The following is a 57,126-nucleotide window of genomic DNA, read 5'->3' as shown; positions in this document are numbered from 1 at the left end:
CCGCGACGATCATGCCGGGTTTGTGCTCCTTGGCCAGGGCTTCAACCTGCTCGTAGTCAATCTCGCCTGTCGTCTCGTTCAGGCCATATTGTACGGCGTGGTAAATCTTGCCAGAAAAGCTGACATGGGCGCCGTGTGTCAGGTGGCCGCCATGGGCCAGGCTCATGCCCAGGACGGTATCGCCCGGGTTCAGCAACGCCATGTACACCGCTGCGTTAGCCTGGGAGCCCGAGTGTGGTTGCACGTTGGCGTAGTCAGCGCCGAACAGGGCGCTGGCGCGATCAATCGCCAGTTGTTCTACCCGGTCGACGTGTTCACAGCCACCGTAGTAACGCTTGCCCGGGTAACCTTCGGCGTACTTGTTGGTCAGGCAGGAACCCTGGGCTTCCATCACCAGTGGGCTGGTGTAGTTTTCGGAGGCGATCAGCTCCAGGTGGTCTTCCTGGCGCGTGGTTTCGTCCTGCATGGCCGCCCAGAGGGTTTCGTCGTAGTTGGACAATGTTTTGTTTTTGCTGAACATGGCTGCGATTCCCGGGTTATGACACCAGACCTGACCTGCCAGGCAAGGGTGAATGAAACAAGCAAGGGGATGGTAAGCCGGTTGAGACTGACCGATCTGCTCGGTCACGACATGAGAGCGAGGATTTGCGACAGTCGGGGTTTCATCTGAAACGAGGGTCGGCGTTCCAATCGGACTTCCGGACTCAGCCAGCAATCGGCATTGTGATGGCGTTGCCAGGGCGACGGTATTCTTCGGCCAGTGAATTTGACGCTAACCGGTGGCACTGTAGTTACGATGGTTGGCTGAGATGCCCCCGAATTGCTCGCAGATCAAAGCTGGGATCTGCGGTGTACACGCTGAAGAGGGTGAATACCCGCAGATGCAGCCAATGCGATGTATGTCCAAACTGATGGATGAGCTGGCCAAGTGCAACGCGATAAAGTGCCCGGGTGTCACTCCGACACCGGGCTAATCTCGATCGTGCACCGAATGGCCAGGCGCTCAGCGGAGTCACCCGCTGCATCAATCAGGTCGGCCAGGTCGGCCTTGGTTTGTTTTAACTCGCGGATGCGACGGGCACCGGGTTCGTCGGTCTTTCCGAACCGTTCTTTTTTACTCCAGCCATCCCGTTCGTGGAACTGAATTTTGTGTTCGATCAGCGCCATTAAAATGGAGCGGGCGTCGTCGGATGAAAAGACGCCGTTGATGAGTTGATGCTGGGATGATGGCGTGTGTTTGTTCATGCTGTTCTCCTGAATCTGTCACCCGTTTGTTAAAGCCAGGGAGCCGCTGAACAACTCCCCCAGGGCTCTGCGCGTGTGTCGCGTTTACGTCAGAGGCGTGTTTTGTGTGAAGGCCACGCGTGCCACTGGCCCTGGTAGTAGCGCTCTGCCTGATGCCCGTCGAGGCGCACCAGGTACAGCCATTGGTTCCCGATCAACTGGCGCACGAGCTCGTGTTTCGCGATCACGTCGTCGATAGCACGGCGCGATGCTTCAATCACAACCGTCAGTCGCAGTGGCGTGTGCTGCCATTGCTCACCGTTGTGCACCGATTGCAGCGGCAGTCCGATTCTCAGGTCTCCGCCGTTACCCTCGAAGACACCCAGTCGTCCACCCACCACATTATGCAGGGTTTTGTTGCCGCTACCGAAGCGGTGGTTGTCGACGGTCGAGCCGAAGTATTGCAGGTTGATCCAGTTGGCGACCACCATGGGCGCGGTCATGATCTGTTCCAGCAAGGCCCCTTCAGGGTCTTTGCGCTGGTCATAATCGTGAAGGAAGCAGCGGCCACCGAGGTCGAGCTCCCGGGTTCGGGCTCTGGGTGCGGCAATGAAGGCCGCGTTGTTGGCGAGCCCCCATTCCGGGCGAGTTTGAGCCCAGTCGTTGGCGCGTTCACGCAGGGCTTTGGCGAGTGCTTTGGGGCGATCTTGCAGGGCGGTTAAGCCGATGCTCGCTGCGCGTTCCCGTGAGGCTCCGGCCTGGGCACCCTGCAATAGCGCTTGCAGTGATGCCAGGTCGCTAGCGTGACTGTCCGGCAGGCTTTGCAGGCCAAACAGCTCGACTTCGTCGGTCGTGGTGTTGTGCAGTCCCGCTAAGAACCAGGTGCTGTCAGGAATGTCGATGCCCAGATCGCGAACCCCTAAACGTACCTCAGGGTCGTTGAGCAAACCGGCCAGCGCGCGTGCGTTAACGTCGCCGCGCTGACCACAGCAGGCCCCGCAATCGAGCCCGGCGCGGTGCGGGTTGTTTTGGGTCTGGCTGCCGTGGCCTGCCAGCAGAACCAGGCGGGCCAGGTGGCCGGTGAGCCCCATGGCGGTCAGAATCTGATGCGCCAGCGTTGCCTGTTGTTCAACGCCTCCGGCTGCCTGGGCATTTAGAATGGGGCCAAGAGCCGAGGCCGCCTGCTTGTTCAGTCCGGTGCTGTTATCGGAGGCCAGGGCATCGGTGCCCGGCAGTGTCCGTTTGACCAGTTTGGCCAGATACCCGAGCCCAAGCGATTCGACCAGTACGAAGGCCGACAGCGGCAACGACTGAAAAGTGCGCCAACCTTTTACACCCTGCAAGTTGGATTGGCGCTGTTGGCTGATGGTCTCGTCACGCGCAGCATCACCACTGCTGTCAGTGACGGTGAGCGCCGGGCTGAGCAACCCCGGTATCTGCGGGCGGCTGGTCTCGGTGCCCAGCGGCTGATACTGAACGGGCAACCCGAAAAAGCCCGCAAACCCCAGCGTCTGAACGCGAGGTGACTGGGCTTCGAGGTGCCGCCGAAACACTTCGGAACGCACATCAATGCAGAAGGCTGCCTGAACTTCCGGGAGAGGTGTGTCCGCTGCGTTGGCTGATGCCGCCAGCCGGTTGATCAGGCTCTGCTGGTAACTGATTTCCTGAGCCCGCTGCCAGATCAGCAGCGGTTGATCGGGCCCGGTGTCGGTACTTTGATAATGTTCCCGCCAGTCCGATTGCCACAGTGACCAAACAGATCCGCTATGGCGCTTACCATCATCGATCAGGCATTCCCAGCTCAGTCGAATGGCGAGCAGATCGACCAGGGTCATATCATCGCTGCCGGCCAGCCGTGCCTGCCAGCGCAAGTAGGCGCACCAGGCGGCCCAGCCGCTAATGCGCATCAGCACGGCCTGAAGGTAGGCGGGTACCTCGCTCGCCGGAAGCTCCAGCTGAGCCAGGGCCAGGCGGATTTGCTGGCGTGGGTCATCCGCCAGGCGGGCCGCCTTGGCGGGGATCGCAGGGGCTTTCATCAGCAATGCGACGCTGTGATCGTGCTTAAGGACGGTGCGCCAGCTGGCATACAATGGCTGGGATTGATCGGGCCGCCAGTCTGCCTGGTCGGTGTCAAAATAAGCTGCACAGAACTGGGCAATCTGGTGGGTGATGGTGTCGCACCAGGCCGGTTCGTGCTGAAGATCCCGCTGCCCGTCGAGGCTGTCGGACAACAGCGGAGCGGCGGTCATGACTGAATCGCTTTCGTCTAGCATCCGGATCAACTGTTCTGTACTCAGCGTTGACGATGCCTCCTGCCGGGCCTGCTCAAGGGCCTGAGGTGTGATCTCACCCGAGGCCCGGGCGGCGCGATACCAGGAAGCCGGCATCGCCATGGGCGAACCCGCGCTCTGTGCCAGCAAGGTTGCCACCTCTGTAAAGTGCTGGTTCACATAGCCCCAATAGGGGTTTACCGCGATCATCCTGTCCAGTGGCCAGGTGGGTGCTATGCGCTCGACGGCGGCATCGATGGCCGCGTCCAGTGCCTCATCATCAGTCAAAGCTGCAGTGGCTGACAGACTCATAACAGTTCTCCAGGTTGTGACGAGAATCGATTGACCCGTGTTTGTGCCTGAGTGGGGCTCAGCGTCGCTGGCCATACCCGAAAGGTGACCCGGGTAAAGGTTTCATCCAGGTAAAAACCGTTGTAGGCCCAGGGGTAAAGCCGGGTCGACAAGCGACCCTGTGGATTGCGCCGCAGCCAGAACTGGGCGATGTAGAGGCCCAGGAAACACAGCGAAACCCAGGCGGTGAGTGCAACGGAGACGGTTTCAACTGGCGGTACCACAGACCCGAACAGCCAGTGCCAGAGCAAGTACAGCTGCGTCAACGCGACGACCTGACCAAGGCCGCGTACCAGCAGAGCAGTGCTGCGGCCCTGTTCAAACCAGAGCAACGGGGCCAACCCGAACGCCAGGATTAGGATCGTCACCAGCGGTAGGGTCAGTGTGGGTTGAAACAGATGCCAGACCCAAGCCGACGCCGCAATCAACGCGCCAGTGACCAGCGCCGAGGTCAGGTACCAGTAAGGCGAGGCCGGAACCGTCCGGGCACCGGTGAAATCACGGTGACGGGCTTCTTCCACGGTATTGCCGGCACTCAGGAAGGCATGGGCTTTGTACAGCGAGTGGGCAACGAGGTGAAGCAGGGCGAGCTCGTAGAGACCGAGACCGATTTCCAGCAACATGAAACCCATCTGCGCGCAAGTAGACCAGGCCAGCCGGACCTTGATGCTGATGCGTGTCATCATCACCAGACTCGCCAGTACCGCCGTGGTGCTACCGGCAATGACCAGCACGATTTGTGCAGCCGGTGCCAGGGAGATCAGCTCGGCCAGACGGATCAGAACAAAGCCGCCAATGTTGACCACACCGGCATGCAGCAGGGCCGAAACCGGAGTGGGCGCTTCCATGACCTGAATCAGCCAGCCATGAAGAGGCAACTGGGCAGTTTTGAGAATGGCGGCCAGTGCGATCAGAACAGCGGCCACATGCAGACCGGCGGGCAAAGACTCCCGGGTGCCAAGGTAACTGGCCAGTGCATCAAGCGAGAGGGTGCCAGTCGCCTGGTAAACCAGAAACAGGGCGATGGCCAGACAGAGTTCAGCGCAGCGGCTGATCAGGAATTTCTTGTGGGCAACAATTTGCGCTGCCTTGCGCTCCGGGTAATGGGTGAGCAGGTAGTGCAGGCCTACGCTGGTACCGGACCAGGCGAGCACAATCACCAGAAGATGGCGGCTCAGTAGCAACACCCCGACCGAGGCCAGGGTGAACAGCATGGCACCGATAAAGCGGCTTTGGCGTGCATCGCCAGTCAGATATCGGGATGAAAACTGGATGATCACCCACCCCAGCAACGACACCAGCATGGCTCCGAGAAGCCCCAGAGTGTCAGCATCGAGGGTGGAAAAGTGCGCACCGGCGGTGGCAGCAATGACGGAGAGCAAGGCTACCAGCAGGCCAGCCAGACCCGCCGCGCGGGCGATGGCCCAGTGCTGGCGGGGTTGGGCGACGATCAGCAGCCAGCCAGTCGTATACACAAATGGTAATAGCCAGCCGCTGGTAAGAATGTGCATCGGTCATCTCCTGGATTGTGCGTTCAACATGGGTCAGTTCGTCTATCCTGCCCTGTCCTGATTGTTTTTAAAAATATATGATTAAGAAGATACTGTTCTCTTTTATGGAACTATACGAATGAGAAACCTGAATTTTCACCACCTGCATTACTTTTGGGTCGTTGCCAAAGAGGGCCATCTAACCCGGGCCGCTCAGCAGCTGCACGTCTCCCAATCGGCTTTGTCGTCCCAGATAAGGCAGCTCCAGGAACAACTCGGGCGTGACCTGTTTGTGCGTGAGGGGCGGGCATTGCGACTGACCGAATTCGGACAGGTGGTGCTGAAATACGCCGAGAGTATTTTTAATCTGGGAAATGAACTGCTGTCGCTGACCGAGAGCGGCGAATTGCAGCGGCTGCAACAACTTCGCATCGGGTCGGTGGCGACGCTGTCGCGGAATTTTCAGGAGAACTTTTTGCGGCCGGTCATTGGCGAGGCCGAAGTTAAGTTATTGATGCGGTCTGCGAGTCTCGAAGAGCTGCTTGAACTGCTGAGCATTCACAAGCTCGACTTGATTCTCTCTAACCGGGCCGTCGCGGCTGATTCGTCAACCTCATGGCGCTGTCAGCAAATTGCCGAGCAGAGCGTGTGCATCGTGGGGCCGCCCGGCGATGCGGCTAAAGCGTTTCGGTTCCCGGACGACCTGGTGAACGCCAAGCTCCTGTTGCCGGGGCCAAGCAGCGACATTCGTAGCCAGTTTGATGTTCTGCTGAGTCAGCTGGGCATTGAAATCGACCCGTTCGCCGAAGTCGACGACATGGCGATGCTGCGTCTGCTGGCTCGTGACTCGGGTGGTTTGGCGTTGGTACCCAAAGTGGTGGTACAAGATGAACTTGAAAGCGGCCGGCTGGAAACCTACTGGGTGCTCGACACCATCGTCGAACGGTTTTATGCGATTACCGCCAAGCGACACTTTGAGCTGGTGCCCCTAAAAATCCTGCTGGAAAAATCGCAGGCAGGGTTCCAACCGCTCAGTTCCGGTTAGGCGTTTCTTCTGACCGGGGTACCTGCACCCGTAAGGTGGGTGACCCGGTCAGATGTGGTCACCGTTGGGCGGAGCGCCCATGTTGATCAAACCGGAAAGACCCAATACCATGAGAACCCGAATCCGGAGTTAATGGTATGACAACCGATGCAACAGCGCTGACTGCGTTGCTGGCAGAACACGCCATTCACCGTCTGGTACTCGATGCCCAGCACGCACTCGATACCAAAGCGTTCGACGAATTCGTGCAGCTGTTTGTGCCGGAAGGTCGACTCTTCCGGCCGACCACCCCCGAGCCGTTGGTCGGTCGCGAGGCGATTTTGCAGGCCTATCTGAACAACCCGCCCAACCGGCTGAACCGGCATCTGGTGACCAATCAGCGCGTCACCCTGTTGTCCGATACTGAAGCCCACGCTCTAGCCTATGTGATGCTGTATTCAAGTGATGCCGGCGAGCGGGAATCTGACGTATTCGGTGCACCGGTTCACCGCAGTCTCGTTGGCGAGTACCATGACCACTGTGTGTTAACCGACGATGGCTGGCGCTTGCAGGAGCGCCGGGCTCTGTTTGTACTGAACCAACCGATAGCGAGTCAGCAACCATGAAACCGACATTACTGTTATTGCCTGGGCTGATGTGTGATCACACCGTCTATGAGCACCAGATCAACGCACTGAGCGAGGCCTGGCATTGTATTGTTGTAGACTATGAAGACGATGACAGCCTGGTCGCCATGGCCCGACGCGCACTCGACAACGCACCTGAGTCTTTCGCCATGGCCGGCCACTCAATGGGCGGGCGCGTTGCGCTGGAAGTGATGCGCCTGGCCCCGGAAAAAGTGCAACGCCTGGCTCTGCTCGATACGGGATATGCGTCCCTGGCCGACGGCGAAGCGGGGGAAAAAGAAGTGACTGGCCGGATGGCCCGGGTGAAAACCGCCCATGAGCAGGGCGTGGCGGCTATGGCCCGCGACTGGGTTACCGGTATGGTCCACCCGGACCGGCTGAATGATACGGCGTTGATCAGCGCCATTGTTGCCATGTTCGAGCGCAAGACACCGGCGATTTTTGAAGCCCAGATCAACGCGTTGATCGAACGCCCTGATGCCTCGTCGGTGCTGTCGAACATCGATTGCCCGACGACGTTCATCGTCGGCCGCCAGGATGCCTGGAGCACGCCGGAACAGCACCAGGCGATGGCCGATAAGGTTCGACACAGTCGACTGGAAATCATCGAAGACGCTGGCCATATGAGTACCATGGAACAGCCCCAAGCGATGAATGAAGCGTTCTGGCAGTGGTTGAGCTGATCGCTTTTAGCTGCGAGCTTTGAGTGAAAGACTGAAAATCTGTTGCAAGCCGTCTGCCAGACAGTAAACACTGAATACTCTCAGCTCTCAGCTCTCAGCTCTCAGCTCTCAGCTCTCAGCTCTCAGCTCTCAGCTCTCAGCTCTCAGCTCTCAGCTCACTCTTCCTGCCCATTAAACCGGTGCATCCTGCTATCCCAGCTGCTGAAGATTCCCAGATCATACCCGTAGGTGAGGTTGATTATCAGCGGCCCCTGGGTGCGAATGCGATCGTTCCCTTGCAGTAGCTGACGGGCAATGTCAGCCGCCAGATCTTCATCCTCTACCCGGTTCTCGGTGAGCATAATCTGAGCGCTGGTGAATCGATTTTCGACGTCATCCCGCTGCGAATCTACCCGGGCTATCTGCACATGGTTTGCGATGTCGAGCTGCAGCAATTGGGCCGCACTGCGGTCAAGGTCGGGCTGTGGCTCGGCAATGTTTGACTGTTGCACGGCCGCCGGCAACGCCAGCGACAGAACCAGAACAAACCCCACCGTTACCGAATGACCGAGCCAGATAGACTCGGGCCGTTGCGGGTCGCTTTCCACGTTCGCCACGAAGGTCTTGCAGATCCAGTCGTGCGGGCCCTGGCGGGTGCGGCGGTTGAACACCATCAAATAAGCGGTTGATACCAGGCCGCCAAACAGCACCAGTGACACCGGGTAAATCCAGAAACTGTGCAACAGCGCACCGGGTAATCCGGAACCTTGCACAAAAAATGGCGTGATCAGAATCAGGCTGCGCAGCAGCGAGACATCGAGCTTGATGCTCTCGTTATGCAGATTCACGACGCGAATGGCAAGCAGCCGCTTGCCTATGGTCTGGCCGTTATTCAGCTCGCCGTTCAGAATGCCGAAATAGAGCAGTGCAATCGCAAAGCCAATGGCGCGGGCCCAGACAGACAGCTCAACAAAATAGGACTCGAATACCCAGCCCAGCACAAATCCGACCGATACCAGCACAGCGGCATCAATGATCAGGGCGCCTACACGGCGGTACAGGCTACTCAGCCAATCGGGGGACGCTAACATGCACTCTCAACCTGAAACCAAAAACAGGGGGTATCATACCTGATTTGGAGAGATAGGCAGGAATGGCTGATTAACTAAAGGAATATTGGAAGAGCACTGCATCGCTGTAGACTAGCGAGGGGAGGTAGGGCTGCTCATGCGGGGGTATCTGAGGCATGGACTAAAATGCCGGGAGCGTTTTAGCACGAGCGCAGCGAGCCCGTAGGGTGAATCCCATGGAAGGGATTCATACCCCGAAGCTAAGCCTACATGGAAGTATTCACGGCGCCCCCGCAGGAGCAGCCCTACCTTCCATCGCGGGTTCAGGCGATGGGGGTAACAAATCCGGTGGGTGACCCTGCCTTTCAGGGTCAGCCACCGAGTAGCAGGACCTGGCTGGCATTTACTCGGCTTCGAGCAATTGCTCCAGAGTGTTGAGGGATTCCATCGCCGGCAGGCACTGGGCCACGCTGGCATTAGGCTCCCGGCCTTCCTGGATAGCCGCGAAGAACTCGCGATCCTGCAGTTCGATGCCGTTGTTGGATACCGCAACGCCACTCAGATCAACCGGGTTTTCATTGCCGTCGACCAGATCGTCGTAGCGGGCAATGTAAGTGCCGTTGTCACAGATGTAGCGGAAGAAGGTGCCGAACGGGCCTTCGTTGTTGAACGACAGCGACAGCGTACAGATCGCGCCATTGGGTACTTTCATGCCGATGCTCATGTCCATCGCGATGCCCAGTGTCGGATGAATTGGACCCTGCAGTGCTTGCAGTTTACTGGCACGCTCACCGACCTGATACTGGAACAGGTCGACGGTGTGGCAGGCGTGGTGCCACAGTAAGTGATCGGTCCAGCTGCGCTCCTGGCCCAGCGCATTCTTGTTGCTGCGACGGAAGAAGTAGGTTTGCACATCCATCTGCTGAACTTTGAGCTCACCTTTCTGGATTTTATCGTGAATCCACTGGTGGCTGGGGTTGAAGCGACGGGTGTGACCGGCCATGGCGACCAGGCCAGTTTCTTTCTGAACCTTAACCAGTTCGCGAGCGTCGTCGATGTTATCGGCCATCGGAATTTCAACCATCACATGCTTACCGGCTTTCAGACAGGCAATGGCCTGGCTGGCATGCACCTGGGTCGGGGTGGCCAGAATTACCGCATCCAGTTCTGGCTGGGCAAGGGCGTCGTCCAGCTCAGTGAATGAATGGGGGATATTGTTGTCTTTGGCGAAAGCCGCCATCTTTTCAGCGTCGTGACCGACAACAGAATGGACTTCAATGCCGTCGATGTTGCGCACGGCGTCGAGGTGCTTCATGCCAAAGGCGCCAGCCGCGCCTGCGATACAAATCTTCATGATTGAACCTCCTTCATGGGAGTGAGTTTAAAGGTCTTGATCATGGCATCGGTGGTGCCGGCGTAGTCGGCCGGGTCGGCAACGATGCCCGAGTGTCCCAGGCGCTCCTGCCAGCGAACGGTGCTCGCCGACAAGGGTTCTTCAAGGCCCAGGTGGTTCAGAAAATGGCACACCTCTTCCATCTCGGAGGCGCGGCGAATACCGTGTTGGGTCATGCGCTCCAGGTTATAACCGGCGCGTTTTTCCCAGTTGAAACCGGGGTGGGAATGTTCCAGTGAGGCCAGTACCTGAGTGTCAACACCGGCCAGTCGGCCAGCCAGAACACATTCGGCAAACAAGGCCTCCATTCCCTTGACCATAATGCTGCGCACCATTTTGACGGACGAAGCCGTGCCGACAGGCCCCGCTTCAATGGTCGCGTTCATGGCTAACGCATCGAGTACGGCTTTGGCGTCTTCTACATGGGCGCCGCTCAACAGCAACGGAGTTCGATTCTTGCCCGGGTTGACCGGGGCCATTACCGCGACATCAACATAACGACCACCGGCAGCGTCAATGACGCTGGCCGAAGCCTGCTTGGTTTGTGGCGCACAGGAATTGCAGTCGAGAAACAGAGCGCCTTTTTTCATCAGCGGTGCGGTGGCTTCAGCCACGGCAAATGCCTGATCGGCCGTCACCACCGACATCACAATGTCGGCCTCACTGACCGCTGCTCCCAGGCTGGCACACACCGGTACATCCAATGCGTTGCAGCGGGCCTGCATGGCCTCGTGCGCGGCTGTACCCGGCGACTCTGTCAGGCTATCGTAACTGTAAACCGAACTGACCGGGCCGTGATCCATACCGCTCCAGAACGCTTCGGCGGCTTCGCCGAAACCGATAAAACAAAGCTTGAGATCGGTCGTGTTCATGGTTTTCTCCCTCGGCTGCCCGGTTAACAATCAGCGTTCCCAATACAGCCGCATTGGATTGTCGATCAGCAGTTTTTGTTGCAGTTCTTCGGTAGGGGCAATGTGCGGAATCACATCGACCAGTTGCCCGTCGTCGGGCACATGAGACGACATGTTCGGGTGCGGCCAGTCGGTCCCCCAAAGCACACGGTCCGGAAAAGTCTCTACCAGCTTGCGAGCGAACGGAATGACATCGGTATACGGGGGGCCGTCGATGGTCAGGCGTTCCGGGCAGCTGACCTTGGTCCAGATATTGGGGTTGTCGGCGAGCAGGCTTACGAAAGAGGCAAACTCGGCACTGTCGACGCCCTTGCTGACATCGGGCCGGCCCATATGGTCAACCACAATGGTGGTGTCGAACTTGGCCAGCAATGGCTTCAGACCTTCAAGGTCAGGTGCTTCAAAATACACCACGATGTGCCAGCCAAAGGGTTTGATCTTCTCGGCAATTTCCAGAAAATCTTCCCAGGGCGTAGTGTCGACCAGGCGCTTGACAAAGTTGAATCGAACGCCACGGACACCGGCCTCATCCATCTTTTTCAATTCTTCATGGGTGACTTCCTTACCCACAAAAGCGATGCCACGCGCCTTGTCTCCAGCAGTCACCAAAGCATCGACCAGCGCATCGTTATTTTTGCCATGGCAGGATGCCTGCACGATCACATTGCGGCTAAACCCTAAATGATCGCGCAGCGCAAACAACTGGTCTTTACCGGCATCGCACGGCGTGTATTTACGCTCTGGGGCATAGGGGAATTTATCCGCTGGACCAAACACATGGCAGTGTGCGTCAACAGCACCTTCGGGTGCTTTATAGTCTGGTTTTTTCGGGTTCGGATGAAATGGCAAGTAGCCTTCGCTCATGGTCATTGTCTGATCTCCTGGCTGCGGCATTCGTCAGCAGCCGTGGTTAATCGGGTGGCACAGGTTCGGGTTGGGTGGTTACATGAACACCCGGCCGTCCATTAATTTTCTCGCGGTGCGAAGAATGGCGGCGCTTTCGACTTCGCCTTTCGCATCTCTGGTTAAAACGACGGTGGTTTCACCAATGGGATGTTCAATCGCCATGGTATCACCGGATAACTCAGCGACTTCGTTTGCAACGCTGTGTTCAATGGCGGCGGCAGTGGCTACGGAAACAGCACCCAGCACGCCAATGGATGCATGGCAGCGGTGTGGAATAAACGTGCGTGTTGACAGCACACCGCCATTGGTTGGCGGACTGACCAGTGTCATCTTCGGCACGGTTTTGTCCGTTACGTCACCCAGGTTCATCAGGTAACCCGCCTGTAATCGTATCTTCTCAAGGCGCGCCTTTAACGTTTCGTTGGCTTCGAGTTCTTCGCGGGTTTCGGTGCCGGTGATGTCGAAATCCCGGGCGCGGAGAATCACGCAGGGCATGCCATTGTCGATGCAGGTGATGCGGGTGCCTTCGACGGTGTCGTAGGCATTGCCCGTAGGCAGCAAGGCGCCGCAGCTGGAACCGGCGGTATCCTTGAACGTTATTAATACCGGTGCTGAAGTACCGGGCACACCGTCGATGGCGGCATCGCCTTCATAGCTCACCTGACCGCCGGGTGTCATGACCCGGGCGACGGCCACCTGGCCGGTGTTGACCATAAAGATGCGTACGTCAGTTTCATCGCCTTTAGCGTCGACCAGCCCGCGCTCAATCGCGAAGGGGCCAACACCGGCCAGCATGTTGCCGCAGTTCTGCGCATCGGTTACCAGTGCCTGATCGACGTAGACCTGCAGAAACAGGTATTCGACGTCGCAATCGTCGCGATCGGATTTTCTGACTACAGCTACCTTCGACGTCAGCGGGTCGGCCCCGCCCATGCCGTCAATCTGGCGCGGGTCGGGCGAGCCCATGACGCGCAACAGGGCAGCGTCACGCTTGGCGGTATCGTCGGGCAAATCATCGGCCAGAAAAAAGCCGCCCTTGGACGTACCGCCACGCATCCACATGCAGGCGATATCAGACATATTTCAGGCCCTTTTCAGCAAGCCGTTCGCGCATGTTGTAAATGTCGAGACCGAGTTCACCGGCGGCCAGTCGCTGGCGCTTGGCTTCTTCGTTGGCCATGCGCTGGCGGGATTTTTCGAGTACCTCAGCGGCTTCCTCGCGGCGTACCACACAAACGCCATCGTCATCGGCGACGATGATGTCACCCGGATTGACCAGCTCGCCAGCACAGACTACTGGAACGTTGACCGAGCCCAGCGTTTCTTTAACCGTGCCTTGCGCGAATACGGATTTGGACCAGACCGGAAAGTTCATTTCCGTCAGGTCTCTTGTGTCGCGTACACCGCCGTCGATGATCAGGCCAACGCCACCGCGTGCCTGCATGGATGTTGCCAGCAGGTCGCCAAAATAACCGGCGTTGGAAGGCGAGGTCGGAGCCAGCACCAGAATGTCGCCTGGCTTAACCTGTTCAATGGCCACATGCACCATCCAGTTATCGCATGGCGGTGCTGAAATGGTAACGGCGGAAGCGGCTACCTGGGCCCCTTTGTAGATGGGGCGCATGTAGTCGGCCAGCAAACCTTTGCGGCCCTGGGATTCGTGTACCGTAGCCACGCCACATTCAGCCAGTCCGTCAATAATGGCCTGGTCGGCACGCTCAATGTTTTGCACAACAACGTTGGGATGGGACAGGGTAGACATAGCAGCCTCCATAATTCATCGCATCGAAGGCTGAGGAGTCAGCCCCGATGAATTGTGTCATTTGGCAAGGGTCCGATTGCCAGACCCTTGCGGAGAAAAGCGTTACAACAACCCGAGTGCCAGTACCGGAAACCCGATAATCAAGGCAAGACGCACAATATCTGACAACACGAAGGGAATAACCCCTTTGAATATTGAGGTGATGCGCACGTCTTTGGCGACGGAATTAATTACGAATACGTTCATGCCAATAGGCGGTGTTATCAGCCCCAGTTCAACCGTGATCACAGTGACGATGCCGAACCAGATCGGGTCGAAACCGGCGGCCATGGCCAGCGGGTACACAATGGGCACTGTCAGCAACAGCATGGCAATGCTGTCCATCACCATGCCCAGTACAATGTAAAACGCCAGAATGCACATCAGGATCATGATGGGCGACAGATTCAGCTCGTTCACCGTGTTGACCAGGCTGTTGGAGACCTGGGATACCGACAGAAAGACACTGAAAATCTCGGCGCCGATGACCATAAAGAAAATCATCGTGGAAACGACCAGCGTTTCCGCCACGGCTTCAATAAAGTCTCTGCGGTTCATGCCCCGGTAAAGCGCGATGATCAGGGCACCAAAAGCACCGACCGATGCCGCTTCGGTGGGGGTGAAAATACCGCCGTAAATGCCGCCAATGATCAGAGCGAAAATACCGCCGAAGGGGATCAGGCCTTTAAGGCCGGACAATTTCTGACGCAGTGTCGTGGCTTCACCAGGGGTGGCCAGTTGCGGAAAGATCTTCACGGTAATGGCGATGGCAACCATGTACAGCAGTAGGCCCATAAAACCTGGGATAATGCCGGCAATGAACATGTCGCCGACCGACTGCTCGGTCAGCAAACCATACAGCAACAAGGCAATGGACGGCGGAATCATAATGCCCAGGGTGCCACCCGCAGCCAGGGTTCCGGTGGCCAGTGAGTCGGCATAGCCGTTTTTCTTCATCTCCGGCAGCGCGACTTTCGACATGCTCGCTGCGGTAGCCAGTGAAGAACCGGAAATGGCCGAAAAAATACCGCAGGACATCACTGCTGCCAGCGCCATGCCACCGCGCCAGGCACCGAACAGGGTTTTGGCACCGTGAAACAGCTCCGCCGACATGCGCGCCTTGGAGGCCAGCACACCCATAAAAATGAACATCGGAATCGGGCTGAAATCGTAGTTGGAAATGGTCTCGAACGCGCCGCTTTCCAGAATAGATATAGCCGGGTCAAAGGCGACGATCCAGCCAAAGCCGACGAAGCCGGCAATGGCCATGCCGAGGGCAATGGGCATGCGCAGTGCGATCATGCCCAACATGCCGGCAACGCAGATAAAACCGATCAATTGGGAACTCATAGCGTGTCACCCGTTGTCTGAGAGTGGTCGTCGAAAAACATCTGTTCCCAGGCAAGGGCAAAACCGCGCATTCCGAGCATGAACATGCCAAGTGCGGCGATGTAGTAAATGTTATCCATAGACAAGGCCAGGTCTTGAGTGGTCTCTCCGGACATCGAGGCCGAGTGGGCTGACTCGATGAGGCGAACGGTCATCAGAAAGCCGAAGATGCCAAACAACAGGGTGTAGAATCCGGACATGACCGACTTGATCCGGTCGGACCATCTGTCGGTGAAAATATCCACCACCACCTGGCCCCGGGCCAGGCAATAGGGCATGGAATAGGCAAAGGTAATCATCATACCGTGGCGAACCAGCTCGAAGCTGCCATTGAACGTCAGGTCAACAGCGCCGCCGGTCAGGCCGAAAATGGTACGGGTCAGGACTTCTATCAGTACGATCACCATGGTAAGGATCAGGGCCGTACCACCGATAATATTGAAGCCGAGTGAAAGCTTTCGTATCCAGTCAATCAGGTTACGCACAGGGATCGCTCCAGGGAATCAGGAAAGCAGTGCCTTGCGTTCACTCCGAACGCAAGGCACTGATAGGAAGCCGTTTAGACTTCACACTGTGAACGCAACTCCATCGCGCGTTCGTACACTTCACGGGCTGGCAGACCACGGCCTTCCAGGTCAGACAGGTAGGTCTCTTTGGCACGTTCAATGTACGGGGCCCAGGCTGGGTTGCTGGTGCCGCCTTCGATCTGAATGATCTCGTGACCGGCATCAACCGCCTGCTGGCGACCGGCTATGTCTTGTGCGTCAAATACTTCGCCCGCGCGGACTGACCAGTCCATGCCAGAGTTGGCATCAATGACGGCTTTGTTTTCGGCAGACAGGTTGTTATAGACGCTTTCGTTCATGGTGAGAATGAACGCCAGGGTGTACAGACCACCAATTTCAGTGTGCGAATCGGACAGCTCGTTCAGGCGGAAAGACAAGGCACCTTCCCAGGGCAGAGCAACACCGTCGATAACGCCACGCTGCATGGAGGTGTAGCTCTCCGGTGCCGCCATACCGACTGGCTGGGCACCCAGTTCAGTCAGAATGTTGCCCACGACCGTGGTAGGGCGACGAATACGCAGACCTTGCAGGTCTTCAGGCGTTTCGATGCTGGTACCGGAGACGTGGAAGCCACCCGGGCCGTGTGTGAAAATGAAGACCGGTTTGGTGTCATCGTATTCCTGGTCGATGTGACCTTCGTCCATCAGGTTTTGCAGAATGCAGGCACCCTGCTTGCCGCTGTCGGAGACGCCGGGCAATTCAACCACCTGGGTCAGCGGGAAGCGGTTGGCGGTGTAGCCCTGAACGGTAGCGGTGGCGTCCATGATCCGGTTTTTAACGGCATCGTACTGAGCCGGGGGGGCAGCGAGCTGGCCACTCGGGTAAACCTGGACTTCGATCCGGCCGTTGGAATCTGCCTCAACGGCATCGGCCCAGGCCTGTACCACATCGGTATGAGCCGCAGCGACTGAAGGCCACAGGTGACCAACGCGCAGTGTGACTTCTTCAGCCTGCACAGAGGCGGCGGAAACAGCCATCAGGCCAATCAGGGATGTTGTCTTAACGTGCTTAAGCATAATTCAGTTACCTCGTTGTTTTTGTAATACACCGGTCCCGTAGGCCGATGTATCCGGCCGGTCTTTCCCGGCCAGGCGGCTTATTACTGCAAGACTACTGCAAGTTCCAATCAACAGCTGCCCGAATGTAACGGGAGTTGCCGACCATTGGCACAGAGTGTAATCCAGATCCTGAATTTCGCCTGAACGCTCAGGCAATCTGCAACCGTCCTGAACCCAGTATTCACAGCCCGGCCCGGGTGAACCAGTTAGTTTTCCTTAACATGGTATTAGTTTATGTTATAAGTTGGTTAAACTTATGTGACATTCAAGGCAAGCAGGAGCCCGATATTGCTCGATAGGATCCCCAATCTACGGCATTTGCGGGCCTTCAGTGAGGTGGCTCGTTCGCACAGCATCAGCGCCGCCGCCGAGCGTATATTTCTGTCGCAATCGGCCGTTACCCAGGCCATTGGCAAGCTGGAGGCGCGTCTGGGCATCAGTCTGTTCGTGCGTCGCCACAACGGCATGTACCTGACCGACAGCGGTGAATTACTGGTGCACCGGGTGGATCGCTGCATGGCCTTTCTGCGCACGGGCACACGTGAGGCGGTGCGCATCGCCGATCGCAAGCAGGACGGGGTACGTGCCTCTGTTCACCCCTCCGATCAGATGACCAATGCCCACCTGCGCGCCTTGCTGGCACTGCAAACGGCGACCAGCTACAGCACCGCCGCTCGCTCGCTGGGCATTTCACAACCGGCGGTCTATCGCGCTGCTGGTGAGCTGGAAGGGCTTCTTAACGCCGTTCTGTTCGAAAAAACCAGTATTGGCATCTCCCTCACCCGTGCCGCCTTGCGCCTTGCCCGTTTCGCCCTGTTGGGGTTGCGCGAACTCGAACAGGGCCTGTTCGAAGTGCAGGAAATGCAGGGGGCCGATTCCACCCTGATTCGGGTCGGTTCAATGCCACTGGCGCGCACCTTTCTGTTACCGGCGGCCATTAACCGTATATCGACACTGAAACCGGAAATTCGGGTCGACGTGCTCGAAGGCCCTTACGATGACTTGTTGAACCGCTTGTTGCACGGTGAACTCGACTTGCTGATCGGTGCACTGCGCGACCCGGCACCGAGTTCGGACATTCAGCAGGAGCAACTGCTGACCAGCCCGATCTCGGTCGTCGCCCGAAAACAGCACCCGCTGGCGGGGGGCGGCACACTGACGCTCGACGATCTACACGGCTACCCTTGGGTGGTACCACGAGAGGGAACTCCGGCTCGTTCGTTGTTCAACCGAATGATTGCCTCGCAGGACCCGGCTGCCCTGCGCGGTGTGATTGAGTGCAGTTCTCAGATCGTGATTCGGGAATTGCTGCTGGGCAGCGATCGACTGACGTTTATTTCCAGCCACCAGATCGAGCACGAACAGCAGGAAGGCATTCTGACGGTACTGAACATCGACATGCCGCCGGTCGAACGGCCCATTGGCATCACCACACGCAAAGACTGGCAACCGACCACCACTCAGCGGCTGTTTATTTCCATTGTCCGGTCACTGGCGCAATCGCTGGCACGCACGACCCGCAAGGTTAGGTGACTACTTAGGTGCGGGGCGTCTTTGCTCGGCGAGAGTGGAATTGAGTGACTACCGTACCCTGAAGTAAGACTCCGATTCGAGCAGCTCCTGGCTGAGCCGGCTCAGGGATCCCCGGGCGCCTGTGACCCCCGAAGGCTGGGTATTTTCCCCGCTTGTCATGGCCTCATCCAGCGCTTGCTCCAATTCAAGTAACCGGACAACTCGCGCCGAGTAGCGAGGCCCTATATCCCGGGCCACTTAATATTGTTTATTGAGGAGACCCCAGTCGTCAGTCAGTGAGGCACTGAACCGCAGTTGAGTGGCTACGGTCAATGGCTGGTGTCCTCGATCAGATTTAACGCGGCCTCTACAGCGGTTCGATACCCGGTTGGCCCGAGGCCGGCTATAACTGCAGTCGCTATTCGGGAAACCAGTGACTTGTGATAGATATCTTCACGACGATGGATGTTGGAAATATGCAACTCAATGATTGGGCCAGGGAACATCTTGAGCGCATCCAGGATCGGAATGGATGAAAAGGTTAATCCAGCGGGATTAATGATGATCGCAGCAGCGGGCTCATCAATGGCTTCGTGTATCCATTCGACTAACTGACCTTCGTATCCGGACTGACGAAAGACCACCGGGTAATGACTGCTGGCTTTTCGGCACATGGATTCAACTTCATTCAATGTAGTGTGACCGTATATTTCAGGTTCACGTTTTCCCAGTCTGTTGAGATTAGGGCCGTTAAGAATGTAAATCGGCTGCATTTGACTTTCCTCTTGTTGTTTTTAGCCATCATAGCCAAATTGACGTGGTAGCCAGAGAACGATATCGGGAAAAAGCGTGATACACGCTAATGCCAGAAACAGAGCACCAATGAACGGAATCAGATCGACGAACAGACTGCGTAACGGTGCGCGAGTAATGCTTTGCATGATGAATATCAGCAGTCCATAAGGCGGAGTCACCAGCCCAATCATAATATTTACAACGGTAATCACACCAAAGTGAACAAGGTCGATGCCCAACGCGTTTGCTGATGGAATGAACACCGGCACAATGATCAGAATAATGGCCGTTCCCTCTAACAGACATCCAAGCAGCAGGAGCACCAAATTGACGATCAGCAGGAACTGCAAGGCCGACAAGTTATAGCCTTCCAAAAACAGGCTCAAAGATTGAGGGATGTTTTCGGACGTCACGACGTAGTTAAAGACGAGTGCACCTGCGATCAACATGCCAATAGCCACCGAAGACCGGGCGCTATTGACGAGAGAGCCATATATCTGTTTCAAGTTGATGTTTCGATACAGCACAATCGACACCAATAGGGCATAGGCTGCCGCAACGGCAGCTGCCTCTGTGGGTGTCATTGCCCCGCTGTAAATACCACCCAACAAAACGACGGGTAGCATCAACGCAGGGAACGCACGAACAGTAATGCCTGGCAATGCCCGGACGGGAGTGGGCTCTTCCACTGGAAACTTTTTATAGCGTGCTGTGACCCATACCACCGCCATCAACATGACCCCCATGAGTAACCCGGGGATAATGCCGCCTAGAAACAGGTAACCGATGGACGCGTTTGAAACAAGCGCATACAGCACCATCGGTATGGAAGGAGGAATGATTGGGCCGATGACTGCCGCACTCGCCGTCAATGCCGCCGCAAAACTTCGGGTATAGCGGCCGTCTTTGATCATCATATTAGCGATGATCCGACCTGTGCCAGCGGCGTCTGCGAAAGCAGAGCCGGACATTCCGGAAAAGATGATTGACTGAACAATATTCACATAAGCCAGTCCGCCACGAAACCGGCCAACCAATGCGTTGCAGAAGTGAAGCAGTCGATCGGTCATGGTGCCAATATTCATCAAGTCAGCCGCTAGAATGAACAGCGGAACGGCAAGGATGACGTAGCCACCATACATACTGTTCAAAAGCCGTTCGGCCACCAGGCCCATGTCCATACCGTTCATGAAGAGATAGACAATGGAGCCGGAAATCATTGACAAACCGATGGGCAAACCCAGAAGTGCCAAAGCGATAATTACCAGAAGCGCGAGCGTAAATGGATCCATTATTAACCTCTGTTACTGTCGCTTTTGGGTTCGCTTGCCACCATTGGGTCGTGTCCAAGGGCAGCGCGAATACCAAGCCATAGGTAGCGGATTACCACCGCCACAGCAAAGACAACGTAGATGGAGTAAAGCCAGTCGTAACGAACACGCAGATACGATGTGCTCTGCACTTTCATAAAAGTCACATAGTCATACACCGCAGGCAGTGACATAAGAAAAAGCAGAACAACCCCAAAGGAGAAGAGTACCGTCATCACTCGTCTGGCCAGTGGCGGAACATTGCTGTAGAAAATGTCGAATCGGATTTCGTCCCGCTCGCCCAATGTGAACGCTGCGCCAAACAGGACCAGCCATACCCACATCATCGTGCTAAGCTCCGAAGCCCAGCCTGCCGGCCAGTTCAGTACATAACGGAAAAGCACGGTGATTAGAAACGAAATAAACATGACGGCAAGCATGGCAGCGGCGACGGCATTGGTGGCGTGTCGAAACCACGTAGCGATACGATGGATACCCTGGCGCAACTTCATAACTCAAAACTCTCGCGTTTAGCCCGGATAGGATCGGCCGCGTTGCGGCCGATCCTATCCTCTAGCTATCAAAGGTCATTGATGCGCTCTAGCATGCCATCGGGCCAGGATTCAGAGAGCCTTGATTCGAGGTAAAGTTGCTGAGCATAGTCGCGGAAGGCATCGACATCGGGCGTGTATATATCAACGCCTTCACTGCGAAAGAAGTCAGCCAGGTTTTGCTCGTTTCGTTGGTGTTCGGCCGTACTCCAGGCAATTGCCTCGTCTGCCGCACTCTGGAAGGACTCTTGTTGCTCTGGCGTCATATCATTCCAAACGCTTGACGAAACCATTAGCAAGTCAAAAGCGACGAGGTGAGAGGTCAGGGCAATCTGGTCCATTACTTCATAAAACCGCATGTTTTGGACGTTCGGCAGTGGGTTGTCCTGACCGTCGATCGCACCGGTCTGCAGCCCTGTATAGACTTCAGAATAGGCCATGGCTGTCGGGTTGGCGCCCAGTGCCTGTCCCAGGAACTGCCAGGACTCGCCCGGAGGCATGCGCAGTCGAACGCCGGACATGTCATCAGGGGTTTCGATGCGCTCATCATCCACCAGGCCGACATGGCGGGTGCCGAAGAAGGTTGGACCCAGGATATGCACCCCGAGCTGGTCTTCTACCATGCCCTTCATCTCCTCGCCTGCATCACTTCTGAAGAATGCCAGGAGATGCTCAGCGTCCCGGAAGAGGTAGGCGGAGGTTAAAATGGACCACGCAGGGATCTGATTGGAAACGTCCTGTGGCGACACATTACTCATCTCCAGGTTTCCACGCTGAAGTGCGACCAGTTCGGAGCCCTGGCTGAACAATGTACCTCCGTAGTGTATTTCTATATCGAAATCCGACGCGACGGCGTCTTCGAAGCGCTGCATCATCTCGGCACGAATGTCTTGCTCGGAAAATACAGCGGAGAAACGGAGTGTGGGGTTGTCTTCTGCGACAGCAACAGTCGATGCGGTCGCCGAGAGTAACATGGCGCCTGCGGCAATGATGTTGCGGTATTTGGCGGTAATGGGCATGGAATGCCTCCTTTTATTGTGATTTTTGCCCACCAAGAGGCTACCGCACCCTCGCTGGACAGATCTCATGCTACATAATACAAAATAATGATCAACCGTTTTAACGATAAAAAACGGATATTATTAAAAATATCATTTATTCATGCCTTTTTGTTGCCGAGCCGCGGGGCGGGTGACAGAATGCGGGTTTTACAGAGGAGCTAGAGCTTGCTATCTGAGCAGCAGGAAACAGCGGGTGAAAGTGCATACCGCTCAATTCGAAGCGATATCATCAGTGGTCGGCTGACCCCGTGTTCCAGATTACGCCTGGATACCTTGAAAGAGCGCTACTCGGCCAGTGTTAGCACTCTCAGGGAGACACTGTACCGCTTGTCGGCTGAGGGCCTGGTCTATTCCGAGGGCCAGCGGGGGTTCGAAGTTGCCGCTGTTACTCAGGAAGAGTTCGTACAGCTAGCCGTCTTGCGCGAACTGCTGGAAGGTCATGCGTTGCGCGAGTCCTTCCGTAAGGGAGATCTGGAGTGGGAAGGCCGGGTCGTCGGTGCGTACCATAAGCTCGAAACGATGGAGCGCCTGATGATGACAGGAGATACCCGCCGCAGCGCCGAATGGAAGTACTACGACCGTGAGTTTCACCGTACCCTGGTCTCTGCCTGTGGCTCGCAAGAGCTACTCAGTGCCTATAGCATGATTTTTGACCGCTATCAGCGATATCAAATTGTCGCGGTTATCTTCCGCGGAAAGCCAGCCGCTCAGGAGCATCGTGTTTTACTGGAGTCGGCTCTTGATCGGGACGCAGAGCGTGCATTGACTGTATTGCATGAACATATTGATGCCTGCGTTGCGCATACGGTCAACACCGGTCAATTGCCAATAGCCAAAACTGACGCGACTCCCTCCATCGGTACAGCACAGCGTCAGGCAGGTAGCTCTTCGTCTGTAGGAGAAGCGGTATGGGGCAAATTAAGGGCCGACATCATCAACGGAAAGCTAGCCCCGGGGAACAAGTTGAAGATCGGCAATTTGCGTGACCACTACCAGTCAAGCGTAGCGACCTTGCGCGAAGTACTGAACCGATTAACGTCAGAAGGCTTTGTCATTGCCGAAGGTCAGCGTGGCTTCGAGGTTGCGCCAGTGTCAGCCAGTAACATACGTGAATTGGCAGAATTGCGTCTGTTAGTGGAAGGCAAAGCCCTTGAGGACTCTTTTGGATTGGGAGACGTTGACTGGGAAGCGCGGGTGGTGGCTGCATACCACAAACTGACTTCCGTAGAGGCCGACATGGAAAAGGGTAACAATCAAGTCACGGAACGCTGGAAGCAATGCGACTGGCAATTTCATCAGGCATTGATTTCAGCGTGCGGCTCCCAATCATTGATGCACCTGCACAATGCCATTTTCGACAAGTACTTGCGGTATCAATTCATCGCGCTTTCCTATCGCGGGCCTATTGCTGGCGATGAGCATCATGAACTCTTCGACTGTGCCATGAAAAGAGACGTGCAAGGGGCCCGGAAAACGCTCCACGAGCATTTATGGGGTGGGGTAGAGCACGCGCTGGCTGCAGGAAGTATCCCGGGCTGACTGAGTAGAAACCGCAGTTTTGGTGCCGGAGGTTTTAGCCGAGCCCCTGGCGGTGCAGCACTCCTAAATATGTCCGTCGGAATGCCGCACCACTGGTGTCAAAGTCCCTCGTACTGGCCAGAGCTCCGCGGAAGTGTTGAGAGGGGCGTTTGTTTCAATTCAAATACAACGAGCAAGGTCAGATGACGCCCCTTGTGCTAAGGAGCGCTCGTGCCTGAATTCACCACCAGTTGTTCAAAGTAATGATCACGCACTGAACCGACCTGGGTGTCAATGTCGGCTGCCGTAGCCTGTTTACCGGCGAAAAACCGGAATGCATCGATGCCCTGAAAGACGAACAGATCGACTCCGGACAGTGTCGACGCACCCTGATGTTCAGCGGCGATCAGCAACGCCGTCCGGGCCGGAATATAGACCGCGTCGAACACCCATTGCCGGTCGTTCAGGCGGTCGGTACGAATCGGGCAGCCCGGGTGGTTGATGTGCCCGACCGGCGTGCAATTGACCACGCCATCGAACTGCGCCATCCGACTTTCTGCTTCATCGACCGTCAGCATCCGGGTGATGATGCCCTGTTTGTTCAGGTCCCGGCTCAGGGATTCACCGCGAGTCGGCTCACGCTCAACCAAGTACAGATCCGTCACACCCAGGGCACCCAGCGCACAGGCCACCGCGCGACCAACGCCACCGGCACCGATCAACAATACCGACCCTGCCGGCCGGTCAGCGAACTGGCGGCGATAGGCACTGATAAAGCCGCTGTAGTCAGTGTTTTCCGCGTGTATTTTGCCGTTTTCGAAGATCAGGGTGTTGGACGAGCCCACGCGCTTAACGCCTTCGCTGAGGGTATCGGCCAGGTTGCGGGCCGCTTCCTTGAACGGAAAAGTGACGTTGCTGCCGCGATAGCCTTCGGCTTGCAAACGCGCGACCGTGGCTGGGAAATCGAAGGCATTAACACCAAGCGAATCGACCAGGTCGTATTGCGTGTCCAGTCCAACCAGGCTGCCCAGTCGCCGGTGCAGGTCGGGCGATTGTGATTTGGCGATGCCCTCGCCAATTAATGCCAGTTTCATGGCCGGTGTCATGGTTTGGAGTCTCCATCAGTGTCTGCAGACGGGTTGGCCAGGGCATCCGCTTGTTGCTGGGCGGCGGCACGGACGAACGCATTGGGCGCACCGAGGCCCTGATAGCCATCGCGTTGCACCAGTTCGAAAAAGAAAGATTGATGATCGGGCCGGACGTAGAGCTGGCGGAACTCGCCAGTGCCATCTTCGTCATACAAGACAGAGTGATCCTGCATCCACTGAACCTCGGATTCTCCGAGTTCATAGCGCGCTTGCAGATCCCGGTAATAGTTCACCGGAATCGTCAGCGTGGGTGTATGGGCGTCGGCCAAACCTGTGACAGTAGCGGCCATATCCTGGGTGCGAAGCGCAATGTGCTGCACACCGGAACCGCCCACTTTCTTGACCAGCCGGTTGCTGGTGGTCTCCGGTGAGGCACTGGCGTTCAGTGCCAGGCGGAAGCGGCGGCTCTGGTTCGCTTCACCGCTGTTGTGCAGCACCTGGCTCTGGATAAGCCCCTTAGGGTCGGTTACATCAAATGAAGCGGTCGGTTCCAGCGCAAACACGGAACGGTACTGCAACATTACCGACAGGTAATCGTGATACGACAGCGACAGACTCAGGTGGTCGACTTCAACCACGGGGCCTTCCGGAACCGGTTGGGTGTCGACGGTGAATTCGGTATCCCAGACTTTGCTCAGTTGTGAGGCGTCGACAATGTACGCCAGGGACCCGTCGACGTTGCGCATAGCCGTCATGTCGTGGCTGGCGTTTACATCTTTGGGTTCAACAAGGTCGTAACCCAGCTTTCGGGCACGCTTGATCGCCTGGTAAGCGTTATCGACCTGCACGCCAAAGGCACTGACCGAGGTTGCTTCGCGCCCGGGTACCCGGCCAGCGAAATCACGCTCGGTATTGATGACGACGTTCAAGTCATTCATGGCCCAGCGCTCGGCCGCAACCTGAGCGTGTTTGCCGACGCAGCGCAACCCCAGGGCGGCCAGATCGGTGCGTAACACATCGGCCCGGTCCGGGTTAATGGCGATCTCGATAAACGCCAGGCGTTCAACCGGTTGCGGTGCCGGCACCGAGCTCTGGTCGGCCATTGTGCGCAACAACCGGTAGGAGTGCATGCCATCGCGGGCGGTCTGGTCTGAGTGGCCCATGCGAAACACGTCGTTGAAAATCTCATGCGAGAGGGCACCGTCGTAACGGGTTTCACTCAGCCTTTCCATAAACTGCTGCATCTGCAATTCACCCTGTCCAGGGAAGCAGCGGTAGTGGCGGCTCCAGGAGAGGTGATCCATGGATAGCCGTGGCGCATCGGCGGTTTGCACCAGGAAAATCCGGTCGCCGGGAATACTGGCGAGTGTATCCAGCTCGGTTTGGCGTGAGAAAATGTGAAAGGTGTCGAGCACCAGGCCGACGGATGCATGGTCGGCACGGCGCACCACTTCCCAGCTGTCGCGGTAGTCGTGAATATGAGTGCCCCAGGCCAGCGCTTCAAAGGCGATGCGCAGACCGCGCTTGGCGGCCCGGTCACCGAGTTCGGCATAGTCTTCAGCGGCACGCGCTATGCCCGGTTTGGCATTGGGGTGAACCGAGCTGCAACACATCAGCAAGTCGGTGCCCAGTTCTTCCATCAAGTCGAATTTACGCTCGGCCCGGTCGAAGGCGCGCTGGCGGTCGCGACCTTCGAGCCCTTCAAAATCGCGAAAGGGTTGCAGCGTGACCAGGGTCATACCCCGGTCACGAATCAGCTGCCCGGCTTCGCGTGCGGTGCCGTTAAAGGCGGTCAGATCGTTTTCGAAAATTTCGATGCCTTCAAAACCGGCATCGGCTATCGCATTGATCTTATCGATCAGTGCGCCACTCAGGCACACCGTGGCTATGGATGAATACATGTCATTTCTCCGTTCGGCATGGTTGTCTGACGGACTGGCCGCGGTCAGAGATAACCGGTAATTCTGGGCAGGAACGTCACCAGATCCGGCACAAAGGCGATGACCACCAACACCAGAACCTCGACCAGCAACATGGGCATGAGTCGTCGTACAATGGCTGACAAACCAACCCGGGCCACCGAATCAGCGACAAACAAACACAGCCCAACCGGTGGTGTAATCAAACCGATCATCAGGTTGAAGATCACCAGAATGGCGAAGTGCAACGGCTCGATGCCTAGCCCGACGGCAATCGGGTGCAGAATGGGTACCAGCACCAGAATGGCAGCGATGCCTTCGAGCACCAGGCCAACCAGCAGGAGCAACAGCATGACCGCCAGCAGGAAAATGACCTGCGAGTCGATGGCCGACAACGCCCACTCGGTAATGATGTTCGGAATACGGTTGTAGGTAAGTAACCAGTTGGCCGCCGAGACTGCTGCCATAATGATCATGATCACTGCGCTGTCGCGCATCGCCCGGGTGAAAATGTGCGGCAGCCGAGATACCGGAATGGAGCGGTACAGCACCAGACCAACAATGAGGGCATAGACGACGGCAAAAGACGCCGCTTCGGTTGGTGTAACAATACCCAGCAGAATGGAACCGATAACCGCGATGGGCATGAACAAGGGAATCAGCCCGTTGAAGACGGCTTTGCGTCGGGTACCCGGAGCGTGTGTCTTCTTGGTGCCGAAATGGCCGGCAAAGAAAAAGACGTAAATCGACAGTCCCGTGGCCAGCAGCAGACCCGGAATAATACCGGCCATAAACAAACCCGGAACGGACACACCGCTGACGGTCAGGGCGTAGATAATGACCGGAATGCTCGGCGGGATGATAGGGCCGATGACCGAAGACGCAGCGGTTAAGGCCGCCGCAAAATCACGCGGGTAACCTTCCTTTTCCATTTCGGGAATAAACACCCGGCCGAGCGTCGAGGTATCGGCAATGGCCGAACCGGACAAGCCGGCGAACATCACCGACGCCCAGATATTAACCTGTGCAAGGCCCGCTCTCATATGGCCAACCAGGGCATTGGCCAGCGCGATGATTCGCCGGGTAATACCGGCTTCGTTCATCACTTCGCCGGCGAGAATAAACAGCGGTACTGCCAGTAACGGAAAGGAATGCAAACCGCCAAAGGCTTGCTGCGCGACGATGCGAATGTGATAGGGAAAATCAGCCCCGGCCATGAACACCAGCAGGGTACCGAGAATAACAAAGGCGAATGGCACACCGATGACCAGGGTGATTAACAGCAGTGCGTAGATCATGCGTCAACCTCCGCTTCGGTCATGCCCAGCAGACGGCAGGCGCCCATGGTCAGTGCCGAGATTGACAGCAATATGCCGCCCATCAGCGTGGAGAACTGAAACATCCACAAGGGTAAACCGATGCTGGGCGAGTTGCGGCTGCCGCGGCTGTCGATGAATTCGTAGCCGGAAATGGCAAAGCCGATGCCGACACAGAGAACTAGAATGTCGATCAGAATCAGGTTGTAGTGACGAATCGAGGCTGGCAATAAATCGACCACAATGGAGAAACGCACATGGCGATCCTGTAAATAGGCCAGGGCAACACCAAACATAATGCCGTAGATCATGGCGTAAATGGCGGCATCTTCACCCCAGGTAAGGGAGCGACCAGCGGTGTAGCGCCAGAACGCATTGGCAAATACGATGGAGAATACCGTCAGCATCATCAGACCGGCGCCGGTACCGTTAATACCGATCAGCAGACGACGAAACAGGCGAAGGGTTGCGGACATAACTCGGGCCCCGGACGTGTGGCAGGAAGTGCGATAGGAAATCATGGAGCCGGACCTGCTCATACAAGCCCGGCTCCAGAGTAGCGCCAGTGCGCTGATCAGTTGGCGGTGGCGTTATCTACCGCATCAGCCAGGCGATCGATCCACTCGGCATCGCTGCCCAGTTCGTCACGCAGGTAGGCCTGAACCGCCGGTTGTGCTGCGGCACGGAACTCAGCCATCTGTGCATCGGTTGGCTGGGTGACTTCCATGCCTTCTTCGATCAGCTTGGAGACGCCTTCAGCGGAACCGAATTGCTGAATGGCACGGCCCACTGTACCCGCGACTACAGCAGCGCGTTGCAGTGCAGCCTGGTCACTCTCAGAAAGCGACTGGAACAGTTCGTCGTTAATCAGGATATGATCAACACCGTAAACGTGGCGGTCCAGCGTCAGATATTTCTGGAACTCGTAGAAGCTGTTGCCGTAGATCACCGAGATCGGGTTTTCCTGGCCGTCGACCACACCGGTGGCCAGCGCAGTCGGGACTTCACCCCAGGCAATGCCCTGGGGTTCGGCGCCCAGGCCACGTACCATTTCCAGATACAGCGGAATGGTTTGCACCCGGAATTTCAGGCCTTCCATATCGGCTGGCGAAGCAATCGGGCGTACCGAGTTGGTGAAATGACGAAAGCCGGTTTCACCGTAGGCCAGGGTGCGCAGGCCGGTTTCTTCCAGGCAGTGATCCGCCAGGGCCTGACCGAATTCACCGTCCATCACTTCCCAGGCAACCGGTGCTGAGGGAAAAGTGTAAGGGATATCGGTGACCGCGGCAGCGGCGCAATAGTTGGCGTAAGAACCGGAGACCATGCTGATGCTGATGGTGCCATCCTGAGTGCCTTGCACCAGGTCGTCTTCACTGCCGAGTGAACCGGCCGGAAACAAATCAACGGTCATGTCCGTTTCGGCTTCTACCAGGTTCTTGAACACCTGACTGGCAGCGCCTTTTTTGGAGGTTGTCCAGTCGTTCGGGTCTACGTGGGCGAATCGCAGGTTTTCGGCAGAGACGGCACCGGCGGTAATCAGAGCGATGGCCAGGCCGCTGGCCTGAAAGGATAAGCGCTTCATGGTTACTTCCTCTTGTTGTTGTATGGGTGTGTAGCTAAGTATTTATGAGTCGTTCAAATCGGGCCACGAGACGCCTGCAACTCCGGAAAGTATAGCCAGGCGATGATCGTCAAATTCATAATGTACGAAATGGTACGTTCAGTCAACCTGTGGCATACTGAACGTATCGCAGACGGAGGGGAGCCAGAATGACCACACACAAGGTGGCCGCTAACGGTAAAGAGCGCACACGCAAGAACGATCCGGTGCGCGTAAAGGCCGATATCATGCGGGTTGCGACTCGGGAGTTCTCTGAAAAAGGGCTGTCTGGCGCACGCATTGACGAGATCGCCGAGAAAACCAAAACATCTAAGCGGATGATTTATTATTACTTTAAAGACAAAGAAACGCTGTATTTGAAGGCGCTGGAACGCTCCTATCAGCAAGTGAGACAGCAGGAAGGGGAGCTCGAACTCGACCATCTGGAGCCGATTGAGGCACTGAGCAAACTCGTTGCCTTTACCTTTGAGCACCACATCAAAAATCCGGATTTTATTCGCATGGTGATGATCGAAAACATTCATCATGGCCGGTTCATTGAGCAGTCCGAACTGATTCAATCGCTCAACGCCGGCGCGGTGGATGAACTGCAGAAAGTCTATCGTCGTGGCCTGGAAACCGGGCAGTTTCGGCCTGGCCTGGAAGCATTGGAGTTGCACTGGCTGATCAGTGCATTGTCATTCTTCAATGTCTCCAATCGCTATACGTTCTCGCGTATTTTCAACTGGGACCAGAACGCAGCGTCCAATCAGGAAAAGCTGGCCAGCCATGTGATCGATATGGTCTTGCGGTATGTTGTGAAGCCTGAATTGATGGCGGACTGAACGCGATCGCTTACCTACCAGCCGCTGCCGCCAACCTGCACACAACCGCCCGGGTGATTTTCCGCCATGCAAGACATTTCCGTAGTTAACGTCATCGTTCCGATCTTTATGGTCATCGGCATCGGTTACCTGGCGGTGCGCACCGAACTGATGCCTAAATCAGTGATTCCGGGCATGGGCCGTTTCGTGCTGTATTTTTGCTTGCCAGCACTGATTTTTACCACTCTGACCACGACTTCGATCGTCACCGCCATCACGCCCTATTATCTGATTGCCTATGGTGCGGGCTCACTGCTGGCGTATCTGCTTGGCTTTGCTTTTTCAAAAGGCGCGTCGAAATCCACGACCTCTGAAGCCGGCTTGAATGCGCTTGGCATGAGCCTGAGTAACAGTGCTTTTGTCGGCTACCCCGTCTTGTTGCAGGTATTCGGTACCTTGCCTGCGGCTGCGTTTACCATGACCTTGCTGGTTGAAAACCTGCTGATCATGCCGCTCGCGCTCATGGTGCTGGAGCTGTCACGCGCTTTATCTGAAGGGGGCAGCGCTCGCCAGGTAATCAGCAGTTTTGTGCGCCGACTGGTAACTCAACCGATCTTGCTGGCCATTGTGTTCGGCAGCCTTTTCAGCCTGACCGGGCTGAGGTTGCCGGATGTTGTATCGAGCGGTCTGGGTTTTCTGGCCAATGCCTCGGCCGGTGTGGCGTTGTTTGTCATCGGCGGCTCGCTGGTAGGCATCAGTATTAAAGGCGATGTCTGGAAAATCAGTTGGGTCACGGTGGGCAAGCTCTGTATTCATCCCCTGCTGGTCGCGCTGATGATCTGGCTGTTGCCGCCATTCGACCCGCAGTTACAAATCATCGCGATTCTGATCGCCTCCATGCCCATGCTCAGTATCTATCCGGTCGTTGCCGGCAATTACCTCGACCCGGCCCGCTACGCGGCGACGCTGGTCGTAGCAACGCTGATGTCCTTCGTATCCATTTCAATCGTTCTTGCCGTGTTGTTTTGAGCTGTTAGCTGCGAGCTTTGAGCTGCGAGTAAAAGACGACCCCAAAGCTAACAGCTCGAAGCTAACAGCTCATAACTCACAGCTTTCTCTCACGGCCACGCCGCGAACGTCGTGTCTTCACTCGGTGCCTGTTTACGGATTGTTCGACGCCAGGTACCGGGCGAGTCCTGCATGTGTCGCTTGAAAAAACGATTGAAATAGGCCGGGTCTTTGAAGCCCAGCCCGTAAGCCACTTCGGCGACCGATAAGGGCGAATGCGCCAGGCGCTGGCAGGCTTCGCTGATCAGTTTACGTTGAATGATCATGCTCGGGGTTTGGCCTACGTCTTTGTGCGTTGCGAATTCGAGTCGTCGCTCACTGACCCCCATGTGCCGGGTGTAATCGGACACCTTCCAGTGATCGCGAAAGTGCAGTTCGATCAGCCCCAGAAAACGCTGAAACAGGGTTGAGCGAATCAGGTCGGTCTCGGGTGCGATTGACTGTTCAGCATGCTGGCGATGAATCAGTGCCAGCAGAGTTGTTAACTGAGCGGCAACCACAGTTTGGGCGCCTGGTTCGTTGTCGGACAGCTCAGCGCGAATGGCACTGAAGCAGGGCGACAGGCGATCCAGCAATACATCGTCAGTCAGTGGCAGTTCGTGCAATGCATCGGCCATTGAACGGAAGGGTACCTGTGCATCCAACGTGCGGCTGACCGCAGGAATCAACCAGTCTTCCGACACCGTTAACAGCACACCATGGCTGCCTGCGGCAAAATCACACCCCAGCATCATACCGGCCGGTGCCCACAGCAAGGTAGGTGCCACAAGCTCAAGATGCTCCCCTTTGAAACGCACCTTCCCACGGCCCGACAACAGCAGGATGCACTGGGCGAAATGCCGCCAGTCCTGTTTCGGGGCCGTCCAGGTCAGGGCGGTTCTGGGGTAGGTGATGTCCACCAGGTCCAGGTGCCGCTGTATCGGCTGTTGCAGCGCTGAATCGTTCATTAATTAACCTCTTTGTCGGGCTAATGTACAATTTTTTGTTGTAAAAGTGCAATGCAAAGCAGTTCCACCCGCTTCTGCTTTTGACTATCGTTCTGTCATCAAAGCTCGTGACGCTTCGATCCCATATAAAAACTACTCGAGGATCGCACCATGTTTGACGTTGCCATGCTGGTTAATAACCAGCCGACGCCCGCACACAACAACCGTGTGTTTGAATGCAAAAATCCGATTACCGGCGAGGTCGTCACCCGGGCGGCGGCGGCCACTGTTGCCGATGCGCGTGCCGCTGCCGATGCCGCTGCCGAAGCGTTTCCGGTCTGGTCTGAGATGTCGCCGAATGAACGCCGAACCGTGCTGTTGAAAGCCGCCGACTGCCTGGCCGCGAAAGCAGACCAGGCGGCGCAAACGGTGATGCAGGAAATGGGTGCGACGCCGATGTGGGGTGGTTTTAATATTCATCTCGCTTCGTCGATGCTGCGCGAAGCCGCCGCCATGACAACACAGCTGACCGGTGAAATTGTACCCTCCGATGTACCCGGTATGACCGCCATGGCCGTGCGCCAGCCGGTCGGTGTTGTGCTGGGTATTGCACCCTGGAATGCGCCCATTATTTTGGGCGTTCGGTCCATTGCCATGCCGTTGGCTTGTGGCAACACGGTTGTGTTCAAGGCCTCGGAAATCTGCCCGGCGACGCATCAGTTAATCGTTGAAGCACTGGTCGAAGCCGGTGCGCCAGCCGGTGTCGTCAACATGGTAACTAACGCTCCTGAAGACGCGCCCGACATTGTCAAAGCATTGATTGAACACCCGGCTATTCGCCGTGTGAACTTCACCGGTTCGACCAGAGTGGGGCGCATTATTGCGCGGTTGTGTGCCGAACAATTGAAGCCCGCCTTGCTGGAGCTCGGTGGCAAGGCGCCGATGGTGGTGCTGGATGATGCCAATGTCGATGCCGCCGTAAACGCAGCGGCCTTTGGTGCCTACATGAACCAGGGCCAGATCTGCATGTCGACCGAACGGCTGATCGTGACACCGGGGATTGCCGACGAATTTGTCGACAAGCTGGCCGCTAAGGTTCAAACCATCAAAGCAGCGGCGCCTGAATCGCAAACCGACATTCTGGGTGCGGTGGTTAATCAGGCAGCGCTGGACCGGCTCAACCGGTTGATTGCCGATGCGGAAAAGAAAGGCGGCCAGATTCTGGCTGGCGGGCAATCGGATTCGGTGCTGATGGACGCCACTCTGATCGACGGGGTGACGCGTTCAATGCAGGTTTACAAGGAAGAATCGTTCGGGCCGCTGTTGTCGATCATTCGCGCGCAGGATGAAGAAGACGCCATTCGCATTGCCAACGACAGTGACTATGGCCTGTCATCAGCGGTCTTCAGTCAGGATTACAACCGCGCCATGGCCGTGGCCAAACGCATCGACAGCGGCATCTGCCACATCAACAGCCCCACCGTTCAGGACGAAGCTCAAATGCCTTTTGGCGGCGTCAAAGACAGTGGCTATGGCCGCTTTGGCAGCAAGGCCGCCATTGCAGAGTTTACCGAATTGCGTTGGGTGACCAACCAGGCGGGCGACCGGCATTATCCGTTTTAGTGAGATATTCCCAACAATAAATACCCTATTAAGTACAGCTCACTCCGGTGAGCCAGTTGCAAGACCAAAACAACGATAAAAAAGAGGTACGACCCATGAAAATCAAGACTCTGTCCACCCTGGTGGGCGCTGTTACCCTGGCCGGTGCGGCCGTATTTTCCGGTTCTGCTCTGGCAGAAGACACCATTCGTATTGGCGCGGCAGCCCCCAAAACCGGTCCATTGGCTGGCGGCGCTGCCGTGACCTACTGGCCCAACGTAGAGCTGTGGGCACACCAGGTTAATGAGCGTGGCGGCATTCTGCTGAGCGACGGCGAGCGTCACCCGGTCGAAATTATCGAATACGATGACCGCACCAACCCAACGGAAACCATTCGTGCGGTTCAGCGCCTGGCGACCAGTGATGGTGTTGATTTTATCATTCCGCCTTATGGCACCGGCATGGCACTGGCCACCGCGCCGATCTTCGACCGCCTCGGTTATCCGATGATCAACGTTACCGCTATTACCGACCAGACCGATGCGCTGACCGATCGCTATGACGGTGTGTTTTTCACCCTTGGCAAAACCACGCCACTGGCCCAGGGCATTGCTCGCCTGGCAGCCGACATGAAGGCCAATGGTGAAGTGGGTGATCGCCTGGCCATGGTCAACGTGGCCGATGCGTTCGGTATTGAACTGGCCGAAGCGGCGCGTGGTATTTTTGAAGAGGCGGGTTTCGATATTGTGTACAGCACCTCCTATCCGCCGACGATTCAGGACGTGACACCGATCATCAACTCGGCCTTGGATGCCGACCCCGATTTGTTCGTGGCGTTTTCCTACCCGCCCGACACCTTTGCTCTGACCGAGCAGGCGCAGGTGTCTGGCCTGATGGATGAAGTCGACGTGTTTTATACCGCCGTGGCCAACGCTTTCCCGGCTTACCGCAATCGCTTCGGTGACAGCATCAACGGTGTTTATGGCGTCGGTGGTGTGAACCCGGAAGACCCGGCCTTTGTTGAATACAAGGAAGCGCATATGGAAGTCACCGGTGCCGAGCCGGATTACTGGGCCAGTGCTGTCATGTATTCCTCGTTGCAGGTGCTCGAACAAGCCATCGAAGGCGTGGGCACGCTGGACCGTCAGGCGGTGACCGAGTATCTGAAGAACAACAGCTTCGATACCGTGATGGGTGAATGGACCTTCGAAAACCAGCAGATCACCAACTACTGGACGGTTGGCCAATGGCAGAACGGCGACTTCTATGGCCTGGGCTCCACCGAGGGCATGGACGGAACAGCCGACCCTATGTAATACGGGTCGCTGTGCAACCGGAGGCTCGTCTCATCGGGCTCGCCGGTTGCAAGTCCACTCTGGTCTTTCGTTTTAATCGCATTTCTTACGGGCCTCTTCAGGTAGTTTAGCTATGCAAATCTTAATCACGGGGATCTTCCTCGGGGGCGTGTACGCCATTATTGCAGTGGGCTTGTCGCTGCAGTACGGCGTGTCCCGAATCATGAATCTGGCGGTCGGTGAAATGCTGGTGGCGGGTGCCTTTGCGGCTTTCTGGTTTAGCACAGCCCAGAGCCTGAACCCTTATTTGTCACTGCTGGTGGTGATACCGGCAGCTTTTTGTGCCAACTGGCTGATTTACCGGTATCTGTTATTGCCGCTGGTGCGCCGTGCCAAAACGCGGGGCCAGCTGGAGGTAGATTCCATTCTGGTCACCTTTGGGCTCAGCTTCACCCTGGTGGGTATTTTTCTGTGGGCTTTTGGTGGCCAGTTTTTCAATTACAGTTTCTTGTCGGTGCCGGTCGAGATTTTCGATGCGCGCTACGGGCAAAACAGGGTGCTGGCTTTTGTCATTGCCTTTGTGGTGTGTGCGGCCCTGTGGATCTGGCTGAACCACACTCGCTCCGGTTTGTCGATGCGCGCCATTTCGGTCGACACCCGCGCCGCCAGCCTGGTGGCCATTGATGTGGAAAAATCCTCGAACTTTGCCTTTGCACTCGGGGGTGCCATTGCTGCGACCGGTGGCATGGTGCTAAGTACCTTTTTAACCTTCGATGCCTCCATCGGCATTGTGTTCACACTGAAAGCGCTGGTCATTGTGATCATGGGCGGCGTGGGTGATATTCGCGGCGCCATCGTGGCCGCTTTGGTGCTTGGCATTACCGAGACCGTTGTTGCCCGGTTGATTGACCCCGGCCTCACGCTGGCGGCTGCCTACGTCCTGTTTCTGTTAATCCTGTTGTTTCGTCCCCAGGGCTTGTTCGGGAGGGCGCAAACATGAAGTTGACGCAAACCGATGTCTGGCGGGGCGTGGCGATACTGCTGGTGTTTTTTTTGCTCGCCTGGCTACCGGCGGTGCCGGGTGCCGACGGGTGGCTGTCGATCGTGGTGCCGATCACCATGTACACCGTGCTGGCCACTTCCTGGGCTATTTTCTCTGGCCCGACACACTATGTATCGCTGGCCACAGCCGCCTTCTTTGGCGTGGGCAGTTACACCCTGGCGCTTGGTCTTGAGAGTGTGCCGTATCCGTTGCTGTTGTTGATGGCGGCAGTGCTTGGTGGCGTGATGGCGGCGCTGGTTGGCTGGGCCACCCTGCGACTGTCGGGTGTGTATTTTGTGATATTCACGCTGGGTCTGGCCGAACTGATTCGACAGGTGTTTACCTGGTATCAGAACAACATGGGCGGCACCCGGGGCAGTTATGTGTTTACCGACTTTACCGACGCCCACATTTACTGGCAGTTGCTGGCACTGGCGTTGCTAGTGTATCTGGTCGGTTGGCTGATCAACCGTTCGCGTCTTGGCTTTGCCATTCGCATCATCGGCGGTGACGAGTCGGTCGCCAAACACAGCGGTATCAATGTCGCCTGGTCGAAGATCGTGTTGTTTATGGTGTCCGGCTCGGTGGCAGCGGTGGTCGGTGCCATTCTGGCCCCGCGCTTCGTCTACATCGAACCGGCCATGGCCTTTAACCCGCAGTTGTCCTTTATGGTAGTGATCATGGCCTTGCTGGGCGGAACCCAACGGTTATGGGGCCCCCTGATGGGCGCCATCCCCTTTGCGCTGGTGTGGGAAATTATTGCCTCCAACTTCCCCGCCCAAACCACCTTGTTGATGGGTCTGGCCTTCTTGCTGGTGGTGTTTTACATCCCCAACGGCATCAGCGGTGTGTTGCTTCGCTGGTATCACCAGGCGCGAGCCAGGCAGGGGGTGAGCCATGAGTAGTGCGGTATTGCTTGAAGTGCGCAAAGTGGTCAAACGCTTTGGCGGACTGGTGGCCATTAACGGCGTCAGTTTCGATGTGCACGAACACGAAGTACTGGGTCTGATTGGCCCGAACGGTTCCGGTAAAACCACCATGATGAACCTGATCTCCGGCGCGCTACCGGCGACCGATGGTTACATCGCCATGGACGATAAGCTGCTGACCGATCTGCCCACGCGCAAGATTGCCCGCGCCGGTATTGCCCGAACCTTTCAACTGGTCAAGGTGATTCCGTCGATGACGGTGCTCGAAAACGTCATGGCCGGTGCCGTCTTTGGCCACAAAAAACTCTGGGGCCATGCGTTGGCGGTCTATGCCGAACGCCAGCTGGAACGCGTTGGTCTTTTTGGTGTTTCGCACAAGCCAACGGCCGATCTGACCTACATCGATCAGAAGCGGGTCGAGCTGGCCCGGGCGCTGGCCTCCGACCCCAAGGTGATTCTGCTTGATGAGTGGCTGGCGGGACTGAACCCGACCGAGCTGCAAACCGGTATTGAACTGATTCGCTCACTGCGTGACGACGGGCGTACGGTGATTCTGGTGGAGCATGTCATGGATGCCATTCGTAGCCTGTGTGACCGTTGTGTGGTGATGAGCACCGGTAACATCATTGCCCAGGGTACACCCGCCGAAGTGCTGGCAGATCCGCAGGTTATCGAAGCCTATCTGGGAGAAGACTATGAGTGATTCACAGGGTCTTCAGGTCACCGGCGTCAGCGTCGCTTACGGAAAGCACCAGGCGCTGGACAACGTGTCTATCTCTGTCGCACCCGGTGAGATCGTGGTGATTCTCGGAGCGAACGGAGCGGGTAAGAGCTCGCTGCTCGGCACCATATCCGGTTTGGTCGATCGCAGTGCCGGGTCAGTCACCATTAATGGCACTGCCACCGCAGGCTATAAGGCACACCAGGTTGTTGCCGCTGGTTTGGCCCTGGTGCCGGAAGGTCGGGGTATCTTTGGTGATCTGACCGTTGAAGAAAATCTTACACTCGGGGCCTATTCAAAATTCGCCCGCGAACGTGAAGAAACGCAACGCCAACTGGTCTATCAGTTGTTCCCGAAACTCATCGAGCGACGTCAGCAAATTGCGCGCACTATGAGTGGTGGTGAACAGCAAATGGTCGCCATTGGCCGTGCCATGATGTCGGCTCCGGGTATTCTGATGCTCGATGAGCCGTCATTGGGGTTGTCGCCCCTGCTGGCCAGCGATGTGTTCAAAACCCTGAAGAAGGTCCGGGAAACCGGGCTGGGTATCCTGCTGGTTGAACAGAATGCCAAACAGAGTTTGTCGATTGCCGACCGCGGTTATTTGCTGGAAAACGGGCGCATTACCGCTGAGGACAATGCGCAGAACCTGTTGAATGATCCGGCTGTGCGCGAGGCTTACCTGGGTGGCGCGGGCAGTAAAGAAGCACCCGTGACTCAGCACACAAAACCCGCCGCTGAGCACACGGGCGAGTCGGTTGCGGTCAATCAGCCGGCGGCGTCAGTACCCGGCCATATTCAACCGGCAGGGCTCGACAAACGCGCTCCTCTGGCATCCGACCGTTTGGCCGGTGGCAACATTCAGGACTGGATCCGCAGCGCCGAGGTATTGCAACGCACCGCCTGGCAAACCGGCGTGCGCGCCAACCGCAAAGTGATCGCCGGGCCGAGCGACAACACGTCCGGTAGCCTGGCCGATATGCTGGCGCGAATGGAACAGGCTGCCCGGCGTTCGTCGGCCGACGGAGATTCATCAAACAATGATCTATCAAATAATGATTTATCAAACAACAACCGGGGTGGTTAACCATGCATCCGTTTAAGGGCAATTACATCGGCGGCCAGTGGGTGCCTACCGACCGCACCTTTAATGACATTAATCCGTCCAATGGTGACATCTGGGGCAAAGCACCGGATTCCGGCGTAGCCGAAACCCGCGCCGCGATTCGCGCCGCCCAGGAAGCCTTCCCGGCCTGGCGTGATTTACCCTACACCGAACGCTCGGCCTACATGCTGAAAGTGGCGGACATTTTCGAGAAGCGCAAACCCGACATCGTGAAAGCCGTGCAAGCTGAAGGCGGTGGCTGGTTTGGCAAGGGCATGTTTGAAGTGGGCTATACCGCCGGGGTTTTCCGCGCGGCGGCCGCCATGAATTACAACGCTATCGGTGAAGTGTTGCCCTCCGAGCACGGCAAGGTCAGCATGGCCATGCGCCAGCCCATGGGTGTGGTGACCGTGATCAGCCCCTGGAACATGCCGCTGATTCTGACCTCACGCGGTTTGTCTTTCCCCTGTGCGACCGGCAATACCATTGTGCTGAAACCCTCGGAAGATACGCCTTACGTGGGCGGACTGATGTTCGCTGAAATATTCGAGGAAGCTGGCGTGCCACCCGGTGTGTTGAATGTCGTAACTTGCTCGCGGGAATCGGTGACGGCGGTTGGTGACGAGCTGATTGAAAACCCGGCGGTCAAGGGCATTTCCTTTACCGGCTCAACCCCGGTGGGTCGCTTTATCGCAGCCAAGGCCGGAGCGCATTTGAAGAAAGCCTGTGTCGAGCTCGGTGGTAAGGATTCGCTGATTGTCTGCGACGACGCCGATATGGAGCGGGCGCTATCGGCCGCCAACTTCGGCAGCTTCATGCACCAGGGCCAGATCTGCATGTCAGTAGAAAAAGTATTGGTGCACGAAAAAATCTACGATGAGTTTCTGCGCAAGTTCATCGCCCGGGCGGCAAAACTGAAAATGGGCGACACCACAACCGATCCGTCGAATGTGATCGGGCCTCTGATTAATGATCGCCAGGCGGCTCGTGTTAAAGACCAGATCGACGACGCGGTGGCCAAAGGCGCGAAAGTGGTTCTGGGTGGCGGTGTTCAGGGGCGTTTTGTAGAGCCGACGATCATGACCGGTGTCACGCCGGATATGAAGCTCTATCAGGATGAAACCTTCGGCCCGGTGGTGCCGGTGATTCCGTTCTCGTCCGACGACGAGGCCATCGCCATTGCCAACGACACCGAATACGGCCTGTCATCCGGCATCATCACCGCCAATGAAGAACGGGCGTTGCACATGGCCCGGTTGTTGGAAACCGGCTCCTGCCACGTGAACTGTTCGTCGATCAACGATGAACCCCATGTGCCCTTTGGTGGCTCCAAGGCGTCTGGCCTGGGCAACCATGGCGGGCGCTGGTCAGTCGAAACCTTTTCACAAACCCGCTGGATCACACTGGACCGGGGCGGTCGCCCCTACCCGCCAGTGTTCTGATACCGCACCTAACCGTATGGCCCGGCAGGCTTCGGTATGTCGGGCGTTTGGGAGACTTACAATGAACAATAACAAGCGTCAGTGGGAGATTGGGCATGGCTAACGCTATTATCTGGGTGATTCTGGGCCTGATCGTTCTGGCCATTGTCATCGCCATTCTGGCTAAATTCTATCAACGTGGAACCCGGGAGGTGAGCCTGGTGCGCACCGGTCTCGGTGGCCGCAAGGTATCGCTCGACGGAGGCGTACTCGCTATTCCGTATTTCAACAACGTCGCCCGGGTGAACATGCAGACGCTGCGCCTGGAAGTGAAACGCGCCGGCAATGGCTCGCTGATTACCCAGGATAAACTGCGGGTCGATGTGGGCGTCGAGTTTTACGTGTCGGTCATCGACACCGAAGAAGGCGTATCACGGGCCGCGCAAACCCTCGGCAACCGCACCTTCGATGCCGGCAAATTGTGTGACCTGATTGAAGGCAAGCTGATCGACGCGCTGCGTTCGGTGGCCGCGCGCTTCACCATGGACGACCTGCACGAGAAGCGTGGCGACTTCGTGCGCCAGGTAAAAGAGCTGCTGGAACCGACGATGACCAGCAACGGCCTGGCGCTTGAAAGCGTGTCGCTGACCGACATGGACCAGACCCCGTTCGACGCGCTCGATGAAAACAACGCCTTCAACGCCGCTGGCATGCGCAAGCTCTCCGAGCTGATTGCCCGGTCGCGTAAAGAACGCGCTGATATCGACGCCGATGCCGAGGTGGCGGTGCGCCAGTCGGCGTTAACCCTGGCCAAACGCAAACTCGATTTCGACCTCGAAGAAGCCCAGGCGCGCATTCAACAAGCCCAGCAGATGGAAGTGTTGAAGGCTCGCCAAATGGCCGAAGTCGCCGCCTATAAAGCGGACAGTGAACGTGCCATTGCCACCAGCCAGATCGAGATGGAACGCGCCATTCGCGAAGCCACCCTGAAGCGCGACATCGAGCTGCATGAGAAGCAACGCGAAGAGCGCGAATCGCAAATCAAGCTGGAAGAAACCGAAGCGAAGGTCATTGCTGCCAAAGATAAAGTGGCGACCGGCAAAGCCGTCAGCGATGCCGAGCGCGCCAAGAAAGTGGCAACCCTTCAGGCTGAAGAAGCGGCAGCCACCCGTGTCGCTAGCGCCAATGCGCACCAGGCTGAACTGCTGGCCGAAGCGGAAGGTCGCCGCGCCATGGTTGCTGCTGAAAACGGCATGAGCGATAGCCTGATGGCGATGAAGACTGAAGCATCCCGACTGCAGGCATTACCTGACATTGTTGCGCAGATGGTGAAGCCGGCGGAGAAGATCGAGTCGATAAAGATTCACCAGATCACCGGTTTGGGTCAGCCGCTGGGCAGCGACGGCAATCGCGTTGGCGAGCGGCCGGCCGTGAATCAGGCGCTCGACAGTATCATGAGTATGGCGGTGCAGTTGCCGGCGTTGAAAAAGCTGGGTGAAGAGCTGGGGGTGAGTTTTGATTCCAGTCTGGATGCTGTGCGCAGTGGTAACCGGGATGAGTTACATAAGTAGGCGTTTGCTCGATTTGAGCGGCGGATGCCGGTGGTGCCTCTGCGGGGTAGTCCGCAGCAAGGATGCTGCGGTCTAGGCTCCATGGAAGGATTTACGCCGACCCCGCATAGGTACCACCGGTAGCCGACGCGGGCGATAGCCACAGAAGTAACCTCTAACTCCGAAAACAAAAATAGGCAGGTCGATGAGACCTGCCTATTTTTGTTTGTATTGCAGTTGCTTTGTTTGAGTTATTTAACCCCAATACTCAATGGCGGTTTCATTGCATCCGGCACCGATTCCCGATCCCAGAATCCGATCAGAATCCCCTGACGCCGCGACAACCCATTGGCGTTCTGCTCCATCTCGCGGCTGACTGCCCGGCGGTTATGCAGCGTGGCACTCCAGTCGAGTAGCTGATCGCGTAGAGCACGTCGCACATTTTCATAACCCGGGTCACGACCCAGATCCACTAGTTCGTCCGGATCGTTGTGCAGGTCGAACAGCATGTCCGGGAAGCCCGGGCAGTGCACCAGCTTGTGCCGGCCGTTGAATGCCATGGTCATTCGGGCTGCCAGAGCATCGACGCCCAGTTGCGTGGCGACGGGAAGGCGACCGTAGTCGTCTTCGGCGACAATGAAATCCCGCTCAAACGGGCTGGTTGCCTGGTGCAGAAAAGGCAGTAGCGAGTGCCCCTCCAGCCGGTGTTCGTGCCTGGTGATCTCACCACCGGCACATTCAATCAGCGTCGGCAGCACATCGATAGCGCCCACCAATGCATCGCATTGCTGGCCTCGCGTTACATTGGCTTCCGGTCGCGGGTCGACGACGATCAGGGGCAATTTCACCGACGGCTGATGAAACAGATCCTTCTCACCCAACCAGTGATCACCCAGGTAATCGCCATGGTCGGCGGTTAGCACAATGAGGGTATTGTCGGTGAGTCCCTTTGCATCCAGATGATCCAGGAGGCGACCGACGTGATCGTCCACTTCTTTTACCAACCCGAAATAGGCCGGTAGCACGTGGGCGCGTTTTTCCTCGTCACTGAAGGTCTGGCTGACGCCCAGTTGCATGAACGCCTGGTAAATCGGGTGCGGGCTCTGTCGCTCGGCTTCCGATTTTACCGCCGGTGAAAAGTCGGCATTGCGGTACAGGGAGTGATACGGGTCCGGTGCGATGCAGGGCCAGTGCGGTTTGATGTACGACGCGTGCAGACACCAGGCGTCATCGCCCAGTTCATCAATGGTATCGATAATGCGATTGGTCAGATAGGCCGTTTCCGAATGCTCTTTGGGAATGCGGGCGGGCCGGTGCGCGTGCTCCAGATAGAAACCGGAGACGATGTCGCCGTTGTCCGTTTCTGCCGCATTGGCCCATTCAAGCCAGGGGTTGTCGCCGTCGAAACCGTGTTCGCGCAAATAGGCGTTGTAGCGAGGTTCCTGTTTGGAGTATTTGCCCATTGGGCCTTCCGGGTGCAGGCCATCGTCGTGCTCGCCTTCGGTAAAACCGGCGTTGTACAAGCGTTGGCCGAGATCAGACCCGGGCTCAATGCCGAGCCGGTCCATGCCGTCCATGTCCGGTTTCATGTGCGTTTTACCCAACAAAATAACGCGCTGGTTCAACGGTTTTAAATAGTCGGCCAGCGTCCATTCGCTCAGGCTGAACGGCCAGTCGTTCCAGGTGGCGCCGTGCGAGCGCATGTGCAGCCCGGTGTAAAACGAAGCGCGCGAATTGCCGCAGCTGGTGCCCTGGGTGTAGGCGTTGTTGAAGCGTACGCCGCGCTTGGCCAACCGGTCGATGTTGGGGGTGTCGACCACGGTATTGCCATAGCACGACAGGGCATCCCAGCGCAGCTGGTCGATCATGATGAAGAGCGTATTTTTGACGGCTTTCATTCGCTTATCCTTTGGCCAGTTGCGGGTTGGCGGTGGGTCGATTCTCGGCCTGGTGGCGGATCGCATGCACCGCCAGGTGCAGCAAACCGAGCCCAAGGCAAACAATGCTCACCATCAGGTACGGCGACAGCAGCCCCAGTGCCAGTGCAAATCGAACGCCGCTGTCTGGCAGTGTTAAAACGCGGCGGTCAAACCGGGCCAGGCTGCTGGTAATCAGGTACAGCGCCAGTACCAGTTGCGCGATCAGCCAGGCGTAGGCACCGAGAGAGAAATCAGCCCCCGCAGCGGCAGTGGTGAGCATTAGCGGGTTGTAGGCAAACGCAAAGGGAATCAGAAACAGCACGGCGGAAATGCGCGTGCTGGCAATGGCAGTCGCCATGGGCTTACCACCGGAGATGGACGCCGCGGCGTAAGCGGCAATGGCTACTGGCGGAGTAATGACTGACGCAACGCCAAAGAAAAACACGAACATGTGGGCGGTCAGCAGTTCCATGCCAAAGGCCTGCAAGGTGGGGCCCATTACTGAAATGATGGCGATGTAGGCGGGCAGAGTTGGCATGCCCATACCGAGCACAATGCAGCCGAGCGCGGTAATCAACAAAGCCGCCAGCAGTGAATAGTCCGAGGCGTTCGACAGCAGCACCGCAAAAGTTGTCGGGATGCCGGTAGCCGCCAGTGTCGCAACAATAATGCCGACCACGGCGATGGCCATCGACAGTCGGCCAACGGTGACGCCGCCCTCGGCCAGGGAGGTGAGCAACACCAGGGGCTGCCGTCTGACCGCCGGGTTCAGAAAACTCAGAACCAGCAACAGCAAGATAGCGCTGATCGATGCACCGGCCGGCGACAACCCTTCTATTAATAACCAGACAATGGTGCCCAGTGGCGCCAGCAACAGCAGCAGGTTGATCCAGTCCTGGCGTTCGATGGGTTCCGGCAGGTCGCCTTCCGGTTCGGCATTGAGGCCCAGCTTTTTCGCTTCAAAATACACGGCGAGAAACAGGCTGACGTAGTAGGCGAGGGCCGGAATCATCACCGCCACGATGACGGTCAGATAGGAGACACCCACATAGTCGGCCATCACCAATGCAGCGGCCCCCATAATGGGTGGCAATATCTGCCCGCCGGCCGAGGCCGACGATTCGAGCCCACCGGCGAAGTCGCCACTGAACCCGCGCTTGCGAATCATCGGAATGGTGACCACACCGGTACCGACGACGTTGGCCACGGCACTGCCGGAGACGGTACCGAACATGCCTGAGGCCATGATAGCCGCATAGGCGGGCCCGCCCCTAAAGCGTTGCATCAGGGCGAAGGAAATACGAATCATCGATGAGCCGGCGCCGCAGCCTTCCAGGATGCCGCCGAGAATGATAAAGGGCAGAACGGTCGATAGGATGACCGCGAAAATGGAGCCGACCACGCCGTTGTCGCTGCCGAACCAGAGGTTGGCGGCCAGGCGGTCCATGGCGTTGCCGCCTGCGGTTTGCAGTACCCCGGGCCAGTATTCACCGGTGCCGAGATACAAAACGGCGATCAGCCCGATGATGGCGATTGGCGCGCCCCAGAGCCGCCAGCAAATAACGGTCGCCACCAGAACGGCCATCAGTGCGGTGAGGCCATCCCAGGTGGTGAAGAACATGATCGACATCTCCATGATCTGAGCGACCTGAAAATAACGGAAGCTGCAGTACACGGTCAGGGCGATCAGTGACAGGTCGAAGAGGATGCGCAGCTTCGACGGCACTCTGTCGGTCAGTGCCTGTTCGCGCCACAGATACAGGACGCCGATGATCACACAAAGCGTAAAAAAGAATGGCCGGAACCACTGAAGTTCAAAGGGCCCCAGTCGCGGCAGAAAACCGTAGCTGGGCAGCACATTAATCAGGCCAACCAGCGCCAGCAGCCCGCCGACGACCCAGAGGGCGTATTGCAAACGATTGGCTAGCGTCATGGACGGTGTCGTCATGGAAGAGTCCTCCGGGCGCCTGGGACCAGGCACCCTGGTTAAACAGGCGGAGCCGCCTTGGTGACGGCTCCGGGTCGGGCCTATCAGGGCATCAGGGTGTCAGGAATGGCGATGTCGTTTTCCCGATAGTAGCGAACCGCACCGGGGTGCAGTGGCGCGTTGACGCCTTCAAAGGGGTTGTCGGTGCTGATGGTGCGCAACAACGCATTGGAGGCTTTCAGCTCGTCGATGTTTTCCCAGTACGCCTTGGCCAGTCGATAGGCGACGTCGTCGGACATCGAGGAACCCACGCCCATCCACATGATGTTCGAGGCGGTGTAGATATCCTGGTCGCCATTGACTTGGCCCCGGTAGGTACCAGCCGGAATCACGGTGAAGGACATGGCGGCCGCTTCGGTGTAGTCGTTCCATTCCGGGGTGCCAATGCGGTCTTCGGGGATGCCCAGAATGCGAATCGGGTTCTGCAGGCTCATTTCATTGATCGATTGCTGGCCTACGGGCGCTGACAGCACCAGGACATCGTACTGACCATCCTGAAAGCCTTGAACCGCGGAGCCCCAGGGCGCGCGAATGGCTTCGTAGTCGCCATCGACCAGGCCGGAGGCGGCTTCGATCATGCCCATGATCTGCATGTTGGCGGCTCCGGCCGGCGGGCCGACAAAGACGCGTTTGCCGCGAATGTCATCCCAGCTTTCAATGCCGTCCCGTTCCCAGGTAATGGCGTGATAGGTGCTGCCGGGCAGGCCGGTAATGGCGCGGACATTTTTAGACAGCGCTTTTGCCTGGTCGGCATTGCTGGCATAGGGGCCGACGCCGGCTTTCATAGCGCTGAACGCCGGTGGCGGAACTACGGAGGAACCCAGTTGGCCAGCGCCCAGCATCATGACTGAGCGGGTGAGCGTTTGCCCGAGCACGACTTGCAGGTTAATGCCTTCGCGGCTGGTGTATTGGGCGTAGGCCTGCGGCAACATACCGGTAACCGAGGCGGCGCCACCGGCGTCCATTTGCAGGTTTTCAGCCTGGCTGAAACTGGCAGAGAAGGTCAGAGCCAGCGTGGCCAGGCCCAGAGACAGTGATTTTTTCATATCGACCTCGTCGTGTTCAGGTTGTTATTGGAGTTGTGTGGGTGTTCGACGTCCACAAAGTGTGCAATCTTTAATCGCATTCGTATAATTCATTTTTAAACTCTTAAACAAATAAAAATGCATGGTACGGAGGCTTGGTCTGTTAGGTGGCATGAGTCCGCAGCAGCTACCTGGGTGGTCTCTGTGGGGTCGGCGTAGACCCTTCCATGGGGCCTAGACCGCAGCATCCTTGCTGCGGACTTCCCCACAGAGACCACCCAGGCAGCTACTGCTTGTGCTGCTGCCGACTCCGACATCCAATGATTACGCCATCAGACAGTACTCGTTGAGTGTGAGGGCTTATGGAATCCAAACATCTGGTACAACTGGCCACTATTCTAGACAGCGGCTCAATCAGCGCCGCTGCGGCGCGTCTGAACGTTACCCAGCCGACGCTGACGCGCAACATCCAGACGCTGGAGATGCAGGCCGGTGGTCCGCTGTTTACCCGCAGCCGGCACGGCGTGCGGCAAACGCCATTGGGGGCCGACCTGGCGCGGCATGGCCGGGCCATTGCCAAGGCGGTCTGGTCGGCGCAGCAAGTGGCGGTGCGTCATGGGCTGGGGCTCAAGCAGGAATTGCGCATTGGTGTGGGTCCGTTGCTGGCCAATAACCTGATGAACGAGATGGCTCAGGATCTGATGGCAGAGCATGACGACTTATCGCTGCTGATTCGAGTGGACACACCGTACCGGATGATCGAACAGATTCACGATGAAGAGCTCGATCTGGTGTTTTCACCCAAGGTGCAATCCCAAACCCGGGATTTGGTGTGCGATCTGGTGCTGGAAGACCGTTTGGTCGTGGTGGCTTCTAGCCAACATCCTTTAGCCATTAAGGCCCAGAAGAGTGGCTCGCTGGCGCTGTCTGACATTAACGATCAAGCCTGGATCAACATGGGTACCTATGCGCGTTTCGAGGAGTCCCCGGTTGAGCGGTTGCAAGCGATGGGTGTCAGCGGCATTCGCACGCCCGTGGCCCTGTCGGGCGATGCGGCGATTACGCTGAAAATGCTGCGAGAAGGCCGGCACCTGAGCCTGATGCCGGAAAAACTAACCTTGCGGGTCGAGCGGGATTACAACCTGATGGTGCTGCCCGTGGAAGCTGATTTCGGCCGGCGCGATATTTTTCTCTGGTACCGGGCTGAAGACCTCGATCGGCGCTGGATACAGATTGTCAGCCAGGCGTTTGCGCGTCGGATGACCGACAACGAGCCCGGTTAGGCGGTGTTAATACAGCCACTGCAATCCAAACAGCCAGACACATAAGAACGCAAAGCTCACCAGTAGATATCGCCGGTTCCAGTTCCAGGCCAGATGCCGCGGTGAGACCTGGCTCAGGTAGCCGACAATCGATACCGAAATGGTAAAGGGTGAAGAGTTCACCGTTAAACACCAGGCCGACATCAAACCCAGTGCCAGCAATTCATTGGTCAGCCCGAAGGCGGCCACTGGTTGCAGCGCTGAGGCCAACAGCGTCACAGAGACGATCGGGTTAAAGCCGACTTGGCCAAGCGCGACCGTCAGCACCATGGCGGCGATTAACAGAAAATAGCCATCCAGATGCAGCGCCGAGACCAGCCACAACACCTGGGATTCAGTCACCAGCCCGGAAATGGCAGCCCCCAGAAACCCAGCCCCGGCCAGCAGGCTGACCTCACCACTTAACGGCGCGACCTGATTCGGAATGTCGGATTTCAGGCGACGGCCGAGTAAGACCAGTGCGCCAGGCATGCCGGCGCGGTTGCCCTGCCAGGCCAGCCAGCCAATGCCCACCAGCGGGCTGGTGAGAATGACTGCCAGCGTCAGTGAAAGATCGGTCCGGGTTTCCAGTAGAAAGGCAGAGCTGGTCAGCAGGCCGATTAAGCCGACCAGTTGCACGGCTGGTCGCCAGCTGTAATGACGGGTGTCAGTTGCCAGGCCGGGCGGGGCTCGCCGTGGATTGTGGCGAAAATCCTGAATCCAGCCGATCAGAATCAGCAAGGCGGCCGTCACAAAGCCAATGGGCAGAATGTCCTGCCAGCGCAGGCCGGGAATGATGGTCAGCAACAGGGCCAGGGTAATGGAAAACGGCGAGGTCATCGGCAGAGCGGCAAACCCCCGCAACATGGCGAGCGACATGCGCCGCTGTCGGGTGCGTTGAATGCTCACCTGGCCATTGGCCGCCGCCAGCGTATTGCCCCGGGTGACCATTAAGCCGAGCAAATGCAGCACACCGAAATTGAGAATCAGCCCGAACAGGGCGGTGGTGTAACTGAGAATGCCGTAGCGCCGACCGGGAGGCTGGTTCACCGCCAGGGCACCGCAGCGGCGTACCATGCGCGACCGCTGGGCGGCCAATCGCAGAAAGCTCAGGGCAATCAAAAACGTTGAGAAGTAACCGGCGCGATCGAACGCGGTGCGCAACACGCCCCAGGGGTCTTCCGCCCAGGGTAGGAAAACGCCGCTGAACAGTGCCAGGCCGACGAGAATGCGGGGCGACTGGGGTAAGCGGCGCCAGCGCACAACAATAAACAGGATGAGCGCAACGCCCGCAACCCAGAGCGCCGGTTCGAGGTTTGCCAACTGATACAGCAAGGTACCGGTCAGCACGGTAGCCAGCAGGGGTAAAGCCAGGGAACGTTCCAGTAACATCAGGCCGCTCGGGGGTTGCAGTAAGCTTAACAGTGTAAGTCGTCGCGCCCGGGAATGCGAAGCTGCCGTCTTCATGAAAGCGTCATCGGCCCTATGCTATGCTGGGCAATCTCCAACCGCACACAGGGCCTTCAATGCGCATTCTCACCGACACCCACGCCCATACCGTCGCCAGCGACCACGCCTTCAGCACCGTACACGACTATTTCCAGATCGCCCGCGACAAGGGCCTGCAGCTGTTCAGCATCACCGATCACGCGCCCACCATGCCCGATGGCGCGCATTACTGGCACTTTGGAAACATGAAAGTGATTCCCCGCGTCGTCGGCAATGTCGGTATGCTGCGCGGCATTGAAGCCAACATTCTGGAACCGGAAGGCGGTCTGGATATTCTGGACAAGATGCATCCGTTTCTCGACTTCGCTATCGCCAGTTTCCACGAGCCGGTGTTTGCGCCCGCCGATAAAGCGACATCGACCCGAGCGGTGATCAACACCATCAAAACCGGCGAATGCCAGATTGTGGGCCACCCGGGAAACCCCAATTACCCGCTGGACTACGAAGAAGTCATTCGCGCCGCACGCGACAATAACGTCGTGCTGGAAATCAACAACTCCTCGTTTTCGCATTCCCGCCTCGGCAGCGAATCGAACTGCGTGCACATCATGGAACTGATTGACCGGCTCGACTGGAAAGTCGCCTTCGGCTCGGACTCGCACATCGCTTACAGCGTCGGTGACTTTGATCATGCCATTCAACACGCCGAGCGCATTGGCTTTCCAGAAGCGCGTATTGTTAACGCCACGGCACCGCGCTTTTTGCGTTTTTTGGGCGAGCACGATAAGCCCGTTGCTCAGGAAATGGCAGAGTGGGCAAGTCAGTTCGAAACCGATTCCACTACAACCGCCCAGCCTCAATAATCCGGTCCAGAAACGCCCGGGTACGTTCGTGTTGCGGGTCACTGAACATGCGGTTTGGGTCGCCTTCTTCGAGAATGCGGCCGCCTTCCAGAAAGCAGACCCGGTCGGCCACGTCGCGGGCAAAGCCCATCTCGTGGGTGACGATGACCATGGTCATGCCCTGGGCTTTCAGTTCCTTGATGATGCCGAGCACCTCGCCAACCAGTTCCGGGTCGAGCGCAGCGGTGACTTCATCGAGCAGTAACACATCCGGCTTGTTCATCAGCGCCCGCACGAAGGCCACACGCTGCTGCTGACCGCCGGACAACTGTTCCGGGTAGGCTTTGGCAAAGCTGTTCATGCCAAACCGGTCCAGCTGTTCCAGTGCGGATGCCTCGGCGTCTTTTCGGCTTTTACCGTGCACCTTGCGCGGTGCCAGCGTTAAATTATCCAGCACCGTCAGATGCGGAAACAGATTGTACGACTGAAACACAATGCCGATGCGCTTGTGCAGGCCAACCTTGCCGAAGCGCTGATCGGTGACCGGCACATCATCCAGATAGATGTCGCCGTAGTCCGCTTTCACCAGCCGATTGATGCAGCGCAACAGCGTTGATTTGCCAGACCCGGAGGCACCGATCAGGCAGATGACCTCGTGCAGATCCACCGACAGGTCCACCTGATCGAGCACCAGCTTCTCGCCAAAATACTTGGTCACTTCCGATAATTGGACACGCGGCACCGCTTAGCCTCCTACTTGCAAACGACGGGCGCGATCGCGCTGGGTGACATAATCCGCCAGGCGCGCCATGGGAATGGTGGCCAGCAAAAACAAACCGGCCGCAACAATCAGGGACGAATAATTAAAAGTCGAGGCCGTGTAGATTTGCGCTTCGCGAACCGCATCACGCACCCCGATGATCGACAGCAAGGCCACGTCTTTTTGCAAGGCGACCACAATGTTCATCATGGCTGGTAACACGTTGCGCACCGCTTGCGGCAGAACCGCATAGATCATGGTTTGCCATTCGGTCAGGCCGAGTGACTTGGCCGCCGCCCACTGGCCTTCGTGCACGGCATCGATGCCGGAGCGGTAGATTTCACAGACATAGGCCGAGTAACTCAACACCATGGCAACGGCGCCCCAGAACAGACTGCTCGAGGGCAAGCCGGGCAAGTTCAGCGCCGGTATGCCAAAACCAAAAAGCAGTACCAGCAGCAACACCGGCAGGCCGCGAAACAGGTCGATGTACAAGATCACCATTAATCGGAAGGGTGCAAACCAGGGCGCACGCAACGATCGGATGACCGCCAGGGCAATGCCCAGCACCAGAATGCAGGCCAGTACAATCAGCCAGATGCGCATGTTGATCCAAAAACCCTGCAGCACGCGCGGGAAGGCGGCGATCATGGCATCGACATTAAAGAACTGCAGTTTGATGCGCGGCCATTGCTCGGCCGAGGTGATTACCCAGGCGAGTACGCCAAATACGACAACGATACTGATGAGGCTGATCAGGCTGGGAGCCAGGGCTTCCCGCCAATTAAAAGAGCGGCCGGGCGGAGGCGGGGGCGGGCGCCGTTCGGCGCCGCCCAGCGAGCCCGTTTGGGGCGATTGAGAGTCGGTCATTCGGTGATGATGGGCAGATCGGGGTCGGCAATCAGGTACTCGGCTTTCAGATCTTCAACCACACCGCGGTCGATAACCGCCGTCAAGGCGTCATCCACCCAGGGGATCAGCGGGTTGTTGTATTCGAACAACAGGCCATGGCCGCGGTCGTTTTCATCCGGCGGCAGCAGCGCAACGATGTTGGCTTCCGGTACCTGAACGGCGGTGACGTATAATGCTGTGGGCAGAGAGATCAGCGTGCCGTCAATCTGGCCGGCGCGCATGGCCTGGAACACATCGACCTGCTCGTTATAGATGGCCGCTTCGGTAACACCCAGTACGTTGACCAGATAGTCGTTATCGGTAGTACCAATGGTCGCGCCCCAGCGAGCGTCGCGCAGGTCATCGTAGCTGGTGGCGTTTTCCAGAGTGTTGCCGGGTAAGGCGAGCACCGCTTTTTCAGGCTGAAAATAGACCCGGCTGAAGCTGACGATCTGCTTGCGCGCTTCGGTGACGGAAATTTGCTGAATGGCGAAATCGTAGGGCTTGTTGCCCGGGGCAATCGCCTGGTCGAATGTCTGGCCTACCCACACCACATCGTCGGCATCGAAGCCCATTTCAGCGGCCAGTTCGTACACCAGGCCGTTCTCGAAACCTTCACCGCTGGCCGGGTCGTTATTCAGCATCCAGGGTGGGTAAACCGGGTCACCGGTGCCGACGGTCAGTTTGCCAGGCGTGACCAGGCGCGGGTCCATGGTCGTTCGTTCTTCGGCAAAAGCCTGGGTGAATACAGTCATCAACAGCGACAACAGAACGATCGAACCGCGACGGAAAGCAGTGCGTTCAGACATGACAGGACTCCAATGTGTAGGTCGTACCCGACCAGGAAGGGGGCTTTCACTGCCGACAGCGCGGCCGCGTTAGAGTAAACAGGGCGGTGACATCCGGCAGAAAGACAGGTGAATGCTGACGAATCGTGGCTCACAGGTCAAGCAGCTTCAACCCGGGCGTGGTCTGACGGTCACGCACAGACCATCGTATTCGGTTGAAGGGCGGCATCACAAACATACAAGGCCAGGTAGATCACCGGTATACTAACCTGACGTTGTACGATGACCCTGCAGTGCGAGATCAGCACTGAAATCTGGTTTAAAGGACCCAAGTTGTGATTGAAGTTGTCGGTTTATCCCTGGCATTCGTGCTTGGCCTACTGGTAAAGCGAATAGGTCTTCCGCCCCTGGTGGGCTTTTTGCTGGCGGGTTTTGGTCTGAACGCCCTGGGGCCCTATGTCGGCCTGCCTTCCTATACCGGCCCGGTGCTGGAACACATTGCCCACCTGGGTGTGTTGTTGCTGCTGTTCACGGTTGGCCTGAAACTCAAGCTCAAGAATCTGGTTCAGCCCGTGGTGGTCGGTGGGGCGCTGTTGCACTTTGGGATCACGGTGGTGGTATTTGGTGCGGGTATCGCGTTCTTTACCGACCTGCCGATCGCGACCGTGATATTACTGGCCGTCGCGCTCAGTTTTTCATCGACCGTCCTGGCGGCCAAAACGCTTGAGGCAAAACGTGAACTCGGTGCCTTTCATGGCCGGGTCGCGATCGGCATTCTGATCATCCAGGATCTGATCGCGCTGTTAGTGCTAAGCGTTGCAGGGGGGCATTCTCCCTCCTGGTGGGCATTGCTGGTATTCGCACTGCCCTTGTTAAGGCCCGTGCTGTACTGGTTGCTCGATATGGCGGGGCACGACGAACTGATGGTGCTGATGGGGATGGTGCTCGCCGTTGCCGTAGGCGGCATGGGGTTTGAGTCGCTGGGGCTCAGTTCCGAGCTGGGTGCGCTGGCGATGGGGGTGCTTCTCTCTGGCCACACCCGCTCGCAAGAGCTGTCCCATTCCTTGTGGGGCCTGAAAGAAGTCTTCCTGATTGGCTTTTTCCTGCAGATCGGCATGAACGGCCTGCCGGATGCCCAGGCGCTGATATTTGCGGCCGTCTTTGCCCTGGTATTACCGCTGAAAGGCTTGTTGTTTTTTGGGTTGCTGATTCTGTTCAGACTGCGCGCCCGCAACGCCTTTCTCGGTGCCCTGAGCCTGACTTGTTACAGCGAATTTGGGTTGATTGTTGCCGCTGGCGTGCTGGAAGAGTGGCTGGTGCCGCTGGCCATTACCGTGGCGCTGTCGTTTATCATCGCCGCGCCGCTGAACCGGTTGGCACACCCGATATTCGAGTGGCTGGAGCTGAAGCTGATACCGCTTGAACGTCACAGCATGCATCCGGATGAACAACCTGCATCGCTCGGCGACGCGACCATTGTGGTGATGGGTATGGGGCGGACCGGTACCGCAGCCTATCTGGCACTGGAAGACCGCGGCTACAAAGTCGTCGGGCTCGATTCAGACCCTGACAAAGTCGCCCGGCAGCAGGACAAGAGCCGAACGGTCGTTTATGCCGACGCTGAAGACATCAGCTTCTGGCATGCCGTGGATCTGTCGGGTATCGACGCCTTTATTATTGCTATGCCGGACACCGAAGGGGTGGTTGTCGCTGCCCGTCAAATTCGCAGACAAGGCTTCAAGGGGCCAGTGGTTACCCATGCCCTCTACGAAGATGCTGCCATTCTGATGAAAGCAGCCGGCGCCGATGAAACCTTCCTGACCATGAACAGTGCGGGCATGGGGTTGGCTGAGCGGGCGTCTGCTCGGTTGGCAGGGCACGGACAATAGAATCGGTTGCACAGTGTGCAGTCGCTGTTCTGGCATTCAGCGTCAGAAAGCTCGTTGGGTGATGGGGCGTTATCGGCCAGACACCGCTATTCCGCAGACGGACGAGCGTGGATGACAGAGGCTTGAAGGTAGAATGACCGTTTTGTGGAAAACCGGGCGGGGGGAGCTAACCTCTTGAAATACCAAACAAATGTGGACTTGGAGCGCTAAATCTGTATACTGCGCCCCGTTACGCGCCCGTAGCTCAGCTGGATAGAGCGCTGCCCTCCGGAGGCAGAGGTCAGAGGTTCGAATCCTCTCGGGCGGGCCATTTTTAAGCCTTCTACCCGTGATTTGGGACAGTTTTGGGACACTCAGAAAAACGTGGCCCAAAGCAGGAGCTAAAAATGGACTCTCTGAGAACAGCTCAAATCCCCACCTTCTTGTGTCTTAAAACACCGCTTTTCTGCCCATTAACTCGACATCAGTTACATCGCACACTTGCTCCATGTTCATCACTGGAGGAGCTTTTCTAATGGCGACGATAACCAAGCGTGCACCGAGACAATGGCAGGTCAAGATACGAAGAAGAGGCTATAGAACCCAATCGAAGACTTTTCAAACAAAAGCAGCAGCAGAACAATGGTCTCGTCAGATAGAGTCTGAGATGGATAGATCAGTATTCGTCTCCCTAGATGAAGCAGAATCAACCACTCTGGAAATGCTTTCAGCTCGCTATTGCCGTGAAGTGCTGCCAGACAAAAAAGCCATAGTTGACGTCAACAGCCGGATCAAAACTCTAAACAAGCATCTCGGCCATATCACCTTGGCCGGGTTGGACGCGCGAACTCTAAAAGAGTATCGAAGCTATCGGCTTCAAAAAGTTTCCTCTGAAAGCGTTCGCAAAGAGCTATCTCTACTTCGACGATTGATTAAGTACGGACAGCAAGAGCTCGATATTTGCCTTCCAAGAGGCAATCCTGTTGATTCAATTGCTATGCCGGCCAAGGCTAAGAGTAGAGATCGGCGACTAGAGGGCCATGAAGAATCGCTGCTACTTCAACATGCAAGCAAATACGGCGGCGAAATATTCCCAATTGTTGGTTTGGCGATCGAAACAGCAATGCGTCGCAGCGAAGTTGCTAATCTCAAGTGGGAAAATATCAACTTCAAGACCAGAACGGCCAAATTGATCGATACAAAAAATGGAGAAGACAGGGAAATTCCCCTTTCGCAACGAGCGGTCGAGATTCTACAGTCCCTGCCACGCAACTTTAACGGCAGCGTCTTTGAGATGCGAGAAGACTCAATTACCCAAGCATTCACACGCGTAAGACGTTCAGCAGCTTTGCATGATCTGAGGTTTCACGACTTGAGACACGAAGCAACATCCCGACTTTTTGAGCTGGGCCTGGGGTTGATGGAAGTGGCTGCAATTACTGGCCATAAGGACTTGGCGATGCTCAAACGTTATACCCACTTGAGAGCAGCTGATTTAGCAAAAAAGCTGGGGTAACCGGGTAACGAATTAAACAACAAAAAAACCGTCCTAAGGCAAGCCGTTTGGGTTAAGTGTGGCTGAGCTTCGCTAGCCCAGGCGAAATCGAAAAACCAGCGACCAAAAATCGCTGGTTTTTCTTGTTCAAGATAACTGAATATACGCGTTATCCCGCTCCTATTCTTGGCGTGGCATACTTTCTACCCTGCCTCTACCATCGAAATATCATTCTTCGATGGAGTCCCTTCCATGACCTCAGAAACGCTTTCTCAAACATCCCCTCAAGAGATAGCTGTAACAGGTCTTCGAATTTGCCGTCGAATTGCAGACGCATGGGACCTTAGCGAAGCTGAAAAATTAAAGCTTCTTGGGTTTTTTTCGCAGAGCAATGAGGTTCGTCCAGATTCCCTGAAAAGGTTCTCGTACATTCTGGGAATCTGCAAGAATCTGAGAATACTGTTTCCAACCGGGCGGCGAGCAAACGAATGGGTGAAGAAGCCCAACAAAGCTTTTGGCGGTAGGTCAGCACTTGAAGTCATGATTGAAGATCCAGCCCTAATAAGGCGGTATCTCGATGCCCAGTTGGTCTAGCTTTACCTTGACGATGTAGTAAGCAGGGTCAGGCTTTCTTTTTCTTCTTTTTAGTGATTTCAGGAAAGTCCTGATCCACCTTCTCCAAGAACCATTCTTTCATCGTTAGCCCGCGCATCTTGATCTCTCGATGAAGCGCCTCTTTGTCGTCTGCCTCTATCTCAAGAACGATCCTTCCCGACTTACCTACAGCCATACCGCCTCCGAACCTGATGTCATGTCACATGACGTAATATTTTTATATTGTAGTTTGAAAATGCACAGAACGAAATCCCTCATAATTTAAATAACT

At 57.0% G+C, this 57,126-nt stretch carries 50 protein-coding genes, 1 tRNA gene and 1 pseudogene (1 of these 52 only partly in view); 21 read left to right on the top strand and 31 right to left on the bottom strand.

Annotated features, from left to right (window positions below; all coding sequences use genetic code 11):
* From glyA to ABJT94_RS16810, 4 genes are all read right to left on the bottom strand, one after another.
* On the bottom strand, positions 1 to 520 hold the start of the coding sequence (glyA, locus tag ABJT94_RS16825; RefSeq protein ID WP_348474732.1) for a serine hydroxymethyltransferase. The gene continues 743 nt to the left of window position 1, outside the view; the window shows 520 of its 1,263 coding nt (coding positions 1-520); the start codon lies at positions 518 to 520; its stop codon lies beyond the left edge, outside the window.
* 434 nt (positions 521 to 954) lie between these two features.
* A complete protein-coding gene (locus tag ABJT94_RS16820; protein WP_348474731.1) occupies positions 955 to 1,245 on the bottom strand; it encodes a hypothetical protein in 291 nt (96 codons plus the stop codon).
* Between the two features lie 89 nt (positions 1,246 to 1,334).
* A complete protein-coding gene (locus tag ABJT94_RS16815) occupies positions 1,335 to 3,806 on the bottom strand; it encodes a DUF2309 domain-containing protein (RefSeq protein ID WP_348474730.1) in 2,472 nt (823 codons plus the stop codon).
* Positions 3,803 to 5,356 carry an NADH-quinone oxidoreductase subunit L gene (locus tag ABJT94_RS16810; RefSeq protein ID WP_348474729.1) on the bottom strand — a complete coding sequence of 518 codons (1,554 nt, stop codon included), beginning with the start codon at positions 5,354 to 5,356 and terminating at the stop codon, positions 3,803 to 3,805. The genes ABJT94_RS16815 and ABJT94_RS16810 overlap by 4 nt, the downstream gene beginning before the upstream one ends.
* Positions 5,357 to 5,474: 118 nt before the next feature.
* Here ABJT94_RS16810 and ABJT94_RS16805 point away from each other — a divergent pair, with 118 nt between their 5' ends.
* From ABJT94_RS16805 to ABJT94_RS16795, 3 genes are all read left to right on the top strand, one after another.
* Complete coding sequence (locus ABJT94_RS16805) at positions 5,475 to 6,380, top strand: LysR family transcriptional regulator (RefSeq protein ID WP_348474728.1); 906 nt, start codon at positions 5,475 to 5,477, stop codon at positions 6,378 to 6,380.
* 137 nt (positions 6,381 to 6,517) lie between these two features.
* Positions 6,518 to 6,985 (top strand): nuclear transport factor 2 family protein, encoded by a 468-nt coding sequence (locus ABJT94_RS16800; protein WP_348474727.1) that lies wholly within the window; start codon positions 6,518 to 6,520, stop codon positions 6,983 to 6,985.
* Positions 6,982 to 7,689 (top strand): alpha/beta hydrolase, encoded by a 708-nt coding sequence (locus tag ABJT94_RS16795; protein WP_348474726.1) that lies wholly within the window; start codon positions 6,982 to 6,984, stop codon positions 7,687 to 7,689. Before ABJT94_RS16800 ends, ABJT94_RS16795 begins: the two co-directional genes overlap by 4 nt.
* A 155-nt stretch (positions 7,690 to 7,844) precedes the next feature.
* Here the strand turns inward: ABJT94_RS16795 and ABJT94_RS16790 are convergent, their stop codons facing one another.
* The 9 genes from ABJT94_RS16790 to ABJT94_RS16750 form a co-directional block, all read right to left on the bottom strand.
* Entirely contained in the window at positions 7,845 to 8,759 is a 915-nt protein-coding gene (locus tag ABJT94_RS16790; protein WP_348474725.1) for an RDD family protein, read from the bottom strand.
* A 382-nt stretch (positions 8,760 to 9,141) separates the two neighbouring features.
* Positions 9,142 to 10,092, bottom strand: a complete 951-nt coding sequence (locus ABJT94_RS16785; RefSeq protein WP_348474724.1) for a Gfo/Idh/MocA family oxidoreductase — start codon at positions 10,090 to 10,092, stop codon at positions 9,142 to 9,144.
* Positions 10,089 to 11,003 (bottom strand): DUF1932 domain-containing protein, encoded by a 915-nt coding sequence (locus ABJT94_RS16780; protein WP_348474723.1) that lies wholly within the window; start codon positions 11,001 to 11,003, stop codon positions 10,089 to 10,091. Before ABJT94_RS16780 ends, ABJT94_RS16785 begins: the two co-directional genes overlap by 4 nt.
* Positions 11,004 to 11,033: 30 nt before the next feature.
* Positions 11,034 to 11,906, bottom strand: a complete 873-nt coding sequence (locus ABJT94_RS16775; protein ID WP_348474775.1) for an amidohydrolase family protein — start codon at positions 11,904 to 11,906, stop codon at positions 11,034 to 11,036.
* Between the two features lie 78 nt (positions 11,907 to 11,984).
* A complete protein-coding gene (locus tag ABJT94_RS16770; RefSeq protein WP_348474722.1) occupies positions 11,985 to 13,028 on the bottom strand; it encodes a 4-oxalomesaconate tautomerase in 1,044 nt (347 codons plus the stop codon).
* Complete coding sequence (locus ABJT94_RS16765; protein WP_348474721.1) at positions 13,021 to 13,710, bottom strand: 4-carboxy-4-hydroxy-2-oxoadipate aldolase/oxaloacetate decarboxylase; 690 nt, start codon at positions 13,708 to 13,710, stop codon at positions 13,021 to 13,023. The genes ABJT94_RS16770 and ABJT94_RS16765 overlap by 8 nt, the downstream gene beginning before the upstream one ends.
* A 102-nt stretch (positions 13,711 to 13,812) precedes the next feature.
* Positions 13,813 to 15,099 (bottom strand): TRAP transporter large permease, encoded by a 1,287-nt coding sequence (locus ABJT94_RS16760; protein ID WP_348474720.1) that lies wholly within the window; start codon positions 15,097 to 15,099, stop codon positions 13,813 to 13,815.
* Entirely contained in the window at positions 15,096 to 15,623 is a 528-nt protein-coding gene (locus ABJT94_RS16755) for a TRAP transporter small permease subunit (RefSeq protein ID WP_348474719.1), read from the bottom strand. The genes ABJT94_RS16760 and ABJT94_RS16755 overlap by 4 nt, the downstream gene beginning before the upstream one ends.
* Positions 15,624 to 15,697: 74 nt before the next feature.
* The gene (locus ABJT94_RS16750) at positions 15,698 to 16,720 is read right to left on the bottom strand and encodes a TRAP transporter substrate-binding protein (RefSeq protein WP_348474718.1); all 1,023 of its coding nucleotides are present in this window, start codon (positions 16,718 to 16,720) and stop codon (positions 15,698 to 15,700) included.
* 330 nt (positions 16,721 to 17,050) lie between these two features.
* On the opposite strand from ABJT94_RS16750, the gene ABJT94_RS16745 reads away from it, so the two are divergent.
* Positions 17,051 to 18,295 carry a LysR family transcriptional regulator gene (locus ABJT94_RS16745; protein WP_348474717.1) on the top strand — a complete coding sequence of 415 codons (1,245 nt, stop codon included), beginning with the start codon at positions 17,051 to 17,053 and terminating at the stop codon, positions 18,293 to 18,295.
* A 308-nt stretch (positions 18,296 to 18,603) separates the two neighbouring features.
* On the opposite strand, the gene ABJT94_RS16740 is transcribed toward ABJT94_RS16745, so the two are convergent.
* The 4 genes from ABJT94_RS16740 to dctP all read right to left on the bottom strand — a co-directional run bounded on the left by ABJT94_RS16740 (position 18,604) and on the right by dctP (position 21,949).
* The gene (locus ABJT94_RS16740; RefSeq protein ID WP_348474716.1) at positions 18,604 to 19,047 is read right to left on the bottom strand and encodes a type II 3-dehydroquinate dehydratase; all 444 of its coding nucleotides are present in this window, start codon (positions 19,045 to 19,047) and stop codon (positions 18,604 to 18,606) included.
* Between the two features lie 21 nt (positions 19,048 to 19,068).
* Positions 19,069 to 20,361 (bottom strand): TRAP transporter large permease, encoded by a 1,293-nt coding sequence (locus ABJT94_RS16735; protein WP_348474715.1) that lies wholly within the window; start codon positions 20,359 to 20,361, stop codon positions 19,069 to 19,071.
* A 2-nt stretch (positions 20,362 to 20,363) separates the two neighbouring features.
* Positions 20,364 to 20,891, bottom strand: coding sequence for a TRAP transporter small permease (locus ABJT94_RS16730; protein ID WP_348474714.1), 528 nt, complete (start codon positions 20,889 to 20,891; stop codon positions 20,364 to 20,366).
* Positions 20,892 to 20,959: 68 nt separating this feature from the next.
* Positions 20,960 to 21,949, bottom strand: a complete 990-nt coding sequence (gene dctP, locus ABJT94_RS16725; protein ID WP_348474713.1) for a TRAP transporter substrate-binding protein DctP — start codon at positions 21,947 to 21,949, stop codon at positions 20,960 to 20,962.
* 207 nt (positions 21,950 to 22,156) lie between these two features.
* Between dctP and ABJT94_RS16720 the strand changes: the two genes are divergently transcribed.
* Positions 22,157 to 23,530: a GntR family transcriptional regulator gene (locus tag ABJT94_RS16720; RefSeq protein WP_348474712.1), complete on the top strand. Its 1,374-nt coding sequence runs from the start codon at positions 22,157 to 22,159 to the stop codon at positions 23,528 to 23,530.
* A 197-nt stretch (positions 23,531 to 23,727) separates the two neighbouring features.
* Here ABJT94_RS16720 and ABJT94_RS16715 read toward each other — a convergent pair whose 3' ends face one another.
* From ABJT94_RS16715 to ABJT94_RS16695, 5 genes are all read right to left on the bottom strand, one after another.
* Positions 23,728 to 24,615: a shikimate dehydrogenase gene (locus tag ABJT94_RS16715; protein ID WP_348474711.1), complete on the bottom strand. Its 888-nt coding sequence runs from the start codon at positions 24,613 to 24,615 to the stop codon at positions 23,728 to 23,730.
* Complete coding sequence (locus ABJT94_RS16710; protein ID WP_348474710.1) at positions 24,612 to 26,498, bottom strand: TIM barrel protein; 1,887 nt, start codon at positions 26,496 to 26,498, stop codon at positions 24,612 to 24,614. Before ABJT94_RS16710 ends, ABJT94_RS16715 begins: the two co-directional genes overlap by 4 nt.
* Positions 26,499 to 26,542: 44 nt before the next feature.
* A complete protein-coding gene (locus tag ABJT94_RS16705; protein WP_348474709.1) occupies positions 26,543 to 27,814 on the bottom strand; it encodes a TRAP transporter large permease in 1,272 nt (423 codons plus the stop codon).
* The gene (locus ABJT94_RS16700) at positions 27,811 to 28,308 is read right to left on the bottom strand and encodes a TRAP transporter small permease subunit (protein ID WP_348474708.1); all 498 of its coding nucleotides are present in this window, start codon (positions 28,306 to 28,308) and stop codon (positions 27,811 to 27,813) included. Before ABJT94_RS16700 ends, ABJT94_RS16705 begins: the two co-directional genes overlap by 4 nt.
* Positions 28,309 to 28,406: 98 nt before the next feature.
* Complete coding sequence (locus ABJT94_RS16695) at positions 28,407 to 29,414, bottom strand: DctP family TRAP transporter solute-binding subunit (protein ID WP_348474707.1); 1,008 nt, start codon at positions 29,412 to 29,414, stop codon at positions 28,407 to 28,409.
* 188 nt (positions 29,415 to 29,602) lie between these two features.
* On the opposite strand from ABJT94_RS16695, the gene ABJT94_RS16690 reads away from it, so the two are divergent.
* Complete coding sequence (locus tag ABJT94_RS16690; RefSeq protein ID WP_348474706.1) at positions 29,603 to 30,277, top strand: TetR/AcrR family transcriptional regulator; 675 nt, start codon at positions 29,603 to 29,605, stop codon at positions 30,275 to 30,277.
* A 66-nt stretch (positions 30,278 to 30,343) separates the two neighbouring features.
* Entirely contained in the window at positions 30,344 to 31,285 is a 942-nt protein-coding gene (locus tag ABJT94_RS16685; protein ID WP_348474705.1) for an AEC family transporter, read from the top strand.
* Positions 31,286 to 31,374: 89 nt separating this feature from the next.
* Here ABJT94_RS16685 and ABJT94_RS16680 read toward each other — a convergent pair whose 3' ends face one another.
* Positions 31,375 to 32,271 (bottom strand): helix-turn-helix domain-containing protein, encoded by an 897-nt coding sequence (locus ABJT94_RS16680; protein ID WP_348474704.1) that lies wholly within the window; start codon positions 32,269 to 32,271, stop codon positions 31,375 to 31,377.
* A 150-nt stretch (positions 32,272 to 32,421) separates the two neighbouring features.
* Here ABJT94_RS16680 and ABJT94_RS16675 point away from each other — a divergent pair, with 150 nt between their 5' ends.
* The 8 genes and pseudogenes from ABJT94_RS16675 to ABJT94_RS16640 all read left to right on the top strand — a co-directional run bounded on the left by ABJT94_RS16675 (position 32,422) and on the right by ABJT94_RS16640 (position 41,936).
* Entirely contained in the window at positions 32,422 to 33,873 is a 1,452-nt protein-coding gene (locus tag ABJT94_RS16675; RefSeq protein WP_348474703.1) for an aldehyde dehydrogenase, read from the top strand.
* Between the two features lie 95 nt (positions 33,874 to 33,968).
* Entirely contained in the window at positions 33,969 to 35,168 is a 1,200-nt protein-coding gene (locus ABJT94_RS16670) for an amino acid ABC transporter substrate-binding protein (protein ID WP_348474702.1), read from the top strand.
* Positions 35,169 to 35,280: 112 nt separating this feature from the next.
* A complete protein-coding gene (locus ABJT94_RS16665; RefSeq protein WP_348474701.1) occupies positions 35,281 to 36,147 on the top strand; it encodes a branched-chain amino acid ABC transporter permease in 867 nt (288 codons plus the stop codon).
* Complete coding sequence (locus ABJT94_RS16660; RefSeq protein ID WP_348474700.1) at positions 36,144 to 37,094, top strand: branched-chain amino acid ABC transporter permease; 951 nt, start codon at positions 36,144 to 36,146, stop codon at positions 37,092 to 37,094. Before ABJT94_RS16665 ends, ABJT94_RS16660 begins: the two co-directional genes overlap by 4 nt.
* On the top strand, positions 37,087 to 37,821 hold the full coding sequence (locus ABJT94_RS16655; protein WP_348474699.1) for an ABC transporter ATP-binding protein: 735 nt from the start codon (positions 37,087 to 37,089) through the stop codon (positions 37,819 to 37,821). The genes ABJT94_RS16660 and ABJT94_RS16655 overlap by 8 nt, the downstream gene beginning before the upstream one ends.
* A pseudogene (locus ABJT94_RS16650) lies at positions 37,814 to 38,530 on the top strand (ABC transporter ATP-binding protein); the annotation flags it as partial. The gene ABJT94_RS16655 and the pseudogene ABJT94_RS16650, both read left to right, overlap by 8 nt.
* A 398-nt stretch (positions 38,531 to 38,928) precedes the next feature.
* Positions 38,929 to 40,386, top strand: a complete 1,458-nt coding sequence (locus ABJT94_RS16645; RefSeq protein ID WP_348474698.1) for an aldehyde dehydrogenase family protein — start codon at positions 38,929 to 38,931, stop codon at positions 40,384 to 40,386.
* Positions 40,387 to 40,481: 95 nt separating this feature from the next.
* Positions 40,482 to 41,936, top strand: a complete 1,455-nt coding sequence (locus ABJT94_RS16640) for a flotillin domain-containing protein (RefSeq protein ID WP_348474697.1) — start codon at positions 40,482 to 40,484, stop codon at positions 41,934 to 41,936.
* 230 nt (positions 41,937 to 42,166) lie between these two features.
* On the opposite strand, the gene ABJT94_RS16635 is transcribed toward ABJT94_RS16640, so the two are convergent.
* The 3 genes from ABJT94_RS16635 to ABJT94_RS16625 form a co-directional block, all read right to left on the bottom strand.
* Positions 42,167 to 43,813, bottom strand: a complete 1,647-nt coding sequence (locus tag ABJT94_RS16635; protein WP_348474696.1) for a sulfatase-like hydrolase/transferase — start codon at positions 43,811 to 43,813, stop codon at positions 42,167 to 42,169.
* A 4-nt stretch (positions 43,814 to 43,817) separates the two neighbouring features.
* Positions 43,818 to 45,782: a TRAP transporter fused permease subunit gene (locus ABJT94_RS16630; RefSeq protein ID WP_348474695.1), complete on the bottom strand. Its 1,965-nt coding sequence runs from the start codon at positions 45,780 to 45,782 to the stop codon at positions 43,818 to 43,820.
* Positions 45,783 to 45,865: 83 nt separating this feature from the next.
* Positions 45,866 to 46,867, bottom strand: coding sequence for a TAXI family TRAP transporter solute-binding subunit (locus ABJT94_RS16625; RefSeq protein ID WP_348474694.1), 1,002 nt, complete (start codon positions 46,865 to 46,867; stop codon positions 45,866 to 45,868).
* Between the two features lie 341 nt (positions 46,868 to 47,208).
* On the opposite strand from ABJT94_RS16625, the gene ABJT94_RS16620 reads away from it, so the two are divergent.
* Positions 47,209 to 48,129, top strand: a complete 921-nt coding sequence (locus ABJT94_RS16620; protein ID WP_348474693.1) for a LysR family transcriptional regulator — start codon at positions 47,209 to 47,211, stop codon at positions 48,127 to 48,129.
* Positions 48,130 to 48,135: 6 nt separating this feature from the next.
* Here ABJT94_RS16620 and ABJT94_RS16615 read toward each other — a convergent pair whose 3' ends face one another.
* On the bottom strand, positions 48,136 to 49,539 hold the full coding sequence (locus ABJT94_RS16615) for a hypothetical protein (protein ID WP_348474692.1): 1,404 nt from the start codon (positions 49,537 to 49,539) through the stop codon (positions 48,136 to 48,138).
* A 134-nt stretch (positions 49,540 to 49,673) separates the two neighbouring features.
* On the opposite strand from ABJT94_RS16615, the gene ABJT94_RS16610 reads away from it, so the two are divergent.
* Positions 49,674 to 50,459: a phosphatase gene (locus ABJT94_RS16610; protein ID WP_348474691.1), complete on the top strand. Its 786-nt coding sequence runs from the start codon at positions 49,674 to 49,676 to the stop codon at positions 50,457 to 50,459.
* Here the strand turns inward: ABJT94_RS16610 and ABJT94_RS16605 are convergent.
* From ABJT94_RS16605 to ABJT94_RS16595, 3 genes are read right to left on the bottom strand one after another with little or no spacing between them, the layout of a single operon-like run.
* Positions 50,437 to 51,180 (bottom strand): amino acid ABC transporter ATP-binding protein, encoded by a 744-nt coding sequence (locus ABJT94_RS16605; protein ID WP_348474690.1) that lies wholly within the window; start codon positions 51,178 to 51,180, stop codon positions 50,437 to 50,439. The genes ABJT94_RS16610 and ABJT94_RS16605 overlap by 23 nt on opposite strands.
* A gap of 3 nt (positions 51,181 to 51,183) precedes the next feature.
* Positions 51,184 to 52,068, bottom strand: a complete 885-nt coding sequence (locus tag ABJT94_RS16600) for an amino acid ABC transporter permease (RefSeq protein ID WP_348474689.1) — start codon at positions 52,066 to 52,068, stop codon at positions 51,184 to 51,186.
* Positions 52,065 to 52,898 (bottom strand): transporter substrate-binding domain-containing protein, encoded by an 834-nt coding sequence (locus tag ABJT94_RS16595; RefSeq protein WP_348474688.1) that lies wholly within the window; start codon positions 52,896 to 52,898, stop codon positions 52,065 to 52,067. Before ABJT94_RS16595 ends, ABJT94_RS16600 begins: the two co-directional genes overlap by 4 nt.
* 314 nt (positions 52,899 to 53,212) lie before the next feature.
* On the opposite strand from ABJT94_RS16595, the gene ABJT94_RS16590 reads away from it, so the two are divergent.
* From ABJT94_RS16590 to ABJT94_RS16575, 4 genes are all read left to right on the top strand, one after another.
* Positions 53,213 to 54,766 carry a cation:proton antiporter family protein gene (locus ABJT94_RS16590; protein ID WP_348474687.1) on the top strand — a complete coding sequence of 518 codons (1,554 nt, stop codon included), beginning with the start codon at positions 53,213 to 53,215 and terminating at the stop codon, positions 54,764 to 54,766.
* Between the two features lie 233 nt (positions 54,767 to 54,999).
* Positions 55,000 to 55,076 (top strand) — tRNA-Arg (locus ABJT94_RS16585).
* Between the two features lie 204 nt (positions 55,077 to 55,280).
* Positions 55,281 to 56,261: a site-specific integrase gene (locus tag ABJT94_RS16580; RefSeq protein ID WP_348105611.1), complete on the top strand. Its 981-nt coding sequence runs from the start codon at positions 55,281 to 55,283 to the stop codon at positions 56,259 to 56,261.
* A gap of 231 nt (positions 56,262 to 56,492) precedes the next feature.
* Positions 56,493 to 56,834: an MbcA/ParS/Xre antitoxin family protein gene (locus ABJT94_RS16575; protein WP_348105612.1), complete on the top strand. Its 342-nt coding sequence runs from the start codon at positions 56,493 to 56,495 to the stop codon at positions 56,832 to 56,834.
* Positions 56,835 to 56,862: 28 nt separating this feature from the next.
* On the opposite strand, the gene ABJT94_RS16570 is transcribed toward ABJT94_RS16575, so the two are convergent.
* Positions 56,863 to 57,030, bottom strand: a complete 168-nt coding sequence (locus ABJT94_RS16570) for a hypothetical protein (protein WP_348493932.1) — start codon at positions 57,028 to 57,030, stop codon at positions 56,863 to 56,865.
* Positions 57,031 to 57,126 lie beyond the last annotated feature (96 nt).

It is taken from the genome of Saccharospirillum sp. (genome assembly GCF_039982735.1).
In the GTDB taxonomy this organism is placed as follows: domain Bacteria; phylum Pseudomonadota; class Gammaproteobacteria; order Pseudomonadales; family Natronospirillaceae; genus Saccharospirillum.
This window is presented reverse-complemented; position numbering and strand designations above follow the sequence as displayed.

Excerpts from the sequence above, each read along its gene's own strand:
- ABJT94_RS16820 (WP_348474731.1), bottom strand. The coding sequence starts at position 1,245 with ATGAACAAACACACGCCATCATCCCAGCATCAACTCATCAACGGCGTC.
- ABJT94_RS16815 (WP_348474730.1), bottom strand. The coding sequence starts at position 3,806 with ATGAGTCTGTCAGCCACTGCAGCTTTGACTGATGATGAGGCACTGGAC.
- ABJT94_RS16810 (WP_348474729.1), bottom strand. The coding sequence starts at position 5,356 with ATGCACATTCTTACCAGCGGCTGGCTATTACCATTTGTGTATACGACT.
- ABJT94_RS16805 (WP_348474728.1), top strand. The coding sequence starts at position 5,475 with ATGAGAAACCTGAATTTTCACCACCTGCATTACTTTTGGGTCGTTGCC.
- ABJT94_RS16800 (WP_348474727.1), top strand. The coding sequence starts at position 6,518 with ATGACAACCGATGCAACAGCGCTGACTGCGTTGCTGGCAGAACACGCC.
- ABJT94_RS16795 (WP_348474726.1), top strand. The coding sequence starts at position 6,982 with ATGAAACCGACATTACTGTTATTGCCTGGGCTGATGTGTGATCACACC.
- ABJT94_RS16790 (WP_348474725.1), bottom strand. The coding sequence starts at position 8,759 with ATGTTAGCGTCCCCCGATTGGCTGAGTAGCCTGTACCGCCGTGTAGGC.
- ABJT94_RS16785 (WP_348474724.1), bottom strand. The coding sequence starts at position 10,092 with ATGAAGATTTGTATCGCAGGCGCGGCTGGCGCCTTTGGCATGAAGCAC.
- ABJT94_RS16780 (WP_348474723.1), bottom strand. The coding sequence starts at position 11,003 with ATGAACACGACCGATCTCAAGCTTTGTTTTATCGGTTTCGGCGAAGCC.
- ABJT94_RS16775 (WP_348474775.1), bottom strand. The coding sequence starts at position 11,906 with ATGAGCGAAGGCTACTTGCCATTTCATCCGAACCCGAAAAAACCAGAC.
- ABJT94_RS16770 (WP_348474722.1), bottom strand. The coding sequence starts at position 13,028 with ATGTCTGATATCGCCTGCATGTGGATGCGTGGCGGTACGTCCAAGGGC.
- ABJT94_RS16765 (WP_348474721.1), bottom strand. The coding sequence starts at position 13,710 with ATGTCTACCCTGTCCCATCCCAACGTTGTTGTGCAAAACATTGAGCGT.
- ABJT94_RS16760 (WP_348474720.1), bottom strand. The coding sequence starts at position 15,099 with ATGAGTTCCCAATTGATCGGTTTTATCTGCGTTGCCGGCATGTTGGGC.
- ABJT94_RS16750 (WP_348474718.1), bottom strand. The coding sequence starts at position 16,720 with ATGCTTAAGCACGTTAAGACAACATCCCTGATTGGCCTGATGGCTGTT.
- ABJT94_RS16740 (WP_348474716.1), bottom strand. The coding sequence starts at position 19,047 with ATGCAGCCGATTTACATTCTTAACGGCCCTAATCTCAACAGACTGGGA.
- ABJT94_RS16735 (WP_348474715.1), bottom strand. The coding sequence starts at position 20,361 with ATGGATCCATTTACGCTCGCGCTTCTGGTAATTATCGCTTTGGCACTT.
- ABJT94_RS16730 (WP_348474714.1), bottom strand. The coding sequence starts at position 20,891 with ATGAAGTTGCGCCAGGGTATCCATCGTATCGCTACGTGGTTTCGACAC.
- dctP (WP_348474713.1), bottom strand. The coding sequence starts at position 21,949 with ATGCCCATTACCGCCAAATACCGCAACATCATTGCCGCAGGCGCCATG.
- ABJT94_RS16715 (WP_348474711.1), bottom strand. The coding sequence starts at position 24,615 with ATGACACCGGCCATGAAACTGGCATTAATTGGCGAGGGCATCGCCAAA.
- ABJT94_RS16710 (WP_348474710.1), bottom strand. The coding sequence starts at position 26,498 with ATGTATTCATCCATAGCCACGGTGTGCCTGAGTGGCGCACTGATCGAT.
- ABJT94_RS16705 (WP_348474709.1), bottom strand. The coding sequence starts at position 27,814 with ATGATCTACGCACTGCTGTTAATCACCCTGGTCATCGGTGTGCCATTC.
- ABJT94_RS16700 (WP_348474708.1), bottom strand. The coding sequence starts at position 28,308 with ATGTCCGCAACCCTTCGCCTGTTTCGTCGTCTGCTGATCGGTATTAAC.
- ABJT94_RS16695 (WP_348474707.1), bottom strand. The coding sequence starts at position 29,414 with ATGAAGCGCTTATCCTTTCAGGCCAGCGGCCTGGCCATCGCTCTGATT.
- ABJT94_RS16690 (WP_348474706.1), top strand. The coding sequence starts at position 29,603 with ATGACCACACACAAGGTGGCCGCTAACGGTAAAGAGCGCACACGCAAG.
- ABJT94_RS16685 (WP_348474705.1), top strand. The coding sequence starts at position 30,344 with ATGCAAGACATTTCCGTAGTTAACGTCATCGTTCCGATCTTTATGGTC.
- ABJT94_RS16680 (WP_348474704.1), bottom strand. The coding sequence starts at position 32,271 with ATGAACGATTCAGCGCTGCAACAGCCGATACAGCGGCACCTGGACCTG.
- ABJT94_RS16675 (WP_348474703.1), top strand. The coding sequence starts at position 32,422 with ATGTTTGACGTTGCCATGCTGGTTAATAACCAGCCGACGCCCGCACAC.
- ABJT94_RS16670 (WP_348474702.1), top strand. The coding sequence starts at position 33,969 with ATGAAAATCAAGACTCTGTCCACCCTGGTGGGCGCTGTTACCCTGGCC.
- ABJT94_RS16665 (WP_348474701.1), top strand. The coding sequence starts at position 35,281 with ATGCAAATCTTAATCACGGGGATCTTCCTCGGGGGCGTGTACGCCATT.
- ABJT94_RS16660 (WP_348474700.1), top strand. The coding sequence starts at position 36,144 with ATGAAGTTGACGCAAACCGATGTCTGGCGGGGCGTGGCGATACTGCTG.
- ABJT94_RS16655 (WP_348474699.1), top strand. The coding sequence starts at position 37,087 with ATGAGTAGTGCGGTATTGCTTGAAGTGCGCAAAGTGGTCAAACGCTTT.
- ABJT94_RS16645 (WP_348474698.1), top strand. The coding sequence starts at position 38,929 with ATGCATCCGTTTAAGGGCAATTACATCGGCGGCCAGTGGGTGCCTACC.
- ABJT94_RS16640 (WP_348474697.1), top strand. The coding sequence starts at position 40,482 with ATGGCTAACGCTATTATCTGGGTGATTCTGGGCCTGATCGTTCTGGCC.
- ABJT94_RS16635 (WP_348474696.1), bottom strand. The coding sequence starts at position 43,813 with ATGAAAGCCGTCAAAAATACGCTCTTCATCATGATCGACCAGCTGCGC.
- ABJT94_RS16630 (WP_348474695.1), bottom strand. The coding sequence starts at position 45,782 with ATGACGACACCGTCCATGACGCTAGCCAATCGTTTGCAATACGCCCTC.
- ABJT94_RS16625 (WP_348474694.1), bottom strand. The coding sequence starts at position 46,867 with ATGAAAAAATCACTGTCTCTGGGCCTGGCCACGCTGGCTCTGACCTTC.
- ABJT94_RS16620 (WP_348474693.1), top strand. The coding sequence starts at position 47,209 with ATGGAATCCAAACATCTGGTACAACTGGCCACTATTCTAGACAGCGGC.
- ABJT94_RS16615 (WP_348474692.1), bottom strand. The coding sequence starts at position 49,539 with ATGTTACTGGAACGTTCCCTGGCTTTACCCCTGCTGGCTACCGTGCTG.
- ABJT94_RS16610 (WP_348474691.1), top strand. The coding sequence starts at position 49,674 with ATGCGCATTCTCACCGACACCCACGCCCATACCGTCGCCAGCGACCAC.
- ABJT94_RS16600 (WP_348474689.1), bottom strand. The coding sequence starts at position 52,068 with ATGACCGACTCTCAATCGCCCCAAACGGGCTCGCTGGGCGGCGCCGAA.
- ABJT94_RS16595 (WP_348474688.1), bottom strand. The coding sequence starts at position 52,898 with ATGTCTGAACGCACTGCTTTCCGTCGCGGTTCGATCGTTCTGTTGTCG.
- ABJT94_RS16580 (WP_348105611.1), top strand. The coding sequence starts at position 55,281 with ATGGCGACGATAACCAAGCGTGCACCGAGACAATGGCAGGTCAAGATA.
- ABJT94_RS16575 (WP_348105612.1), top strand. The coding sequence starts at position 56,493 with ATGACCTCAGAAACGCTTTCTCAAACATCCCCTCAAGAGATAGCTGTA.
- ABJT94_RS16570 (WP_348493932.1), bottom strand. The coding sequence starts at position 57,030 with ATGGCTGTAGGTAAGTCGGGAAGGATCGTTCTTGAGATAGAGGCAGAC.